At 69.2% G+C, this 56244-nt stretch carries 54 protein-coding genes (1 of these 54 only partly in view); 30 read left to right on the top strand and 24 right to left on the bottom strand.

Annotated elements, in window-relative coordinates; genetic code table 11:
* Both L632_RS0103710 and L632_RS0103705 read right to left on the bottom strand, forming a co-directional pair.
* Positions 1 to 357: the beginning of an MFS transporter gene (locus tag L632_RS0103710; RefSeq protein ID WP_256380422.1), read on the bottom strand. Its footprint begins 1038 nt before the window's first position; 357 of the gene's 1395 nt are visible here — the first part of the coding sequence; its start codon is at positions 355 to 357; its stop codon lies off the left edge, out of view.
* Positions 358 to 398: 41 nt separating this feature from the next.
* A complete protein-coding gene (locus L632_RS0103705; RefSeq protein ID WP_028711587.1) occupies positions 399 to 971 on the bottom strand; it encodes an acyl-CoA thioesterase in 573 nt (190 codons plus the stop codon).
* 144 nt (positions 972 to 1115) lie between these two features.
* Here L632_RS0103705 and L632_RS0103700 point away from each other — a divergent pair, with 144 nt between their 5' ends.
* Both L632_RS0103700 and recQ read left to right on the top strand, forming a co-directional pair.
* Complete coding sequence (locus L632_RS0103700) at positions 1116 to 1409, top strand: YggT family protein (protein ID WP_028711586.1); 294 nt, start codon at positions 1116 to 1118, stop codon at positions 1407 to 1409.
* Positions 1410 to 3443: a DNA helicase RecQ gene (recQ, locus tag L632_RS0103695; RefSeq protein WP_028711585.1), complete on the top strand. Its 2034-nt coding sequence runs from the start codon at positions 1410 to 1412 to the stop codon at positions 3441 to 3443.
* 568 nt (positions 3444 to 4011) lie between these two features.
* Here recQ and L632_RS0103690 read toward each other — a convergent pair.
* The 7 genes from L632_RS0103690 to fliF form a co-directional block, all read right to left on the bottom strand.
* Positions 4012 to 7107, bottom strand: a complete 3096-nt coding sequence (locus L632_RS0103690) for an efflux RND transporter permease subunit (RefSeq protein ID WP_028711584.1) — start codon at positions 7105 to 7107, stop codon at positions 4012 to 4014.
* Complete coding sequence (locus L632_RS0103685) at positions 7104 to 8204, bottom strand: efflux RND transporter periplasmic adaptor subunit (RefSeq protein ID WP_028711583.1); 1101 nt, start codon at positions 8202 to 8204, stop codon at positions 7104 to 7106. Before L632_RS0103685 ends, L632_RS0103690 begins: the two co-directional genes overlap by 4 nt.
* On the bottom strand, positions 8201 to 9265 hold the full coding sequence (locus tag L632_RS0103680) for an efflux RND transporter periplasmic adaptor subunit (protein WP_036697273.1): 1065 nt from the start codon (positions 9263 to 9265) through the stop codon (positions 8201 to 8203). Before L632_RS0103680 ends, L632_RS0103685 begins: the two co-directional genes overlap by 4 nt.
* Positions 9266 to 9467: 202 nt before the next feature.
* Positions 9468 to 10193 carry a flagellar type III secretion system pore protein FliP gene (gene fliP, locus L632_RS0103675; protein WP_028711581.1) on the bottom strand — a complete coding sequence of 242 codons (726 nt, stop codon included), beginning with the start codon at positions 10191 to 10193 and terminating at the stop codon, positions 9468 to 9470.
* Positions 10190 to 10447 (bottom strand): FliM/FliN family flagellar motor C-terminal domain-containing protein, encoded by a 258-nt coding sequence (locus L632_RS0103670; protein WP_028711580.1) that lies wholly within the window; start codon positions 10445 to 10447, stop codon positions 10190 to 10192. The genes fliP and L632_RS0103670 overlap by 4 nt, the downstream gene beginning before the upstream one ends.
* A 2-nt stretch (positions 10448 to 10449) precedes the next feature.
* A complete protein-coding gene (locus L632_RS0103665) occupies positions 10450 to 11010 on the bottom strand; it encodes a hypothetical protein (protein ID WP_028711579.1) in 561 nt (186 codons plus the stop codon).
* On the bottom strand, positions 11007 to 12581 hold the full coding sequence (fliF, locus tag L632_RS0103660; RefSeq protein WP_051476373.1) for a flagellar basal-body MS-ring/collar protein FliF: 1575 nt from the start codon (positions 12579 to 12581) through the stop codon (positions 11007 to 11009). Before fliF ends, L632_RS0103665 begins: the two co-directional genes overlap by 4 nt.
* 112 nt (positions 12582 to 12693) lie before the next feature.
* On the opposite strand from fliF, the gene fliL reads away from it, so the two are divergent.
* The 9 genes from fliL to L632_RS22070 are packed head-to-tail and all read left to right on the top strand — an operon-like array spanning position 12694 to position 19594.
* A complete protein-coding gene (gene fliL / locus L632_RS0103655) occupies positions 12694 to 13176 on the top strand; it encodes a flagellar basal body-associated protein FliL (protein WP_028711578.1) in 483 nt (160 codons plus the stop codon).
* Positions 13173 to 13520 (top strand): hypothetical protein, encoded by a 348-nt coding sequence (locus tag L632_RS0103650; RefSeq protein ID WP_028711577.1) that lies wholly within the window; start codon positions 13173 to 13175, stop codon positions 13518 to 13520. Before fliL ends, L632_RS0103650 begins: the two co-directional genes overlap by 4 nt.
* A complete protein-coding gene (locus L632_RS0103645; RefSeq protein ID WP_028711576.1) occupies positions 13513 to 14055 on the top strand; it encodes a MotE family protein in 543 nt (180 codons plus the stop codon). Before L632_RS0103650 ends, L632_RS0103645 begins: the two co-directional genes overlap by 8 nt.
* 9 nt (positions 14056 to 14064) lie before the next feature.
* A complete protein-coding gene (motA, locus tag L632_RS0103640; RefSeq protein ID WP_028711575.1) occupies positions 14065 to 14931 on the top strand; it encodes a flagellar motor stator protein MotA in 867 nt (288 codons plus the stop codon).
* Positions 14928 to 15215, top strand: a complete 288-nt coding sequence (locus L632_RS0103635; RefSeq protein WP_028711574.1) for a hypothetical protein — start codon at positions 14928 to 14930, stop codon at positions 15213 to 15215. The genes motA and L632_RS0103635 overlap by 4 nt, the downstream gene beginning before the upstream one ends.
* Positions 15212 to 17299, top strand: coding sequence for a flagellar biosynthesis protein FlhA (locus L632_RS0103630; protein ID WP_051476372.1), 2088 nt, complete (start codon positions 15212 to 15214; stop codon positions 17297 to 17299). Before L632_RS0103635 ends, L632_RS0103630 begins: the two co-directional genes overlap by 4 nt.
* On the top strand, positions 17296 to 18054 hold the full coding sequence (locus tag L632_RS0103625) for a flagellar biosynthetic protein FliR (RefSeq protein WP_028711572.1): 759 nt from the start codon (positions 17296 to 17298) through the stop codon (positions 18052 to 18054). Before L632_RS0103630 ends, L632_RS0103625 begins: the two co-directional genes overlap by 4 nt.
* Positions 18051 to 19154: a flagellar type III secretion system protein FlhB gene (gene flhB / locus L632_RS0103620; protein ID WP_028711571.1), complete on the top strand. Its 1104-nt coding sequence runs from the start codon at positions 18051 to 18053 to the stop codon at positions 19152 to 19154. Before L632_RS0103625 ends, flhB begins: the two co-directional genes overlap by 4 nt.
* Entirely contained in the window at positions 19151 to 19594 is a 444-nt protein-coding gene (locus L632_RS22070) for a hypothetical protein (protein WP_198019305.1), read from the top strand. Before flhB ends, L632_RS22070 begins: the two co-directional genes overlap by 4 nt.
* A 260-nt stretch (positions 19595 to 19854) precedes the next feature.
* On the opposite strand, the gene L632_RS0103610 is transcribed toward L632_RS22070, so the two are convergent.
* Positions 19855 to 21153, bottom strand: coding sequence for an MFS transporter (locus L632_RS0103610; protein ID WP_156929412.1), 1299 nt, complete (start codon positions 21151 to 21153; stop codon positions 19855 to 19857).
* A 480-nt stretch (positions 21154 to 21633) separates the two neighbouring features.
* Here L632_RS0103610 and L632_RS0103605 point away from each other — a divergent pair, with 480 nt between their 5' ends.
* Together L632_RS0103605 and L632_RS0103600 are read left to right on the top strand one after the other, a co-directional pair.
* Positions 21634 to 22743 (top strand): cytochrome P450, encoded by a 1110-nt coding sequence (locus tag L632_RS0103605; protein ID WP_028716372.1) that lies wholly within the window; start codon positions 21634 to 21636, stop codon positions 22741 to 22743.
* A 297-nt stretch (positions 22744 to 23040) separates the two neighbouring features.
* Positions 23041 to 23583 (top strand): flavin reductase family protein, encoded by a 543-nt coding sequence (locus L632_RS0103600; RefSeq protein WP_028711568.1) that lies wholly within the window; start codon positions 23041 to 23043, stop codon positions 23581 to 23583.
* Between the two features lie 230 nt (positions 23584 to 23813).
* On the opposite strand, the gene L632_RS24590 is transcribed toward L632_RS0103600, so the two are convergent.
* The 4 genes from L632_RS24590 to L632_RS22065 all read right to left on the bottom strand — a co-directional run bounded on the left by L632_RS24590 (position 23814) and on the right by L632_RS22065 (position 27996).
* Entirely contained in the window at positions 23814 to 24302 is a 489-nt protein-coding gene (locus L632_RS24590) for a hypothetical protein (RefSeq protein ID WP_198021801.1), read from the bottom strand.
* Between the two features lie 576 nt (positions 24303 to 24878).
* Positions 24879 to 25133: a hypothetical protein gene (locus L632_RS0103590; protein ID WP_028711566.1), complete on the bottom strand. Its 255-nt coding sequence runs from the start codon at positions 25131 to 25133 to the stop codon at positions 24879 to 24881.
* A 5-nt stretch (positions 25134 to 25138) separates the two neighbouring features.
* Positions 25139 to 26698: a S8 family serine peptidase gene (locus L632_RS0103585; protein ID WP_028716371.1), complete on the bottom strand. Its 1560-nt coding sequence runs from the start codon at positions 26696 to 26698 to the stop codon at positions 25139 to 25141.
* Between the two features lie 194 nt (positions 26699 to 26892).
* Complete coding sequence (locus L632_RS22065; RefSeq protein ID WP_051476371.1) at positions 26893 to 27996, bottom strand: glycosyltransferase 61 family protein; 1104 nt, start codon at positions 27994 to 27996, stop codon at positions 26893 to 26895.
* Between the two features lie 270 nt (positions 27997 to 28266).
* On the opposite strand from L632_RS22065, the gene L632_RS23435 reads away from it, so the two are divergent.
* The 5 genes from L632_RS23435 (at position 28267) to L632_RS0103550 (ending at position 35185) form a co-directional block, all read left to right on the top strand.
* Complete coding sequence (locus L632_RS23435; RefSeq protein ID WP_051476370.1) at positions 28267 to 30315, top strand: glycosyltransferase family 2 protein; 2049 nt, start codon at positions 28267 to 28269, stop codon at positions 30313 to 30315.
* 256 nt (positions 30316 to 30571) lie between these two features.
* Positions 30572 to 31960, top strand: coding sequence for an L-seryl-tRNA(Sec) selenium transferase (selA, locus tag L632_RS0103565; protein WP_028716370.1), 1389 nt, complete (start codon positions 30572 to 30574; stop codon positions 31958 to 31960).
* Between the two features lie 152 nt (positions 31961 to 32112).
* Entirely contained in the window at positions 32113 to 32991 is an 879-nt protein-coding gene (locus tag L632_RS0103560; protein WP_028711564.1) for a putative selenate ABC transporter substrate-binding protein, read from the top strand.
* 9 nt (positions 32992 to 33000) lie between these two features.
* Complete coding sequence (locus L632_RS0103555; protein WP_028711563.1) at positions 33001 to 33660, top strand: ATP-binding cassette domain-containing protein; 660 nt, start codon at positions 33001 to 33003, stop codon at positions 33658 to 33660.
* Positions 33626 to 35185 carry an ABC transporter permease gene (locus tag L632_RS0103550; protein WP_051416133.1) on the top strand — a complete coding sequence of 520 codons (1560 nt, stop codon included), beginning with the start codon at positions 33626 to 33628 and terminating at the stop codon, positions 35183 to 35185. The genes L632_RS0103555 and L632_RS0103550 overlap by 35 nt, the downstream gene beginning before the upstream one ends.
* A 4-nt stretch (positions 35186 to 35189) precedes the next feature.
* On the opposite strand, the gene L632_RS0103545 is transcribed toward L632_RS0103550, so the two are convergent.
* Entirely contained in the window at positions 35190 to 36095 is a 906-nt protein-coding gene (locus tag L632_RS0103545) for a LysR family transcriptional regulator (RefSeq protein ID WP_028711561.1), read from the bottom strand.
* A gap of 83 nt (positions 36096 to 36178) precedes the next feature.
* Here L632_RS0103545 and L632_RS0103540 point away from each other — a divergent pair, with 83 nt between their 5' ends.
* On the top strand, positions 36179 to 36643 hold the full coding sequence (locus tag L632_RS0103540; protein ID WP_028711560.1) for a PACE efflux transporter: 465 nt from the start codon (positions 36179 to 36181) through the stop codon (positions 36641 to 36643).
* Here L632_RS0103540 and L632_RS0103535 read toward each other — a convergent pair.
* The gene (locus L632_RS0103535) at positions 36640 to 37524 is read right to left on the bottom strand and encodes a LysR substrate-binding domain-containing protein (RefSeq protein ID WP_028711559.1); all 885 of its coding nucleotides are present in this window, start codon (positions 37522 to 37524) and stop codon (positions 36640 to 36642) included. The genes L632_RS0103540 and L632_RS0103535 overlap by 4 nt on opposite strands.
* 104 nt (positions 37525 to 37628) lie before the next feature.
* On the opposite strand from L632_RS0103535, the gene L632_RS0103530 reads away from it, so the two are divergent.
* A complete protein-coding gene (locus L632_RS0103530; RefSeq protein WP_028711558.1) occupies positions 37629 to 37889 on the top strand; it encodes a DUF1127 domain-containing protein in 261 nt (86 codons plus the stop codon).
* 4 nt (positions 37890 to 37893) lie between these two features.
* Here L632_RS0103530 and L632_RS0103525 read toward each other — a convergent pair whose 3' ends face one another.
* On the bottom strand, positions 37894 to 38847 hold the full coding sequence (locus L632_RS0103525) for a GlxA family transcriptional regulator (RefSeq protein ID WP_028711557.1): 954 nt from the start codon (positions 38845 to 38847) through the stop codon (positions 37894 to 37896).
* A gap of 86 nt (positions 38848 to 38933) precedes the next feature.
* On the opposite strand from L632_RS0103525, the gene L632_RS0103520 reads away from it, so the two are divergent.
* From L632_RS0103520 to L632_RS0103490, 7 genes are read left to right on the top strand one after another with little or no spacing between them, the layout of a single operon-like run.
* Entirely contained in the window at positions 38934 to 39821 is an 888-nt protein-coding gene (locus tag L632_RS0103520; RefSeq protein ID WP_028711556.1) for a 3-keto-5-aminohexanoate cleavage protein, read from the top strand.
* A gap of 44 nt (positions 39822 to 39865) precedes the next feature.
* Positions 39866 to 41425, top strand: a complete 1560-nt coding sequence (locus tag L632_RS0103515) for an ABC transporter substrate-binding protein (RefSeq protein WP_028716369.1) — start codon at positions 39866 to 39868, stop codon at positions 41423 to 41425.
* Positions 41422 to 42876, top strand: a complete 1455-nt coding sequence (locus L632_RS0103510; RefSeq protein ID WP_028716368.1) for a carnitine 3-dehydrogenase — start codon at positions 41422 to 41424, stop codon at positions 42874 to 42876. The genes L632_RS0103515 and L632_RS0103510 overlap by 4 nt, the downstream gene beginning before the upstream one ends.
* A complete protein-coding gene (locus tag L632_RS0103505) occupies positions 42873 to 43850 on the top strand; it encodes an ABC transporter permease (RefSeq protein ID WP_011751292.1) in 978 nt (325 codons plus the stop codon). Before L632_RS0103510 ends, L632_RS0103505 begins: the two co-directional genes overlap by 4 nt.
* A gap of 4 nt (positions 43851 to 43854) precedes the next feature.
* Complete coding sequence (locus L632_RS0103500) at positions 43855 to 44673, top strand: ABC transporter permease (protein WP_028711553.1); 819 nt, start codon at positions 43855 to 43857, stop codon at positions 44671 to 44673.
* Positions 44674 to 44676: 3 nt separating this feature from the next.
* Entirely contained in the window at positions 44677 to 46293 is a 1617-nt protein-coding gene (locus tag L632_RS0103495; protein WP_028711552.1) for an ABC transporter ATP-binding protein, read from the top strand.
* Complete coding sequence (locus L632_RS0103490) at positions 46290 to 47165, top strand: alpha/beta hydrolase (protein WP_028711551.1); 876 nt, start codon at positions 46290 to 46292, stop codon at positions 47163 to 47165. Before L632_RS0103495 ends, L632_RS0103490 begins: the two co-directional genes overlap by 4 nt.
* Here L632_RS0103490 and L632_RS0103485 read toward each other — a convergent pair.
* The 7 genes from L632_RS0103485 to L632_RS0103455 form a co-directional block, all read right to left on the bottom strand.
* The gene (locus tag L632_RS0103485) at positions 47162 to 48163 is read right to left on the bottom strand and encodes a glycosyltransferase (RefSeq protein WP_036697266.1); all 1002 of its coding nucleotides are present in this window, start codon (positions 48161 to 48163) and stop codon (positions 47162 to 47164) included. The genes L632_RS0103490 and L632_RS0103485 overlap by 4 nt on opposite strands.
* A 130-nt stretch (positions 48164 to 48293) precedes the next feature.
* Positions 48294 to 48455 carry a hypothetical protein gene (locus tag L632_RS24225; protein WP_156929410.1) on the bottom strand — a complete coding sequence of 54 codons (162 nt, stop codon included), beginning with the start codon at positions 48453 to 48455 and terminating at the stop codon, positions 48294 to 48296.
* A 247-nt stretch (positions 48456 to 48702) separates the two neighbouring features.
* A complete protein-coding gene (locus L632_RS24585; RefSeq protein WP_198019304.1) occupies positions 48703 to 48858 on the bottom strand; it encodes a hypothetical protein in 156 nt (51 codons plus the stop codon).
* A gap of 144 nt (positions 48859 to 49002) precedes the next feature.
* A complete protein-coding gene (locus L632_RS0103470) occupies positions 49003 to 50520 on the bottom strand; it encodes a tripartite tricarboxylate transporter permease (protein ID WP_028711549.1) in 1518 nt (505 codons plus the stop codon).
* Positions 50521 to 50523: 3 nt separating this feature from the next.
* Positions 50524 to 51018, bottom strand: a complete 495-nt coding sequence (locus tag L632_RS0103465; RefSeq protein WP_028711548.1) for a tripartite tricarboxylate transporter TctB family protein — start codon at positions 51016 to 51018, stop codon at positions 50524 to 50526.
* Positions 51015 to 51956 (bottom strand): tripartite tricarboxylate transporter substrate binding protein, encoded by a 942-nt coding sequence (locus tag L632_RS0103460; RefSeq protein WP_028711547.1) that lies wholly within the window; start codon positions 51954 to 51956, stop codon positions 51015 to 51017. Before L632_RS0103460 ends, L632_RS0103465 begins: the two co-directional genes overlap by 4 nt.
* A gap of 174 nt (positions 51957 to 52130) precedes the next feature.
* A complete protein-coding gene (locus tag L632_RS0103455; RefSeq protein WP_232215653.1) occupies positions 52131 to 53210 on the bottom strand; it encodes an ABC transporter substrate-binding protein in 1080 nt (359 codons plus the stop codon).
* 78 nt (positions 53211 to 53288) lie between these two features.
* On the opposite strand from L632_RS0103455, the gene L632_RS0103450 reads away from it, so the two are divergent.
* The 3 genes from L632_RS0103450 to L632_RS0103440 all read left to right on the top strand — a co-directional run.
* Complete coding sequence (locus L632_RS0103450) at positions 53289 to 53960, top strand: response regulator transcription factor (protein ID WP_028716366.1); 672 nt, start codon at positions 53289 to 53291, stop codon at positions 53958 to 53960.
* Positions 53957 to 55387 carry a sensor histidine kinase gene (locus tag L632_RS0103445; RefSeq protein ID WP_028711544.1) on the top strand — a complete coding sequence of 477 codons (1431 nt, stop codon included), beginning with the start codon at positions 53957 to 53959 and terminating at the stop codon, positions 55385 to 55387. The genes L632_RS0103450 and L632_RS0103445 overlap by 4 nt, the downstream gene beginning before the upstream one ends.
* Before the next feature lie 134 nt (positions 55388 to 55521).
* The coding region (locus L632_RS0103440; protein WP_051476369.1) for a DUF475 domain-containing protein at positions 55522 to 56244 on the top strand (723 nt) is incomplete at its 3' end.

Raw genomic sequence — 56244 nt, 5'->3', positions numbered from 1 at the left:
CAGGAACCACAGCCCCCAGGACCCTGCCATGTAGAAGGCGGAAAAGATCCAGACCCAGACCAGCCGCCGCCCGGTATTGTCGGCGATGGCGCCCAGCACCGGGGCCAGGACCGCGATGATCACCCCGCAGATGCCCAGACCGTAGCCCCAGAGCGACTGCGCCGCCGCGCCCGCCGCCTCGGGCGTCATGCCTTGCGCGGTATAGTGCTGGCGGGCGACCTCGGCGTAATAGACCGGGAAGATGAAGGTCATCAGCAGCGTCGCGAAGGGCTGGCTGGCCCAGTCGAAGAACCACCAGCCCCAGATGCGTCTGCGTTCCATGATGGTTCCCCGCCCTTGGGATGCGCTGAAGCGCACCCTGTGTTCCGCCTTTCGGGGCGCATAAGGCCCCAGCGCGGTCAGGCTGGCAAGTCGGCATTCCGGTCGGCGGGGGCGATCGGCGGCAGCACCGGCGGCCAGGGCCGCTGGGCATCCGCCGCGATCCAGGCCTGCACCCAGCCCGGCAGGTCCGGGCTGACGGGATCGCGCCCGGCCGCCTGCATCAGCCGCGCCGGCGCGACGATGCCCTGGGCCGAGGTGATGGCGCCGCGCAGCAGCATGTGGTTGCAGCATTCGCCCGCCCGCCACATGCTCTGCTCCATGTAAAGGAAGCGTTCGTCCCAGCCCAGCGTGCGCGAGACCATGGTGAAGTGCTGGAACCCCTTGATCCGCCGCCGATAGCGCACCGTGTTTCCGGCCACGGTGATGCCCCAGCCGTTTTCCCGCATCGTGCCGATGATGCCGGTGCGCACCGCCATCGGCAGCCGCCCCAGGTCGTAAAGCGTCAGCGTGCGGCCGTTGTTCAGCTCGATCCACGGGTCGAGGTCCCAGGGCCAGCAGCGATGGGTCGAGACATGCGGCTCCAGCACGCCGATCCGGGGGCTGCGGCGGAACTTCAGCATCTCCTTGGCAAAGCGGAACATGGGATACATGGCGGCGTCCTTCTGCCTTGGGCAACGCCGCGGGGCTAGCGGCGGTCCGCCGGGGCGTCAATCGGAACGCTGCGGCCATGCTTGCAGCTTGCGCAAGGCGGATGCCTGCCTTACCTGTCCGGGGAACAGCCGGAAGGGAATGGAATGGGCACGCTCTACGAAGCCTTGATGCTGATACTCGACGTGGTCTGGTTCGTGATGATCGCCCATATCATCATGTCCTGGCTGATCAACTTCCAGGTGCTGAACCTGCGCCAGCCGCTGATCTGGCAGGTCTGGAACGGGCTCAATCGCCTGCTGGAGCCGATCTATGCCCCGGTGCGGTCCATCCTGCCCAATACCGGCGGGCTGGACCTGGCGCCGCTGGTGGTGTTCATCGCCATCATCATCCTGCAGCGCGCGCTCGCCAACAACGCCGGCTGGTTCTACGGCTTCTAGATGTCGGCCGCCCCCCTCCTGCGGCAGGTCTTCGGCTTCGACGCCTTCCGTCCGGGGCAGGAGGAGATCGTCGATGCCGTCGCCGCCGGCCGCGATGTGCTGGCGATCATGCCGACCGGAGGCGGCAAGTCGCTGTGCTACCAGCTGCCGGCGCTGATGCGCGACGGGCTGACCGTGGTGATCTCGCCGCTGATCGCGCTGATGCGCGACCAGGTGCGGGCGCTGACCGAGGCGGGCGTGGCGGCGGCGGCGCTCACCTCCGGCAATTCGGACGAGGAAAACAGCGAGGTCCTGCGGGCGATGGCTGCCCGCGAGCTGCGGCTTCTGTATATGGCGCCGGAACGATTGGCCTCGGGCGCGACCATCCCGATGCTGCGCCGCGCCGGCGTGCAGGCCATCGCCGTGGACGAGGCGCATTGCGTCAGCCAATGGGGCCACGATTTCCGCCCCGACTACCTGCGCGTGGGCGAGCTGCGCCGGGCGCTGGCGGTGCCGCTGGCCGCCTTCACCGCCACGGCAGATGCCGAGACGCGCGAGGAAATCGTCAAGCGCCTGTTCGACGGCGCCCAGCCGCAGATCTTCCTGCGCGGCTTCGACCGGCCGAACATTCACCTGGCCTTCCAGCCCAAGGACGGGCCGCGCCGGCAGATCCTCGACTTCGCCGCCGCCCGCCGCGGCCAGTCCGGCATCGTCTATTGCGGCACCCGCGCCAAGACCGAGACGCTGGCCGGGGCGCTGAACGACGCGGGCCTTGCCGCCGCCGCTTATCACGGCGGCATGGAGGCCGACCTGCGCCGCGAGGTCGAGACCCGCTTCCAGCGCGAGGACGGGCTGATCGTGGTCGCCACCGTGGCCTTCGGCATGGGCATCGACAAGCCCGACATCCGCTGGGTCGCCCATGCCGACCTGCCGAAATCCATCGAGGCCTATTACCAGGAGATCGGCCGCAGCGGCCGCGACGGCGCCCCGGCCGAGACGCTGACGCTTTACGGCCCCGACGACATCCGCCTGCGCCGCGGCCAGATCGACGAGGGGCTGGCCCCGGCCGAGCGCAAGGCCGCCGACCATGCCCGGCTGAACGCGCTGCTGGGCCTGGCCGAGGCGACCGCCTGCCGCCGCGTCGCCCTGCTGTCCTATTTCGGCGAAGAGGCGACGCCCTGCGGCAATTGCGACATCTGCGACAACCCGCCCGAATGTTTCGACGCGACCGAGGCGGCGCAGAAGGTGCTGTCGGCGGTGCTGCGCACCGGCCAGACCTATGGCGCCGGCCATGTCATCGACGTGCTGACCGGCACCATGACCGACCGCATCCGGGGCCGCGGCCATGACCGGCTGCCGACCTTCGGCTGCGGGCGCGACCTGTCGAAGGCGCAATGGCAGGCGGTGATCCGGCAGATGCTGGGCCGCGACCTGATCCGGCCCGACCCGGAACGCCATGGCGGCCTGGCCATCACCGCCGCCGCCCATCCCGTGCTGCGCGGCGAGGCGCGGATCACCCTGCGCCGCGACGCCATGACCCGCGCCCGTCCCGCCGTGGTGGTCCGCGCCTCGGTCGACGAGGAGGACGCGCCGCTGCTCTCGGCGCTGAAGGCCAAGCGGCGGGCGCTGGCCGAGGCGGCGCGTGTGCCGGCCTATGTCATCTTTCCCGACCGCACGCTGATCGAGATGGCGCAGAGCCGTCCCCGGACGCTGGACGAGATGGCGCGGGTGAACGGCGTCGGCGCCAAGAAGCTGGAAAGCTATGGCGAGGAATTCCTGCGCGTCATCGCCGGCGAGGTGGCGCCGATGCATCCGGCACGCCGGGCGCTGGCCGGTCGCGCCTCGGGCGCATTGTTCGACCGGCTGGCCGAGGCCCAGGCCCGGCTGATGCGCGGCGAGGACGGCACGGAAAAGCCGCTCTCGGTCGGCAATTCCGCCCTGCGCCGCATCGCCGAGGACCGACCGCGCGACCTGTCGCGCTATCTGGACGCGGCGCGGCTGGAGCGTTTCGGCCCCGCCTTCGCCGCCGAGATCACCGCCGACCCCGAGGGCTGAACGGGGCAGGAGGCCCGATGCCGGCTTTTCGGCAGCAACGGGGCGCGTCGCCGGACCGCGGGCGATGGCGTAGCAGAGGGGATGCGGTTTCTGTGGGCCCATGCAGGCGATTTCGCGGCGGCGATGTCCGGCTTTGCGTCCCGGACGGCCCTACGGGCAGCGGCGGTCGAGCCATCCGGCCGTGGCGTCGCCCTTTGCCGCTTCGATGCCCAGTCGGATCTGGCGATGTCTCCGGGAACGCCTTTTCCGCTTCCTCAGGGCTGATGGACTTCGGAACCAATGCTTAAGGGATTCCGAGGATGGCGCCCATCATCCCGGATAAAGCGCGTCCCCGGCTGGGGATTTTTCCCGACACCGCGCATCGGACCGGATGGAGGCCGGAGCCATATTCCCGGCATGACGCGACGCCCCAGGCCCGGGCTCGGCGCGGCCAGGGGCGGTTTTCACGCCGGGCCGGCCTTCGCGCCGCTGTCCGCTCCGCGCGATAAGCGTGAAGATGCGCCGCTGCTCCGGCTTCGGGCCCGGGCGGCGGCCCGCACGGCAATCTGCCTGATCCTCGCGCCCTGCCTCATTCATGCGCGGCGGCGCGGGCGCGGTCCTCGGGGCTGGGCATCGGGTCGCCTTCGGGCGGGCGCACGCCGAACACCGCGCAATAAAGCGCCGGGACGAAGATCAGCGTGACCAGCGTGCCGGCGATGATGCCGCCCATCATGGCAAAGGCCATCGGCCCCCAGAACACCTGCCGCGAGATCGGGATCAGCGCCAGGCTGGCAGCCGCCGCCGTCAGCAGGATCGGGCGGGCGCGGCTGTCCGAAGCCTCGAAAACCGCGTCCCATCTGGCATGGCCGCGCGCGATCAGTTCCTGCACCTCGTGCACCAGGATGACCGAATTGCGGATCAGGATGCCGATCAGCGCCAGGATGCCCAGGATGGCGACGAAGCCCATCGGCACGCCGAAGGGCAGAAGCGCCGCCACCACGCCGATCAGACCCAGCGGCGCGGCGGCAAAGACGATGAAGGACAGCCGGAAGCCCTGCATCTGCACCATGACCAGGGCCGCCATGATCAGCAGCATGATCGGCACCACCGCGGCGATGGGCTCCTGGCTTTCGGCCGAGGTCTCGACCGTGCCGCCCACCGTCACCCGGACGCCGGGGGGCAATCCGGCCTGGAAGCGCGCGACCTTGTCGGCCAGCGCCTCGACCAGCGTGGCCGGCTGGTCCTTGCTGGCGATATCGGCCTTGACCGTCACCGTCGGCAACCCGTCGCGCTGCATGATCAGCGGCTGTTCGGTATCGTATTCCAGCTGTGCGAGCGAGGCGAGCGGGATCGGCATGCCGGTGGCCGTGGCCAGCTGCAGGTTCTGGATCGATTCCAGCGATTCGCGATCCGCCTGCGAACCGCGCGCCGTGACGTCGATCAGGAAGATCCCGTCGCGCAGCTGGGTGATGGTGCGGCCGTTGAACGTGCCCGACAGCGCCCCCGAGATATCCTCGTTCGTCAGCCCCAGCCGGCGCGCCTGGTCCTGGTTCACCTGCAGCCGCACCACCCGGGCGGGCTCGTTCCAGTCCAGCGCGATGTCGCGCAGCCGCGGCTCGGTCGCCAGCAGCGCGGCAAGCTCGCGCGCCGCGTCGCGCGCCTGGTCCAGGTCGGGCGACGAAACGCGGTATTGCACCGGCTTGCCGACCGGCGGCCCGATCTCGAGATTCTTGACATAGAGGTCGGTGCCGATCAGCTCGCGCTGGCCGAATTCGACCAGCCGCGCCTTGAGCCGGTCGCGCGCCGCCAGATCCGGGGTCTGGATCACGATCTGGCCCATATAGGGGCCGGGGGTCGGCACATCCATCGACAGCACGAAGCGCGGCGCGCCGCGGCCGACATAGGTGGTCCAGAACAGCGCGTCCGGTTCCTCGGCCAGCATCGCCTCGATCCTGGCCATGTCGGCATCGGTCTTGGCGATCGAGGCATTGGCGCGTTCGGTCACGTCCAGGATGATCTCGGTCCGGTCCGAGGTCGGGAAGAACTGCTGCTCGACGAAGCGCATGCCGACCACCGAGGCGCCGAAGACGGCCATGGTGATGGCGATGGTCAGCCATTTGCGCCGCATCCCCCAAAGCAGCAGGCCGTGGAACTGCCGCCTGAGCCAGCTCGGCCGTTCCGGCTTGTGCGCCATGGTCGCGGGCAGCATGGTGACGCCCAGAAGCGGCGCGAACAGCACCGCCACGATCCAGCTGACGATCAGCGAGACCGCGATCACCACGAACAGCGAAAAGGTGAACTCGCCGGCCGCCGAGCTGTTCAGCCCGATGGGGATGAAGCCCGCCACCGTGACCAGCGTGCCGGTCAGCATCGGGAAGGCGATGGAACTCCAGGCGTAGCTGGCGGCGCTCTCCAGGCTGTCGCCGACCTCGAGCCGCGAGATCATCGTCTCGATGGCGATCATCGCGTCGTCGACCAGCAGCCCCAGCGCGATGATCAACGCCCCGAGCGAGATGCGCTGCAGGGTGATGCCATAGACGTCCAGGATCACGAAGGTGATCGCCAGCACCAGCGGAATGGTCAGCGTCACCACCAGCCCGGCGCGCAGGCCCAGGCTGACGAAGCTGACCAGCAGCACGATGGCCACCGCCTCGACCAGCGCCTGCACGAAATGACCGACCGCCTCGTCCACCACATGCGGCTGGTCGGCGAACTTGGCCATCTCGATGCCGATGGGCAGGCCGCGCGCCACCTCGGCCATCAGCGCATCGACCTCCTGGCCGAATTCCAGGATGTTGCCGCCGTCGCGCATGCCGATCTGCAGGCCGATGGCCGGCTTGCCGTTATAGCGGAACAGCGCGCTGGGCGGGTCCTCGTAGCCGCGCTGCACGGTCGCCACGTCGCCGATGTTGAAGAAGCGGTCGCCGACCCGCAGGTTCACCGCCGCGATCGAGGCCGCGTCGTCGAACTGGCCGCCGACGCGCACCAGCACCTGCTCGGGCCCGGCCTGCACGATCCCCGAGGGCGAGATGGCGTTCTGCACCGCCAGCGTCTGCACCACCTGGTTGTGGTTCAGCCCCAGCGAGGCCAGCCGCGCCGAGGAGAATTCCAGATAGATCTGTTCCTTGCGCACCCCCAGCAGCGAGGTCTTGCCCGCCATGGGCAGCGCCTGGACCTGCTTGCGGATGTCCTCGACCCGGTCGCGCAGCTCGCGCTGGGTGAAGCCGTCCGAGGTGAAGGCGTAGATATTGCCGAAGACGTCGCCGAAATCGTCGTTGAACTGGAAGCCCTGGAATTCCTGGGGGAATTCCGGGCGGATGTCCGACATCATGTTGCGGACCCGCTTCCAGACCTCGGGGACCTGCGGGCCGCGGATGGTCGGGTCCAGCTCCAGATAGACCACCGACTGGCCCGGCATGGTGACCGAGCGGGTGAATTTCAGCTCGTCCAGCTCCTCGAGCTTGGTCTCGATCCGGGTGGTGACCTGATTCAGCGTGTCCTCGATGGTGGCGCCGGGCAGCGAGGCGCTGATCACCATGATCTTGATGGTGAAATTCGGGTCCTCCTCGCGGCCGAGGCGCAGATAGCTCAGCGTGCCGGCGACCATCGAGACGATCAGCAGGAACCACACCAGCGAACGGTGGTGCAGCGCCCAGTCGGAAAGATTGAAGCCGCGTCGGGTCATGGTGTCACGCCTGGTCCCACGGATTGGCCCTCGGTCAGGGAATGGATGCCGCGGATCACCACCTCCTCGCCCGGGGACAGGCCCGAGGCGACGGTGACGCTCCGGCCGATCGGCTGGCCCAGGACCTCGATCCGGCGCAGCGAGACGGTGCCTTGGTCGCCCTCGCGGCTGACCACCCAGACATGCGCGCCGTCGTCGCGCTGCAGGATCGCGGCCTCGGGCAGGACCAGCCGCGCGGCGGCGGCGCCGGCGGGCCGGGCACGCACCAGCGCCCCCAGGCGCAGGTCGGCGTCCTCGCCAAGCGCCAGGTGGATGCGCCGGGTCCGGGTCACGGCATCGGCGACCGGCTCGATCTGCGAGACGGTGGCCGGCAGGATGCGCTCGGGCTCGTTTTCCGACCAGACCTCGTAGGGGTCCCCCGGCCCGACGCGGGAAAGCACGGTATCGGGCAGGTCGATCACCGCCTCGATTCCGTCCTGGGTCGAAAGCCGCAGCACCGGCTCGCCGGCGCTGACCACGGCGCCGGCATTGGCGAAGACCGCGCTGATCACCCCGTCGAAAGGTGCGCGCATTTCCGCGAAGCCTTCGGCGTCGCGGGCGCGGATCAGCTCGGACTGGGCCTGCTGCTCGGTCGCCTGCGCCGCGGCCAGGGCGCGCTCGACCTGTTCCAGCTGCGCGGTCGAGGCGACGTTGCGCCGTGCCAGCGCGCGGGTGCGTTCGGCACTGGCCTGGGCGGTGCGCAGCTCCACCTGCGCCGCCTCGACCGCGGCCTGGGCGGCGCGGACATCGCCCTGAAGATCGTCCGGGTTCAGCGTGGCCAGCACATCGCCCTGGCGGACCACATCGCCGATATCGACATTGCGCGCGGTGACGCGGCCCAGGGTCTGGAAGCCCAGGGCGACCTCGATCCGGGCCGCGATCACCCCGGGAACGGAATGGCCGGCTGCCTGGGCGTCGCTGACCAGGGTGCTGACCACGGGGCGCGGAGCCGCCTCGGGCTGGGCGGGCGGCTTGCGCCAGGGCAGGGTGAAGCCCGCTGCCGTGCCAGCCAGCAGGGTCAGCGCCAGAAATGCCGGGACCAGGGTCTTGCGCATCATTCCTGCCTCGACGGTTTGGATGCGTCCGCGACCTCGCGGCCGGGATAGAGCAGCTGCGATCCGGCCCCGACCACGGTCTGGCCGGGCTCGATGCCGGCGCGCAGGATCACCGTGCCGTTGGCGAAACGCTCGATCTGGACCGAGGCCAGCGAGACGCGGCCGTCGCCCCCCACCAGCCAGACGGCCGGTTTCCCATCCGCGGCGGTCAGCGCGGTCCAGGGCACGGCGATGCCGGTGCCGGCCGGGAAATGCACCGCCCCCCGCACCGCCGCGCCCAGCAGGCTGGCGGTCGGCGGGGCATCCTCGATCTCGGCCCGCACCGTGACCGAGCCCGTGGCCGGATCGACCAGGGGCGCGATCTCGGTCACCCGCGCCCGCATATGCAGATCGGCAAGATCGATGCCGGTCAGCGTCACCGGCGCGCCGATCGCGCCGCGCAGCAGCGGCGTGTCGGGGGTCTGGAACACCGCCTCGCGTCCCGTCGCCGAAGCCAGCGAGATCACCGCCTGCGCCGCGCCCACGATCTGGCCCGGCTCGGCCCGGCGGGCGGTGACGATGGCATCCGCGGGGGCCCGGATCACCGTGTCCTCCAGCGCGCGCTGCGCCTGGCCCAGGGCAGAGCGGGCCTGCGCCAGGCCGCCGCTGGCCGCCGACAGCGCCTGGCTTGCGGCATCCAGCGCCGCGCGGGTGCCCACGCCGCGATTCAGCATCGCCTGGGCGCGCTCCAGGGCCTGGCGGGCCTGGGCTTCGGCCGCCTCGGCCGAGGCGACCCCCGCCTGCGCCACGCGCAGTGCCTGTTCCTGCTGCAGCGGATCGGTCCGCGCCAGGGCCTGGCCCTGGGCGACATGGTCGCCCTCGCGCACCAGCACCTCGGTGACGCGCCCGCCCAGGCGGAAGCCGATATCGACGCTGTCCTTGGCCTGGATCGTCCCGGCCAGGGCGGCGTCGAAGGTCAGCTCGGTCCGCTGGACCTGCACGAACTCAACCGGCAGCGCCGTCTCGGCCCGGACCGGCGCGGCCAGCAGAAGCGCTGCAAAGATCAGCATGGTCAGGCGTGGCATGGCTATCCCGTCGTCCGTTTCCCATCCGATGCCCAAATCCCGCGCTCCTGAAAAGCCCCCGGGCGCAGTGACCTTGCGGACACCAGGCCCCGCCCGGCCGATTTTCGCCGTCGGCTGTCGGCACGGCCGCATTCCGCCCTGGCCCGCCCCGCCGGGTCTTGGTCTTGGCGGATTCCGGTCCCGGACCCGGCCGGGCGGCCTGCTATTGATAACTTCGCACCAGCGCGGCCGCAATCATGCCCCAGCCGTCGACGACGACAAAGAACGCCAGCTTGAAGGGCAGCGCGACCATGACCGGAGGCACCATCATCATGCCCATCGACATCAGCACCGCCGAGACCACCAGGTCGATGATGAGGAACGGCAGCGCGACCAGGAAGCCGATCTCGAAGGCGCGCTGGATCTCGCTGAGCATGAAGGCGGGGATCAGCACCGACAGCCGGTCGGGCGGCGCCTTGGGATCGGGCGCGACCTCGGCCAGGGCGGCCAGCATGCCGGGATCAGTCCTGATCTCCATGAAGCCGCGGAAGGGGACGATGCCGCGCTGGAAGGCCTGCTCGACGCTGATCCGGCCGTCGCGCAGCGGCGCGCCGGCGACGTTCCAGGCCTCGGACAGCACCGGGCTCATCACGAACCAGGTCAGGAACATCGCCAGGCTGACGATCAGCATGTTTGGCGGCGATTGCTGCAGGCCCAGCGATTGCCGCAGGATCGACAGCACCGTCACGATGAAGGGAAAGCAGGTCACCATGATGGCGATGCCGGGTGCCAGAGACAGCGCCGTCATCACCGCCAGCAGCGTGACCGCATGCCGCCCGACCCCGCCAGAGACCGCGTCGAGCCCCGCCGTGTCGAACAGCGGCAGGTCCTGCGCCGCCGCGGCCTGGGGCAGGAACAGGGCCGCAAGGACAAGAAGCAGCCGGATCACGATGCGCTGGCCGGACCAAGGATGCGGACGCAGAGCCGGTTGTCGGTCTCGTCGCCCGACACCAGTTCGCCGCGGGCGATGACCCGGTCGCCGACGCAGATCTCGACCCCGTCGGACATGTCCTGATCCAGTGTCAGGACATCGTCCGGCCGCAGGCGGGAAAGCTCGGCCACGGAAAGCTGCGTGCCGCCCAGCCGGATGGTGATTTCCACCTGGATCTGGTCGGTTGCAATCAGGCTGGCGAGATCGTCCATGATCATTCCTCGGTCTTGATGTCGTCAATGATGGATTTCAGCGCGGCGGTGACGAGCGAAGGTTCGAAGGTGATCGCGCCCTGGCCCGAGGCCAGCTCGACCAGGTCCTGGCCGGCAGCCGGGGGCTCGATCCGCACATCCCCCAGCCCGGCCCGGGCAAGGCAGTCGGCGAGGTCGGGATGCAGGTCTTCGGGACAACGGATGGTCAGAACCCGGCCGGGGGCATGTTCGATCAGACGGGCCATCTCTTGCGCCAGGGCCAGACGCAGCCGCTCCATTTCCGCGCGTGGACCCAGCAGGTCCACGACGGCATGCAGCACGGGGACCAGCGCGTTGCGGATTTCCCGGCGCAGGGCTTCCTCCCTTTCAAGGCTCGCCGACAGGTCCTTGCGCAGATCGGCCAGGGCCCCGGTCAGGGCATCGAGGCTGAGCTCGCGCCCTTCGGCCAGGCCTTTTTCGTAGCCGTCGTGAAAGGCGCCGTCCCGCGCCATCGCGGCGGCCAGCTGCGCGGCGTCCGAAGGGCCCGAGGAGAACGAGTCGAGGCGAAGTGCGGCGGGTCTCATACGGCATCCTCACGCTTCTCGATCCAGCCCGACAGGATCTGCAGGCTTTCGTCCTTGCGCGATTTCATCAGTTCCTTGAGCCGTCCGACCGGATCGGCGTCGCCCGCGGCCATCGGCGTAAAGTCGATTTCGGGGACGACGTTCGGAATGGCCGGCGCCGGCGCGGCATCGGCAGCGGTCCTGTCCGCCGCCAGGGCGGGCAGCGGCCCGGACCTGTCGAGCGCCGCCGGGGCCGCTCCGCCCCCGGTCCTCGACCTCAGCAGCGGGCGCAGCAGGAAGGCCGCCAGCGCCAGCGCGAAGAAGCCGACCAGCGCGATGCGGATGAAGCCGTTCAGGTCCAGCCTGGACAGGAAGCCGCCGGTGCTGGCAAGGGTGCCCGCCTCGGACAGCGTAGCGAAGGGCAGCGATTTCACGGTGATCGCATCGCCGCGCGCCTCGTCGAAGCCGACGGCCGAGGCGACCAGCTCGCGGATCGCCTGCAGTTCGGCCTCGTCGCGCGGAACCAGCGCGGTTTCGCCATTCGCACCCGGTCGGGCGACGCCGTTGACCAGAACGGCCACCGTCAGGCGGCGGGTCGCGCCGGGCTGGCGCGTCACCTCGCGCGTGACCCTGCTGACCTCGAAATTCGAACGCTGGCGGGTTTCGGACCGCGAGGAGCGGCTCTGATCGCCGGAACTGCCCTGCCCTTCGGGCAGATTCGAGGCCGCAGTGACCACGCCCTGCTGCGCGTTGGTGCTCTGATCGGCGGTTTCCTCGTTTTCCTGCGAGATCAGCGCGCGTTCCTGCGGGTCGAAACGCTGCTCGGTCAGCAGTTCGGATTCGTTGACCACGTCCAGATGCAGCTCGACGATGGCGTTGCCATGGCCGACATGCGCGGCCAGGATGCGCTCGACATTGCGCTTCATGTCGGCCTCACGGTCCTCGCCGGCGAATTCCTCGCCCGACGAGACCACGCCCCGCTCGCTGTCGATCACGGCCACCCGATCCGCAGACATCCCCGGCACGCCGGAGGAAACCAGGAATTTCAGGGCCCTGGCCTGGCCGCGATTGATGGGCGTGCCGTCGGTCGTCAGCGTCACCGAGGCGGTCGCCTCGGCCTCGCGCCGATAGCCGCGGCCCTGGGGAACGGCAAGGTGCACGCGGGCCGCCTTGACATTCGGCAGCGCCAGGATGGTGCGTGCAAGCTCGCCTTCCTTCGCGCGCCAATAGGCGGCATCGAACATCTGCGATGTGGTGCCGAATCCCGACATGCCGTCGAGGATTTCGTATCCGGTGCCGCCGGCAGAAGGCAGCCCCTCGCCGGCAAGCGTCATGCGCAGCGCGTCGCGGCGGCTTTCCGCGACCCAGATCGAATCGCCCCGGATCTCGTAGGGGACGCCGGACTTCTCGACCGCGGCCATCACCGCGCCGGATTGCTGCGGGTCGAGGCCGGAATAGAGCAGCGCCATCCCGGGACGGCTGGCCATCCAGGAAAGCCCGGCAATCGCGGCAAATGTGAACAGAAAGGCCGCGGCCAGAATGGCCCTCTGCCTTGCGCTTCGTTCGCGCCAATAGTCTTGCAGCTTCAGCAAAACCGCCCCCTTCGAATCGCATCATCCTTGTGGCGACCTTGATGGCATGGGGCGATTAAGAATTGGTTAGCCCGCCGGTGATATCCAGACCCCAGACGGATGGAGAATCACCATGACCGATGTCGCCGACATCAATGCGGAAGAAAAGCCCCGCGGGGGGATCGGCCGCATCCTGCTGCCGCTGGGGCTTGCGCTTGTGCTGGGCGGGGCTGGCTTTGCCTCGACCTATCTGGGTTTCTGGTCGCCGCTGTCGCTTCTGGCGCCAAGGGCGGAAAAGGTACAGGCCGAAGCCGTCCCGGCGGTCGATTTCGTCGATCTTCCCCAGATCGTGCTGACGCTGGCCGGGCCCAGGTCGCGGACCCTGGTGATGACGGTCAAGATCGAGACCGACCAGAGCCACCGGGCCGCGGTCGAGCATCTGATCCCGCGCCTTCTGGACAGCTTCAACGGCTTTCTCGCGGATATCGACGGCTCGGCCTTCGAAAAGCGCGGAATACTGGAGATCGTCCGCGACGAGCTCGCGACCCGCGCGGTCTTCGTCCTGGGCAAGGAGGCGTTCACCGATGTCCTCATCACGGAGTTCAGGGTCCAATGACGATAGCGCAGCTTTTGCAGATCGCTCTGATCGCCTTCACCATCGGCCTGTCGGGCTTCTGCTTCGCGCTGGCGCGCCGCCTGCGCAAGCTGAACGACCTGGAGACCGGGCTGGGCGGCGCCATAGCCGTGATGACCAGCGAGATCGGCCGGCTGGAGAGGTCCATCCTGCTGGCCAAATCCGAGGCCACCAGCGCGACCCAGGCCCTTGCCGACGAGATCGAGCGTGCCAAGGAAGAGCGGGCCTTCTGGATGCTGCAGCAGAAATTCGCCGAGGCCGGACCGGCCCGCCCGGCGCGGCTGCAGCGTCGCCGCCGGCGCGAAGGGGTGGCAGCCGATGCGTAAGCCGATCCTGTCGTTTCTGGGCGGAGTGATGATCCTTGCCGCGGCCGGCCAGGCGGTGATGCTGATGGACGGCGTGTCGCGCCTGTCCGCCAATGCCGAGCCCTCGGCGCTGATGTCCGGCTGCACCGACGTTCCCGAGGCCGTCGCCCTGGCCGATACGCTGCGCGAGCGCGCGCTGCGCATCGACCGCTATATGCAGGACATCGACCGCCGCAAGGCCGAGATCGCCTTTGCCGAAAGGCAGCTGACCGAAAAGCTGGTCGAACTGCGCAAGCTGAAGCAGCAGATCGCCCAGGGCCACCAGGGCCAGAGCCAGGCGCAAGGCGAGGATATCGCGCGCCTGATCGCGGTCTATGACCAGATGAAGCCCGAACAGGCGGCCATGGTCCTGTCCAACCTGCCGCCCGACTTCGCCGCGCAGATCCTCGCCCGGGTCCAGCCGGAAACCGGCGCCCGCATCATGGCCTCGGTCGAGCCGGGCCATGCGGCGGTCCTGACCTCGTACATGGGCGCAATAAGAGCTGCCAGGAAATAGGTGTAACTCATGTTCGGCATGATCGGCATTGTCGTGACCTTCGCGATGGTCTTCGGCGGATATATCATGGCAGGGGGAAAGCTCGGGGTCATCCTGCATTCCCTGCCCTTCGAGATGATGATGATCGGAGGGGCGGCCATCGGCTCGTTCCTGCTTTCCAACGAGACCGTGGTGATCAAGCAGGCGCTGACCGGCATCGGCCGCTCGCTCAAGGGCCCGCGCTGGCACGAATCCGACCTGCAGGACGTGCTGTGCCTGCTGTTCCAGCTGCTGCGCATCGCGCGGTCCAGCCCGGTCGAACTGGAGGAGCATATCGAGAACCCCGAATCCTCGCCGATCTTTCAGGCCTATCCCCGGATCATGGCCGACGAGAACGCGGTGACGCTGATCACCGACACCCTGCGCTCGGCCAGCCTGAACTACGACGACCCCTATCAGGTCGAGGAAATGCTGTCCCAGCGCATCGGCCTGATGAACGAAGAGGCCATGCATGCGCCGCATGCGCTTCAGAACATGGCCGATGCGCTGCCGGCACTGGGAATCGTCGCCGCCGTCCTGGGGGTGATCAAGACCATGAGCGCCATCGACCAGCCGCCCGAGGTGCTGGGCAAGATGATCGGGGGGGCGCTGGTCGGCACCTTCCTCGGCGTGTTCCTCGCCTATGCGATCGTGGCCCCCTTCGCCCAGCGGCTCGGGGCGGTGACGAAGCAGGATCAGGCCTTCTACGACGTGATCAAATCCGTGCTGGTTGCGGGCCTGCACCAGCACGCCACCAATCTTTGCGTCGAGGTGGGCCGCCAGTCGGCGCCGGAACATGTCCGCCCGTCTTTCGGAGATGTCGAGAACGCGCTGCGCGAGTTGAAGAGGGCATCGTGATCGCCCTCCTCATCCTGTCCGCGGCGCTGGCCGCCGAACCGGCCGGCAGCGCGGTCTCGACCCGCGACGGCCTGATCCGCGAGGCGACGGACTGGCTGCTCAGCGGCGAATCCCTGCCGCGCGACATCGATGAAAGGCTGATGCGGCTGCCTCCGGCCGACCGGATCGAGGTGCTGATCTTTCTGCGCCGGTCGGGAATGCTGATCGGACCCGGCTGGACCGTCGACCGCCTGCTGGCGCCAGCCAAACCCACAGGAAACCAGGCCAGGGGAGCCCAGGAATGAGCATTGCCGAGACGGGCCAGGGCGCGGGCTGGGCGGCGCGCCCGCTGATCATCACCGGCGTGCTGCTGCTGATCGTGCTGTCCATGGTGATCCCGATGCCGGCGCGCCTGCTGGACCTGGGAATCGCGCTTTCCATCGCCAGCGCCGCCTTGATCCTGGTCATGGCCTCGCTGGTCGAGAAGCCGACGGACTTCCAGGCCTTTCCGGTGCTGCTGCTGATCTCGCTGCTGATCCGGCTGTCGCTCAACATCTCGTCCACACGGCTGATCCTGACCGACGGCCAGAGCGGGACCGCCGCCGCCGGCCATGTCATCCAGGCCTTCGCCGAATTCGTTGCCGGCGGCTCGCTGCTGGTCGGGCTGACCGTCTTTGCCGTGATCACGGTGGTGAACTTCATGGTCATCACCAAGGGCTCCGGGCGGATGGCCGAGGTCTCGGCCCGGTTCGCGCTGGATTCCCTGCCCGGCAAGCAGCTCGCCATCGACGGCGACCTGAACTCCGGCGCCATCGACCATGAGGAAGCCAAGCGCAGGCGGGCCCGCGAGCAGCGCGAGATCAGCTTCTTCGGCTCGCTCGACGGGGCTTCGAAATTCGTCAAGGGCGATGCCATCGCCGGCCTGGTGATCACGCTGATCAACCTGTTCGTCGGCCTGGCTGCGGGCGTGCTTGTGCACGGCATGCCGGTGGGCGAGGCGATGACCACCTATTCCAAGCTGACCATCGGCGACGGGCTGGTCAGCCAGGTTCCGGCGCTGATCACCTCGATGGCGGCGGCACTGCTGCTGTCGCGGGGCGGCGCCACCGAGACGACGGCCGACCTGCTGTCGCAGCAGCTCCTCAGCAACTGGCAGGTGCCCTTCGTCAGCGGGGTCGGGATGCTGGTCATCGGCCTGGTTCCCGGCATGCCGACGCTGGTGTTCTTCGGCCTGGCGGCGGTGCTGGGCACGGCCGCGTGGTTCAGCCGCAGCCGCCAGGGCAAGCCCCCGCCGGACAAGGCCGCGATGCCAGAGCCGCAGGCTGTCGCCCCGTCCCCGGCGCGCATCGGCGACGTGCTGGACACGGACGAGATCTGCGTCGAGATCGGCGCGGGGCTGATCCTCGGCGCGCTCGATCCGGCGCGCGGGCTGGGCCAGCGCATCACCAACCTGCGGCTGCATATCGCCCGGACCTATGGGCTGATCCTGCCCGATGTCCGCATCACCGACGGCACCGGCTTCGAGGATGGCGAATATATCATCCGCCTGCAGGGGGTGGTGCGCGGCAAGGGGGTTCTGCGGCCGCAGGGGGTGCTGGCCCTGGGCGCCGATTCCGCCCTGGAGGGGCTGGTCGGCGAAAGCGTGCGCGAGCCGGTCTATGGCAGCGCAGCGCGCTGGATCGCGCCGGACTGGCAGGACGAGGCGGCGATTGCCGGCGCCACCGTCGTGACCCCGATGGAGGTCCTGTCCACCCATCTGATGGAGGTGGTCAAGACCAACCTGCCGGCGCTGCTGACCATGTCCTCGATGCAGCGCATGATCCGCGAACTGGGCAGCGTTTCGGACGAGCACCGCGCGCAGCTGAACCAGCGGTTCTTCGACAGCATGGTGCCGGACAAGGTCTCGCCCGAGATGCTGCTGGCCGTGCTGCGCGGCCTGCTGGAGGAGCGTATCTCGATCCGCAACCTGGTGCTGATCACCGATGCTGTGCACGAGGCGCGCAATGCCGCCACGCCCGAAGCGGTCTATGAGCAGGTGCGCAAGCGGCTGCGCGGCCAGATCACCGAGCAGTTCCTGGACGCCGAGGGTCAGCTCGGCATCCTGCAGTTGCACCCGCAATGGGAGGCCGAGATCACCCGCGCCGAAGCCGAGGCGGCCAGGACGGGGGCAAGCGCCATCCCGCAGATCCAGAAACGGCTGGCCGAGGCGGTGCAGGCCGCCTTGCGCGACCAGCGGCCGGGTCCGGAGGCGGTGCTGGCCGTGCCCGATCACCGCCGGCGCCTGGTGCGGATGATGCTGGCCTCGGCCGGGATCGCGATGCCGGTTCTGGGGCTGGACGAGATCGACCCGGCCGCGCAGGTGCGGCTGCTGGGCTCGGTCGAAGCATGAGCCAGCTGCTGGCAGATCCGCGCATGGCGGCCGCGCTGACCGCGCTGCTGCTGACCTATTGCCGCGCGCAGGCCTGCTTCCTGATGCTGCCGGTCTTTTCCGAGCGCGCCATGCCCGTCAGGCTGCGCGCCGCGCTGGCCATGGCGGTCACGCCGCTGCTGGCCGAACATACGCCGCCGCCGGGCGAGATCGGCGGCCTGCTGCCCCTGGCCGCCCTGGCCGGGGCCGAGATCCTGTCGGGGCTTGCGCTGGGCGGGCTGGTGCGGCTTTTCGCCAGCGCGCTGGACATCGCTGCGACGGCTATCGCCGCCACGGCCTCGCTGTCGCAGCTGGTTGGCGCCGCCAATGAATATTCGCCCCATCCGATCGGCAACCTGATGCATGTCGCCGGCCTGGCCCTTCTGATGGCGCTGGGCTTTCCGGTCCTGGCCTGCGACCTTTTGCGCGAAAGCCTGGCGCTGCGGCCGCTGGGGGCCTGGCCGCAGATCCCGGACATCCTGCCGGGCGCCGTTTCCCTGACCCGGCAGAGCTTTGTCCTGGCCATGCTGCTGGCCGCGCCGTTCATCCTGGGCGGCTTTCTGTTCCAGGCGCTGTCGGGGATGATCAGCAAGGTGATGCCCGCCCTGCCGGTGGTCTTCATCGCCGCGCCGGGGGCGATTCTTCTGGCGCTTCTGGCGCTTGTCGTGCTGACGCCCACCATCCTTTCGGTCTGGGCCGAGGCCGTCCTGGCCATGATGGAAACCCTTCTCCGATGAGCCAGGACAACGACGACAAGCAATTCGACCCCACGGAAAGCAAGCTGCGCAAGGCGCGGCAGGAAGGCGACGTCCCGCGCTCGGCCGAGCTGCAATCGGCGCTGATGTATCTGGGCTTCTGGCTGGCGGCGCTGTTTGCCATGGGCTGGGCGGCCCCGGCCTGGACCGGCATGGCCGCCCGCGCCCTGGGCGGCGAGCCCTGGCCCGATGCCGAAGGCCGGGCGGTCGCCGATCTGGCGCGCGCCCTGGCCGGCCAGGCCGCTCTGGCCACGCTGGCGGGGGTGGCGATCATGGCGGTGCCGGTGGTGCTGGGCCTGGTGGTGCAGCGCTCGGTCGTGCTGACGCCCAAGAAGCTGCTGCCCGACGTCAAGCGCATCAATCCGGTCAAGAATGCGGCGCAGAAATTCGGGAAAAGCGGGCTCGTGACCTTCTCGATCTCTCTGGGCAAGGCCCTGCTGGTGGGTGTCGGGGGGTGGTTTCTCTATGCCTCGCTGCTGTCCTGGCTGCTGAACTCCGGCGTCATGGCAGATCTGCAATGGGTCGAGGGGCTGGGGCTGATCCTGCGCCGGGCGGCTCTGCTGGCGCTGGGCATCGGCGCGATCTTCGCCGGCATCGACCTGATCTGGAAGCGGCGGGAATACCTGAAGCGGCATCGCATGTCCCGGCAGGAAATGCAGGACGAACACAAGGAAAACGAGGGTGATCCCCACCTGAAGGCCGCGCGGCGGCAAAAGGGGGTCGACATCGTGCTCAGCACCATGCTGGCCGATGTGGAAAAGGCGGATGTGATCATCGTCAACCCCACGCATTACGCGGTGGCGCTGGAATGGAAACGCGGCAGCGGCCGGGCCCCGGTCTGCCTGGCGAAAGGGGTGGACGAGGTCGCCCGCCGCATTCGCGAGCGTGCGCATGAGCATCGGGTCCCGATCTGGTCCGATCCGCCCTGCGCGCGCGCGCTGCACGCCACGGTCGAGATCGGGCAAGAGATCAAGGCCGAGCACTTCGCCCCGGTCGCCGCCGCCATCCGCTTTGCCGAAGCCATGCGCAAGAAGGCGCGCGAGGGCTGGGGCGGCCTGCCCCGGCGCAAGGAGGGAACATGAGTCGCAGGCAGGACGCGCTTGGCGGGCTGGAACGCATCGCGCGGTTGAAGGCCGATCTGGAGATGCGGCGCCTTGCCGCCTTTCGCGCCCATGTCGAGGCCGCGCGCCATCGCGTCAGGCAATTGGAGGATGAGCTCGACACCCTCTATCGCGTCGAGCGGCCGTTTTCGATCGCCGAGGCGCGGCTGGCCAATGCCCTGGCGGGCGAGCGCAGCCGGGCGTTGCTGAATGCCGAACAGGAGCTTGCCCGGCTCCTGCCCGGCTACGAGCAGGCGCGACAGGCTGCGGCGCGCGAATTCGGCCGGGCCGAGGCTGTCCACTCCCTGCGAAAGCAGCTGATCGCCGAGGCGCGCCAGAACAGGCTGCGGCGCGGTGCGCTGGCCGATCCTGCAGGGCCGGGCGGCGCCTTGGGCCCTGCGTCCTGTCCCGGCGCCGGATGATGCGATGCCGGGCCGATCTCCATGGTGATCCTTGCCGCGATTTCCGCGGGACGAAGGCGTGGCGATCAGCGCCACCGATGCCGGCTCCGATGCTTCTCGCAGCACAAAAGCGCGCAGTTCATCGTATGCGGCCCTTTGCCGGCGGCCGAGAGATCGCCGACGCTGCAGCGCGGCTTTCCCGGACCGGACGCCCGGCTTGCCGTTTCCCAGGCCAATGCCACCGATACGGGACAAAGCTTCCATTGACGCATCAGGATCTTCTACCCCTTCCGGGGCGCCCGGTGGCCGAGCCCTCTGCCAAGCGGCCGCCATCCGATCGCAGTGACCAGCGAGATACCGGCTGCGGCCACCCAGAATGGGGCGGTCAGGGCCGAGTCGCGGGCGACCACCGCCTCGGCTGCGCGCACGACAATGCCGGACAGCAGCAGGCCAAGCGGCATCATCCCCCAGGCCAGCAGCCGGTAGAGGCTGTTGACGCGGCCGAGCAGGCGGTCGGGGATCATCCGTTGCCGGGTCGAGACCGAAACCGTGTTCCACACCAGCCCGCAGAACTCGAAGATCGCAAGGATCAGGCCCAGCACCCACGCGCTCGGGGCCAAGGCGATGGCTGCAAAGGCGGGAATCGAGGCGAAGAGCATCCATTGGGCCGCCGCTCCGGCACCCATCCGCCGCACGACGCGCTCGCCGAGCAATCCGCCAGCGATGCCGCCGACCGCCCCCGCCGCCAGCACCAGCCCATAGCCGGTGGCGGACAGGCCGAGATTCTCCTGCACATGCAGGATCAGGCCGATCATCACCATCTGGAAAAACAGGTTCCAGAACCCGGTGAGCCAGGCGAGCAGCCCCAGGATCGGGGCAGCGCGCAGAAAAGCCATTGCCTCGGCCAGTTCACTGCGCCAGTTCCTCCTGTCCGCGTGGCGTGGCCGGAAGCCCCCCGCGATCCCCGCAACGATCAGCGCCGCAAGGCCGTGGCTCACGCCGTTGACGACGAACGGCAGCGGCAGCGCCATCGCCACCAGCACTGCGCCGAGCGGGGGGCCGACAAGCGCGTTGCCGGTCAGTTCCACGCTCCACAACCTGCCGTTTGCCGCCTCCAGCCGCTCATGCGGCACCAGCGAGGGCAGCATGGTCTGCGCGGCATTGTCGCGAAAGACCTCGGCCCCGCCAACGGTCAGGGCTGCAAGGATCAGCGCCGCGAAAGCAGGCATCGAGGAGACCCCGACCTGCGGCGCGTCCGCCAGCGGCAACGCCGACCAGAGCGCCACGGCCGCCCCGCCGAAACCCGCAGACCGAAGCACATCCATGCCGAGGATGAGCCTGCGCCGGTCGGCCCTGTCGGTGACGATCCCGGCCGGAATCGCGAAGATGGCCCAGGGCAACCGCAGCGCCACGGCAACCAGGGCGATCAGCAGCGGGTCACGCGTCAGCAGCGACGCCGTCCAGGCCCAGGCGACGGTAGCGATTCCGTCCGCCAGATTGGTCAGGCCGCTCGCCGCGATGAACCGCGGGAGCGGCCCGCCGCTGATCGTTGCGGGTGGCTGCCGAACATGCTGCCCCATGATCCCTCCCTCGCGCTTTCGGCCGGTTCCGCGGATCGTGCATCCTCAAGTCCCCTGGAAATCAAGCCGAATGTCGCAGGCAGAAGGCAAAAAATCCCGCGGGCCTGACCGTCGGGCAGATGTCGGCACGCTCATCCTCGATCGGGAGCGACCCCCGACATGAACGATGCATGCTCGCGGCTTGAGCGCCATGCTTTTGCGCTGGGGATAGTGGAGACAGAAACGGGGAAAGGCGGCAGGAAGCCCTCCCGCATCGGGCGTACCGCGTGCGGCATCGGTCGAAGCCTGATTGGCGGGCATTCACACGCATGCCGGATGGTTCTGCCACGCCTCTTGCCCGGGCAGGGCCAGCGTCCTATCTTCTGGGGCGAAAGGACGATTACATGCATCAGTCGATCCGCAAGCGCTAAGGACCCGGTTTCCGGTTTCGCCACCCTGCCTGCCGGCGGGGGGTCTTCTTGCACTTGCTGGACTGATATCATGAAAACCTTTCAGACTTTCGACAATCCCGATGGCTGGGCTTCTGCCGCCGAGGCCTTCCGCGACGACTTCGCCGCCGGCGAGCGCATCCAGATCGCGCCATGGGGAGGTTATGCCATCCTGGGCCACCGGGAACTGGTCAGCCTTGCCCGCAATCCGCTGGCCGACGGCATGGCGCCCGATCCCGCCGCGATGGCGGAGACGCCCGCGCTGCTGGCGCTGCTCGACCGGGCGCTCTTCACCAAATCCGGCGAGGTCCATCGGACCGAGCGGGCCGCACTGATCGCCGCCTTCAACACCGTGCCGCTGGCCGGCATCACCCGCGAAGCGGTGCGGCGGGCGCTGCCCTCCGGCCCGGCCAGAATCGACCTGAGGACCGGGCTGATCGCGCCGGTCGTGCGCCGGGTCTGGGGCGAGATCATCGGTCTTGACGCGACTGCGGCCCTGCAGATGGAGGATGCGGTGCGCGACCTGGCCCATGTCCTGTCCCTCTCGCCCGATCCGGCAAAGGCCCATCTGGCCGAAGCGGCGGCCGGCAGGGTGCGGGACCTGTCGCTGGCGGCGCTGCAGGGCGGGGCGCCCTTCTCGCGGAACCTGCGGGACCGGCTGGGCGACGGGCTGGCCGCCGACCTGATCGCCGGCATGGCCTTCGACGCGATCGAGTCGGCCGCCACCGGGCTGGATGCGGCGCTGCGGGTGGCCTTTGCGCATCGGGACCAGGTCACGGCAACGGCGCAATGCGCCAATGAATGCCTGCGCCTGGCCAGCTCTACCCCGATGACCATGCGGCTGGCGACGGGCAGGATTGCCCTGGGCGATCTGGTGGTGGAGGCCGGGACCGTCCTGTCGATGGTCTGGGCGGCGGGCAATCACGACCCGCTGGCCTTCCCTGCGCCGGAACGGTTCGATCCCGATCGCGAGGGCGCGCGCCCGCTGATGTTCGGCATGGGCCAGCACGCCTGCCTGGGCCATGCGATCATCCGGGCGACCTTGGTGCAGCTGCTGGGCGTCCTGGAAACGCTCACCCCCGAGACCGGCACCCTGCCAGCGCGCTGGTCGCCATTTGCGAAGGACTATCTTCCCGTCCTCGGCATCCGTTTCGAGGGCTGATCGAGGGGGGGCGGGTCGCAGCTTGGCCGTGGTCTTTCCTTGGGGTGATGCAGATCGCGCCTTGCTTGCGCCGCACCTCGCCCGAGTGCCCGGCCTGACGGCTTTCGCCGCAGGGGCTGCGGCCGATGCGCGATTGGCAGCCCGCATCGGCCGTGCCAGAGTGAGAGCGGATGCGCCTTACAGTGGCCCCCGCCGGCCGGATGGGCGCCACGCTCGTGCGGCGGGCCCCGTCTCGTCGCCATCCTCATGCGTCAGGTCGAAGGGAAGGCGGATGAGCGAAACAGGAAGGATAGCATCATGAAGGAACTGCCGCTGAGCCGCGCCTTCACCCTGATCGAGCCGGGACCGGTGACGCTGGTCACCACGCATGACGGCGCAAGGAACAACGTGATGACCATCACCTGGACCATGGTGATGGATTTCACCCCGCGTTTCGCCATCACCACCGGGCCATGGAACCATTCCTGGACAGCACTGCGCGAGACCGGGGAATGCGTGATCGCCATCCCGACGCTGGACATGATCGACACGGTGATCGGCATCGGAACCTGCTCGGGCGCCGAGGTGGACAAGTTCCAGCGGTTCGGCCTGACGCGCCTGCCCGCAACGCATGTCCGCGCGCCGCTGATCCGCGACTGCCTTGCCAATATCGAATGCCGGGTGGTCGATATCGTCGAGCGGCACGGCATCGTCGTTCTGGACGGATTGGCGGCCTGGTTCGACACCAACCGCACGGAAACGCGAACCCTGCATGCGGTGGGCGACGGCACCTTCGTCATCGACGGAGACAGGCTCGACCGAAGGGAGGCGATGCGATCGAAGCTGCCCGAGGGGGTATAGGCAGAACCTTGCGGAGACAGTCGGCCCTTGCAGCAGGCCGCACGCGGTTTCTCCGCAACTGCCGCCTGAACCTGGCGCAGCGAAAGCGGTCCGAAGGTCACCGCCTGTCCGCACCGCTGTTAAGCCCGGCCGGTTACCCGTTGTTCGGCAAGGAAAGAATTGGTGACCAGCATCGTCGGAAAACCCGACGGCGCGCTCCCCGCCGTCCAGTTCCCGGGCGTTCGTTTTCGCTATGGTCTCATGCAGTCGCGAATGGGCGGATTGCCGTGCATCGAGCGCGCCACGGCCTGGTCGAGCGCCGTCTTGTCCAGCCCACCGAATTGAGGAGCCGCCTCCTTGATCGCCCAGTAGAGCCGGCGCATCACCGGGCTGTCGCCCCGGCGCGCATAGCCCCTGGCATAGCGCGGCATCCCTGCCTTCGACACATCGACATGGTGCTTTGCAGCCCCGGCGGCTGCAGGGTTTTGCAGCGCCTCGGGCATAGGGGTTCGCCGAAGGCACGAGCGCCAATGCAGCCCAAGAAGCGGATGCTGATATTCGAACAGGACCGCTCGCCTTGGCCCCGGCATGGGCTGCCGGTCCTGCAGCCAGCGCATCAGCGTGCCGTCGTCGCCTGCCTCGTCCGGCAGCTGCAGCGGTAGGCCGCCGGTCTGCTGGGGGGCAAGATCCATCGGCGACACAGAGCCCATCGCGCTGCCTTTCAGTTCCGGCAGATGCACCGCGACGGGCGTACGGACTGGCCGGACACCTGTACAGGGTCGAGGATTTTCTGTCGATGCACCGTGCGGCGCTGCATCATCCCTTGCGCGGACAGGATCGCGACGCTGGTCGGTGCCGTGGCGGGAACCTCCGCAGCCCGGGATAGGCTTGGCCTCTTTCCGGGAACGGATCGCCGAGCGGCGGCTGAAGCAGCCGCGGATGACGTCCGCGGACCGGGAGGATCCTCGCCTAGGAAGGTCGGCGCCGCAAGCCGGTGCGCCGGGTGCTCTCGCCGGGGCGATCCCGTTCCTGATCCCGAGGCAGATCGGCGGCTGAAGCAGGGAAGGGAGGGGAAATACCCCGGCCCATGGCGCGCGAAATGACCGCCCGCGGGCGTTTCGCCCGATCCCCTCCAGCCGAAGGCGCGACCGGCCGGCTTTCCCGGCATGGCGAAAAGGCGACCCGCCCAGGGCCGATGCCCGCGCCTTGCCGCCGCCGCTTCGGTCCGCCGGAAGCTGGCAGCGCGGTTTCTCGGCCCGGGGATGCCGGTGCCGGCCGGGGCAAGGCCGCCCCGCCCGCGGCCGGCCGGCGGCGCGTCAGCGCAGCTGCGCCTTGTGCGGGGGATTGAGCTTGAAGATCCGCTCTTGCGCCAGCCGCCAATGCGCCAGGTCACCGACGCATTTGCGCACCTCGCTCAGGCTGCCCTCGACCCGGATCGTGCCCGGCACGACCTCTTCGGCCGGCAGCGGCTTCAGATGGTCCAGCATCTCGGCCGTTTCCTCGCGGCTGGGATCGCGGTCGTCGGAATAGACGAGCATGCAGCTTTCGGTCTTCTTGCGTTGCGCCTTCATTGCCATCATCCTTGGCCCTGGTTCTGGTCGATCAGCCCCGCACCTTCGTATTCCGGGCCGAAGCCGATCGGAACGGCATGGCTGTTCGCCATCTTGATAATGTCGTCGGAACGCTGCTGGTTGCGCTCGGCCGACAGGAGTTCCGGGGTCGCGGACAGCAGCCGGGCAATCAGCCCCGCCACCGCGGGACAGGCCATCGAGGTGCCGTCCATCACCCCTTTCGAGGTCTTGCTGACCCAAGATATAATCCCCACGCCGGGCCCGATAAAGTCCACTTCCGGTCCGATATTGCTGAATCGGGCGAAAAAGCGGTCCCCGACGGGGGCGGGATCCGTTGCGACGTTGCGCCCGGTGACTGCGCCCTCGGGCCAGGCGTCCAGCACCCCGCCGGCCGAAACCGCCACCACCGTGCCCGAGCGCGCCGGGTATGAGACCGGCGACATGTAGTCGTTGCCCGAGGCGGCGACGCAGACCACGCCCATTGCCCGCGCCCGCCGCACCTCGCGCGAGATCGAGACCGGCTCGGAGCCCTGGCCGAGGCTGAGATTGATCAGGTCGCAGCCGTCGTCGACGGCCTGGCGGATGGCGCGGGCGATGGCGAATTCGCTGGCTCCGCCCGCATCCTTTTCGAAGACGCGATAGGAATGCAGCGCGACCTGGGGCGCGACGCGCGCCACGATGCCCGCGACATGGGTGCCGTGCCCGGTGCCGTTGTCGAACCATTCGTCGGCGGGCTCGGTGCCGGTGGTGTTCAGCCCGCGTTCGAGCTTCAGCCCCTTCGCGGGATCGACCCCGGTGTCGACGATGGCGACGCGGACGCCGCGCCCGTCGGCCTTTTCCGCCGGCGCCAGCATCCGCGCAAGCCCGTCGGGGAAATCCGCCCGGATGGGCGCCAGCGACAGGGTCAGCTCGGTCGGGCCCTTGTCCCTGACCGCGATATCCTCGGCCCCGCCCGGCCAATGGTCCGCGAAGGGCTGGCAGATCACCGCGTCGATGCGGGTCTGCCCGGCCGGCAGCGCGGTGCGGTAGCGCCCGTCCCGGTCCGTCACCCCGTCCGAGATGCCGAAGCCGCGCCGGCTGTCCAGCACCACCACGACCGAGGCCCCGGCGACCGGCTTGCCGCTGGCCGCATCGACGCAGCGCAACTCAAGCTCCTTGGCTGAGCGAAAGGCCGAGGGCTTGGCCTCCTTGCGGATGATGTCCATCTGGCCGTAGCGCAGCGGGTAAAGCCGCAGCTCGCGCCGCACGCGCAGGCCGGGATAGGCGCGCTGCAATTCGCGCGCCTGCTCGGGCCTCATGCAGACCAGCGATGCCTCGTTCTCGCCGATCGAATCGATCAGCCGGATGCGGCCGACCTCGGTGTCGAGCAATCGCAGGCGCGGCCGGATCGCGGGCGCCGAGCCCTCGCCGGCGCCCTGCGCCACGCTGCCCGCGGGCCGGGCGCCCGATGCCCGGAACAGCCGGTGATGCATGGCGCGGAACAGCCGGAAGCTGCTGGTCTCCATGCTGTCGTTGAAGACGTTGTCATCGGGGACGATGACATAGCGGGCGGTCTTTCGGGACATGCGCTTGTGCTCCTTCCTGCCACCGCAAGGCTACACCGCCCGGCCGGTTTCGCCAAAGAATTGTCCATCACGGCCCCGGCCGCCGCTTTCGCGGAGGGCCGGAACCATGGAACCGGGCTTGTCGAGGGGTGCCGACCGGGCGAAGGGCGGCGCGGGGGAATGAGGGCCCCGGCCGGACGGCGGCGGGTCCGGGTTCAGTCGGCGGGAGCGGGCTCCGGCACCGGCTTGCGGACGTATTTCGCGTTCATCCCGGCTTCGATGACCGCGATCTGCGCGGCGATCTCGTCCTCGGTCAGGTTGCGCCAGCCCGACGTGTCCTCGATGAGGCCGAGCGCCTTCAGTTCCTGCCCGACCTGCCCCAGATCCACCTCGCCCCAGGACGAGCGGCCGATGCGCGGCAGGCGTGCATGCACGTGATTGGCGACCAGACGGTCGATCACCGTCACCTGGCTGCCGCCGAAGGATTCGAGATGCTGCACGATGTCGTCGACCGCATTCATCGAGCGCCGCTTGATGATGGCGATCTGCTGATGGGGCTGGGCGACATAGGCCAGAAGATGCAGCGGCGAGGCGTCGACCGAGATGATCTGCCGGGCGGCGCGATATTGCGCGACCTGCTCCTCCTTGCTGCAGCGATGCGGCAGCCAGATCCGGTAGCCCTCGCGCTCCAGAAGCGCCTCGACCAGCGTTTCGCCCAGGATGGTGCCGCGGTCGAAGGGCAGGTCGCGGCGCGAGATGTAGAGCTTTTCCGCACCGGCCGGCGCGACCTTCTCCGCCGCGCTGCGGGCGAAGGCGACAAAGCGTCCGCTGCCCGAGATCAGGTCCGGGCCCAGGCCGAATTCCTGTCGCGGCACCACCAGCCGCTCGACCCGCGTCGGCCCCTTGGCGACCCGGATCTCGGCCGAGATGCCCAGGGCGGCAAGCAGCGCGGTCTGGGCCTTGATCGCCGCATCGTTCACCGGCCCGGCCTTGGGGATGTAGAGCGCCGAGCGGGTTCCGAAGGCCGGATCGTCCAGCGCCCAGAGCCTGCCGGTCGATTCCGTGATGAAATGGCCGAAATGGCCAAAGAAGATGCCGCCGAAGATATGGGTGCCCGGAATGAACTCCGGCGCCTCGGGGGCGCTGTATTCGACCGGGGCGTGCCGGGGGCGGCCATGGGTCAGCGAGACCGCGATGTCGACCGGCCTGCCGTCCCTGTCGAAAACGCCCGAGGCGTTTTGCAGGCGGCCGTTCTCATCCTCGCTGGGCGGCAGAATTATCGCATCGTCAACAATGATATAATCAACTGATTCGGACATATGGGCACCTTGAACGGCTTTGGCGCCACATTAGCCACGCGCGCGGCCATCGGCCAGCGGTAAAGGGCCGCGCATGCCGGCACGCCCCCGGAAAGCCGCGGAACGTGCCGGCCCATAGGTCGGCGAAACTTGACCGTGCCGCGGGAATGCGGGATCAATCCTGACGGGTCCGGCCCCCAGCAGGGCACCATCTGGAGAAGAAACCTCTTGGCTAGCGGCGCACAATCGGTTCGGCGGACAGGCGATCGGCTGCGGACGATCGTCTGCACGGTGAAGAACGAGGGGCCATTCTTTCTGGAATGGCTGGCCTATCACCGCCTGATCGGCTTCAACCGCTTCGTCATCTTCTCGAACGACTGCACCGACGGCACGCACGAGATTCTGCAGGCCCTGGACGGCGCCGGGCTGATCCATCACTTCGACAACAGCGAGCTGTCCACAGACCTGCCCGAGGACCCGCAGGTCCGCGCCTATACCCGCGCCAACCGCATGGAGATCGTGCGCGAGTCGGACTGGATCATGGTGATTGACGGCGACGAGTTCCTGCAGGTCAAGGTCGGGGACGGCACGCTGGACGCGCTGTTCGCGGCCATGCCCGACAACGCCGATGCCATCGGCCTGCCCTGGCGGATCTTTGGCTCGGGCGGGGTGATCGAATTCAGCGACCGGCTGCAGATCGACACCTTCCGCCGCGCCGCGCCGCTGGACTTCGCGCCCAGCCCCAACCATCTGGCGATCAAGACGCTGTTCCGCCCCGACCTGGTGCAGCGTTTCGGCGTGCATCGCCCGGTCTACAAGGGCACATCGGGCACGCCGCGCAATCCGCTGCTGTTCGTCAACGGCTCGGGCCAGGACGTCACCGAGCATTTCCTGCGCGGGCGCTGGTGCATGCCGCCGGCGCTGGCGGGGTTCGATCTCGCGCAGGTCAATCACTACATGATCCGGTCGCACGAGGTCTTCCTGATGAAGAAATGGCGCGGCACGGCGAACAGCGCCAATGCGCAGCGGATCAATTTCGAATATTTCGACAAGTATAACAGCAATCACGACGTCGATCGCGGCATGCTGCGCTGGGTGCCCGCCGTGACGCAGGAAATCGCAAGCCTCACCGCCGCGCTGCCCGAGCTGACGGCGCTGGGCCGGTCGGCCTTCGATCTTTATGCCGGCCAGATCGCCGAGCTGAAATCCCGGCTGCTGCGGGAATCGCCGCAAGAGCACGACCGCCTCTTCGACCCCGAGGTGGTGCAGGCCGAGATCGAGGCGCAAGAGCGGCGGATCGCGAAGCTCCGCGCCACCGTGCCCGCCGCGGACCGGGTGCGGATGATGCCGCCCGAGCGCCCCTCGCAGGCCGGCCCGGCGCCGCAGGCCGGCAAGGGCGACGCCGCTGCCCGGGCCGCGGGCGGGGACGATGCCGCGCCGCCGCCCGTTCCGGCGGCACCCGGCTGGCTTCTGGAGCTGCGCGGCGATCCGGCGCGGCGCGGGTTCTTCCAGTCCTTCGAACAGACCGGGCTGCATTACGTCCAGCGCGACACCGACCAGCTGGTGATCAGCTTCGACAACCTGTCGGCGGTCAATATCGACCCGGTCGACCGCGAAAGCTGGGGCTACGGCTTCATCAGGAAGAACGGCTGGTCGCATCTGGGCGTCTTTGCCTATGCCGCGAAATGGTTCCGCGAGGATGCGCTGTTCGACTACCTGTCCGGGCTGGCGCGGGACGGGTTCTTTGCCCGGTTCCGGTCGGTGGCGCTGATCGGCACTTCGATGGGCGCCTATGCCGCCACCGCCCTGGCGCCGCTGGCTCCGGGCTGCACGGTGGTGGCGTTTTCCCCGCAATCGACGCTGAAGAAGGCGCTGGTGCCCTGGGAGAAACGCTTCAGCTCGGGGCGCAAGGCCGACTGGTCGGGCGATTTCGCCGACGGCGCCGAAGGCGCGCGGGCCGCGGGCAAGCTGTGGCTGGTCTACGATCCGCGCATCGAAGAGGACCGCCTGCATATCGAACGCTATCAGGGCGAGAACGTCTCGTTCCTGAAGGCGCGCTATGCCGGGCACAAGACGGCGCTGTTCCTGCGCCGGGCCGGCCTGCTCAGCACGGTGGTGCGCGAGGCGGTCACCGGCACGCTGACCGAAAGCCGGTTCTACGACCTCTATCGCCAGAGCCGCTCGATGCCCTGGTATCTGAACAGCACCGCGAACCGCATCGCCGAATCCGCGCATCCGCGGCGGCTGCAGCGGCTGGACGCCTATCTGAAGAAGGTCGAGAAGCCGCAGATTTCCCGCAACCTGCACGCCCGCTTCCCCGAGATCATGTCCTCGGCCTGATCCGCCGGGGCGGCGGCTTCGGCCAATGGCCGCCGTTCGTCACCAGGATCCGCGCGGTCTTGGCGTCCGGCGCCGCGACCATACCGGCTGCCGGCTCGCGCTGCCGAAGATGCGGCCGACCGTCTGGACATTTCCCCTGACCGGGCGAAGAGGTCGGATTGACAGGGCAGGGCGCAAAACCCAAGCTGGCCGGCGGGGTGACGCGGGTTCCCCGCCGCCGGAGCCCCTGCGCAACCGCCGCCATTCCGAAGGATCCATGGACCCCCGCAGCGCCCTTCCCTCGATCGACAGGCTTTTGCGCCAGGCCGAGGCGCGGGAAATGATCGCGCATCACGGGCGCGACAATGTCGTCGGGATGCTGCGCGAATTGCTGCGGGACCGGCGCATGGCGGCGGGCCGCGGCGATGCGGCGGCGGGCGAGGGCGTGCTGGAGGAATGCGCCCGGCGGCTGGCCGCGCAGGCCCGGCCCTCGCTGCGGCCGGTGCTGAACCTCACCGGCACGGTCAACCACACCAATCTGGGCCGGGCGCTGCTGTCGCGCCGCGCCGCCGAGGCCGCCTTTCAGGCCATGGTCAATGCCACGAACCTGGAATACGACCTCGACGGCGGCGCGCGCGGCGACCGTGACAGCCATGTCGAGGCGCTGATCTGCCGGCTGACCGGGGCCGAGGCGGCGACGGTGGTGAACAACAACGCCGCCGCGGTGATGCTGATGCTGAATACCCTGGCCCTGGGGCGCGAGGTCGTCGTCTCGCGCGGGGAGCTGGTCGAGATCGGCGGCGCCTTCCGGGTGCCCGACGTGATGGCCCGCGCCGGCTGCCGCCTGCACGAGGTCGGCACCACCAACCGCACGCATCTGCGCGACTATGCCAATGCGGTGAACGAGGACACCGCCGCCTTCATGAAGGTCCATGCCAGCAATTACGCCATCGAGGGCTTTACCGCCGAGGTGCCGCAGGCCGATCTGGCGGCGCTGGCCCGGCGGCACGGCATCCCCTTCCTGATCGACCTGGGCAGCGGCTCGCTGATCGATCTGGACGCCTTCGGCCTGCCGCCCGAGCCGACGGCGCGGCAGGCGATCCGCGACGGCGCCGATGCGGTGACCTTCAGCGGCGACAAGCTGCTGGGCGGGCCGCAATGCGGCATCATCGCCGGCTCGCGCGCGCTGGTGGACCGGATGCGGGCCAACCCGCTGAAACGGGCGCTGCGGGTGGACAAGATCATCCTGGCCGCGCTGGCCGAGACGCTGCAAAGCCATGGCGATCCCGAACGCGCCCTGGCCGAAATCCCGACCCTGCGCCTGCTGACCCGGTCCCGGGACGAGATCCGCGCCCTGGCCGAGCGGCTTTGCCCGCAGGTCCGCGCCGCGCTGCAGGGCGCGGCCGAGGTCTCGGTCGTCGACTGCCTGAGCCAGATCGGCAGCGGCGCCCAGCCCGTGGACCTGCTGCCCAGCGCCGGGCTGGCCTTTGCCGAAACCGGCGCCGTCTCGGCCGCGCGCATCGCCCGGGCCTTCCGCGACCTGCCGCTGCCGGTGATCGGCCGCATCCACAAGGGGCAGTTCCTGCTGGATCTGCGCTGCCTCGAAGACCCGGCGCCCTTCCTGGCCCAGCTCGACCGGCTGCACTTCGGGGGGCCGGCCGCGTGAATGCGGGCCATGCGCGGCGGAGTGCGGGCCGGCGGCAAGCCGACCAGGCCCCCGGCGCCGCGCCTTGAGGCGGGCCGCCCGCCGTGGCAGGGAGGGCACGCCGCAAGGGATGACGAGATGACGCAACCCGGTCCTGGACAGGAGAACGAGCCATGGAATTCAGCCTGAAACGCCGACAAGTCATCGCGGGCCTCGCCGCCTGCGCCGCGATCGCCCCCGGCCTGGGCCGCGCCGCCGAGGTGCTGCGCTTCTCGGCCATCCCGGACGAGGACGCGACGAAGCTGATGGGCCGCTTTACCAAGGTGGCCGAATACCTGTCCGGCAAGCTGGGCGTTCCGGTCGAATTCGTGCCGGTGAAATCCTATCCCGCCGCCGTGGTGGCCTTTCGCAACGACCAGATCCAGCTGGCCTGGTTCGGCGGGCTGTCGGGCGTGCAGGCCCGGCTGGCGCTGCCCGGCTCGGTCGCCATCGCCCAGGGCGAGGAGGACGCGGCCTTCGTCAGCTATTTCATCGCCAACAAGGCGGCCGGCCTGACCGAGAGCCCGGATTTCCCGCAGGCGGCCCAGGGACGCAGCTTCACCTTCGGCGCCAAGACCTCGACCTCGGGGCGGCTGATGCCGGAATACGAGATCCGGCGCAACACCGGCATGGCGCCCGAGGCGTTCTTTTCCCGGGTCGGCTTTTCCGGCGATCACACCAAGACCGTCGAGCTGGTGCAGAGCGGCGCCTACGAGATCGGCGCGGTCAATTTCACCGCCTATGACGACATGGTGGCCAAGGGCCAGGTCGATCCCGCCGAAGTTCCGGTCATCTGGCGCACGCCCTCCTATCCCGACTACAACTTCACCCTGCGCGGCGATGCCGACGACCGGTTCGGCGCAGGCTTTACCGAGCGGCTGAAAGCGGCGATCCTCGGCATGGACGATCCGGAGATTCTCGGTGCCTTTCCGCGCAGCAAGTTCATCCCCGCCAGCAACGCGGATTATGAGCCCATCGAAGAGGTCGCCCGGCAGCTCGACCTGCTGGACTGAGGCCGGCTGATGGTGGAACTGCGCGGGCAGACGCTGGCCTATGGCCCGACCGTGGTGCTGGAGAACGTGACGCTGGCGATCCGGCCCGGCGAGCGGGTGGCGCTGCTTGGCCGCAGCGGGGCCGGGAAATCCACCCTGCTGGCGGCGATCCGCGACAGCGCCATGGCGGCGGGCGAGGATGTGGCGCTGGTGCCGCAGGAAAACGGGCTGGTGCCGCAGCTGAGCCTGTTCCACAATGTCCATATGGGCCGGCTGCACCGGCATTCGGCCTTCTACAATCTGGTCACGCTGCTGCGCCCCTTTCGCCGCGACCGGGCCGAGGTGGCCGCGCTGGCGCGCGAGCTGGGGCTGGAGCCGCTGCTCGACCGCCCGGTCGAGCGGCTGTCGGGCGGCCAGCGCCAGCGCACGGCGGTGGCCCGCGCCATCCATGCCGGCGGCGGCTTCCTGCTGGCGGACGAGCCGGTCTCGGCGCTGGACGAGATGCAGGCGCCCGAGGTGCTGCGGGCGCTGCTGTCGCGCTTTCCGACCAGCGTGATCTCGCTGCACGATATCGGGCTGGCGCTGGCGCATTGCACCCGGCTGGTCGGGCTGAAGGACCGGCGCATCATCTTCGACCTGCGCACGGGCGAGCAGAATGCCTCCGACATCGACCGTCTCTACGCCGCTTGAGCCGCCGCGGCCGCGCCGGCGCGACAGGCCGCTGCGGCGGCTGCAGGTGGTGTGGATCGCGCTGACGCTGGCGGCGCTGGCGCTGTTCGCGGCCGATCTGCAGGTCAGCGCGCCCTCGCCCGGGGCGGTGCTGAAGGCGCTGGCGCTGGGCTTCGCGCGTCCCGATTTCCTGGCGCTGGAGAATCTGGGCCAGGCGCTGCTGCTGACGCTGACCGTGGCCTTCGGCGGGGTCGCCATCGGCGCCGCGGCGGGCTTCGCCATGGCGCTGGCCTGGAACTGGCGGGCGGTCCGGGTGCTTTCGCTTTGCCTGCGCAGCGTGCACGAGCTGATCTGGGCGCTGTTCATCATCACCGTGACCGGCCCGGTGGCCATCGCGGCGGTGATGGCGCTGGCCCTGTCCTATAGCGGCATCTTCGCCAAGGTCTTCGGCGAGATCCTGGACGAGGCCGACCCCGCCCCGCGCGATGCCCTGCCGGGGCGCGGCCTGTCGCTGTCCGGGCTGATCTATGCCAAGCTGGTGCCCAGCCTGCCGGCCTTCTGGAGCTATTTCTGCTATCGCATCGAATGCGGCATCCGCTCCAGCGCGGTGCTGGGCTTCGTCGGCCTGCCGACCCTGGGCTTCGAGCTCGACACGCTGTTCAAGCAGGGCCGCTACGACGGCGCGGCGGCGGTGCTGCTGCTGACCTATGCGCTGATCATCAGCCAGTCGCTGTGGCTGCGGCGGCGGCTGGTGCCGCTCTATGTGCTGGGGGCGCTGGCCTATCTTGCCGCGCTGTCGCCCGGGCAGGTCTCAGGCTTCGGGCTGTGGCAGCTTCTGGCGGTGGACATGGTGCCCGCGCCGCTGCGCGACGCCGACCTGACGGCGGCGGGGACCTGGGGCGCCTTCGGCGACTGGCTCTGGCGGCTCGTCTCGCAGCAGGTCCTGCCGGGGGCCTGGGCCACGGTGCTGGTCAGCTACCTGGCCTTCGTGCTGTGCGGCATCGTCGCGCTTGTGGCATTCCCGCTGATCGTCACCGCGCTGGCCGGCCGGATCGGCGCCGGGCTGGGCCATGTGGCGCTGGTGATCATGCGCTCGACCCCGGAATACATGCTGGTCTTTGTCGGCGTGCAGGTGCTGGGCCCCTCGATGCTGCCGGCGGTGCTGGCGCTGGGGCTGCACAACGGCGCCATCATTGCCCATCTGGTCGGGCGGCAGGCCGAGGGCATGGTCCCGACCCTGCGCCCCGACCGGCCGGGCGGGGCCGGGCTTTATGCCTATGAGCTGGTGCCGCGCGTCTCCTCCGGGCTCATCGCCTATCTGTTCTATCGCGGCGAGATCATCCTGCGCGAAAGCATGATCCTGGGCATCCTGGGCATCGCCACGCTGGGCTTTTACGTGGACAGCGCCATCGCCACGCTGCGCTTCGATCGCGCCGCGCTGCTGGTGGTGGCGATGATCCTGCTGACGGCGCTGGCCGACTGGGCCTCGCGGGCGCTGCGCCGGCGGCTGAAGGTCGGCGCCGTCTCGACCCGGCCCTTCTGCTGAGGTCCTAGCCGGCGCCCGGGGCCGGAAAGCCGCTGATCCGCATGGCGGCAAAGCGTTCGCGCAGCCAGCGCGCGGCCGGGCCGCTGGGACGCTGCTTGTGCCAGACCAGTTCCAGCGCCACCGGCCAGTCGGCGCCGTCGAATTGCAGCGCCGGGGTGACCAGATCGTCCCGCACCGGCGATTCCTCGATGATGTGGTCGGGCACCAGCGCCCAGCCGATGCCGCGGCGCACCAGTTGCAGGATCACCCAGTGGCTTTCAACCCACCAGACCTCGGCCGCCGTGCGCAGGCGCTGCTTTTCCGGTCCCTCGCTGCGCACCGCGACCATCAGCTGGCGGTGGCGCTTCAGGTCCTCCCAGTCCACCACCGTATGGGCCAGCGGGTGGTCCTTGCCGCAGACCAGCTTCAGCGGCACCCAGCCCAGCGTGTGGAAGGCGATCTCGGTCGGCAGCACCTCTTGCCGCCACATCACGCCGATATCGGCCTTGCCGTCCAGCACCAGCCGGCTGACATCCTCCATCATCGGGAACAGCAGTTCCAGCTCGACATGCGGGAAGCGCGCGGCGAATTGGGCGAACAGCGTCGCCAGCGGCTCTTCGGGATAAAGCTCGTCGATGGCGACGACCAGCCGGTGCTCGACATGCGCGGTCAGGCTGGCGGCGACGCCGATCAGGTGCTCGCGGCGGTCCAGCACCACGCGGGCCTCGGCCAGCAGACGTTCGCCCGCAGGCGTCAGCACCGGGTTGCGTCCTTCGCGGCTGAACAGCGCCACGCCCAGGTCGTCCTCGAGATTCGAGACCTGGGTGCTGATCGCCGACTGCGCCTTGCGCAGCGCCCGGCCGGCGGCCGAGAACGAGCCGTGCTGCGCGGCGGCGACAAAGGCTTCCAGCTGGTCCAGCGTGACGGTCATCTATCCGCAAATCCGATGGTATCTAACTTTGTATTCTGGAAAATACAGATAGAAAGCGCAGCAAGCAACGATGAGGAATCACGATGACGATGCGCAGTTTCCCGGACCGGGTCCGCCACGCGGTAAGCTTCGAGCTGATCGGCCTGGCGATCGTCACCCCGCTGGCCGCCTGGATCTATGACAAGCCGGTGTTCGACATGGGCGTCGTCGGCGTCGGCGCGGCGACGCTGGCCACGGTCTGGACTTTTGTCTTCAACCTGGGCTTCGACCACGCCATGCGGCGCTGGGTCGGCCATGTCGGCAAGTCGCTGCGTCACCGGCTGCTGCATACCGCGCTGTTCGAGCTGGGCCTGCTGGTCATGCTGCTGCCGCCGATGGCCTGGTATCTGGGCATGACGCTGTGGCAGACGCTGCTGCTCGACCTGTTCATCGTGGCCTTCTATCTGGTCTACAACTTCGTCTTCAACATCGCCTATGACCGGATCTTCCCGCTGCCTGCCGCGCCGCAGGGTCGCGGGCGGGATCACGGGCGCCGCCAGCCGGCCTAGCCCGGATCGCAGGCGATCTCGTCCAGCAGGAAGGCGCGGAACTTGCGGATCGCGGGACGGTTGCGGCGGCCCTTGGGATAGACCAGCCAGAAGCTGCGGCCGTTCTGCGCCACCAGCGGAAAGGGCTGGATCAGGCTGCCGGTCGCCAGCTCGAAGCGGAAGAAGCGCGGCGTCAGCAGCGCCACGCCGTAACCCTCCAGCGCCGCCCGCGCCTCGTGCAGGTCGGTCGAGAGCGTCAGGCCGGGCTTGGGCGGGGCCTCCCAGAAATCCACCCCCGCCTCGCGCATCCAGACCGCCCAGTTCGGGTCCACCCGGTCCAGCAGCGGCAGCTTCAGCAGGTCGGCGGGCTCGCGCAGCTCGTGCTTCCTGGCCAGTGCCGGCGACAGCATGGGGGTGTATTCGATGGGCATCAGGAAATGCTCCTCGACCCCCGGCCAGCCGCCCTCGCCGGCGCGGATGGCGACGGTGATGTCCTCGCGCCCGAAATCGACCAGATTGTCGCTGGTCTCCAGCCGCACCGCCAGGTTCGGGTGGTTCATCTGGAACTTGCCCAGCCGCGGCGACAGCCAGGCCCCGGCGAAGGTCGGCACGGTCGAGATCGACAGGGTCGAGACCGAATCCGCCGAGGGGTCGGCAAAGGCTTCGCGCAGCATGTCGAAGGCGTCGATGGTCGGCCGGGCGAACAGCGCCCCGGTCTCGGTCAGCACGATCTCGCGCGGCTTGCGCAGGAACAGCGGCGTGCCGAGCCGTTCCTCGAGCAAACGGATCTGATAGCTGACCGCGGCCTGGGTCATGCCCAGTTCCTCGGCGGCGCGGGTGAAGTTCAGGTGCCGCGCCACCGCCTCGAAGGCGCGCAGGGCGGCAAGCGGGGGAATCGACATAAGCCTGCCTTATGGATGCTTGCCGAGGCTTTGTTGGTCATTGCCGTGGAAACCTAGCATGATCGAAGCGTGGATCAACCATGACCACCGAAAGGAGGGCAAAAATGTCCGATAATTCCGTATGCGATCGCCAACGCCCCTTCCTGCCGGGCCTGACCCGGCTGCTTTTCGGTGTGCTGCGCCGGGATAAGTCCAGCCTATCGCCATGCGAGGGGCGCATGGCGGCGCTGGACCATCCCGCGACCCGCAAGGCGCTGGCCGATCTGCCGGCGCATCTGCTGCGCGACATCGGCGTCGCCGACACGCGCAGCGACACGGCCGCCCCGCCGCAGGAAGGCGACGCGCTGCGCCGGCATCTGTGGTAAGGCGTCAGCCCGCCGCGCTTTTGCGCACGGTTTCCCCGAACTGCTTGCGATAGGCGCGCGCCAGCGTGGCGGGCGACGAGAACCCGGTGCGCGAGGCGATCTCGCCCAGCGTCAGCTTGGTCTCCAAGGCCAGCGCCCGGGCATGGGACAGCCGGATCTGCCGGTAATAGCCGCCGGCCGACAGGCCCAGATGGGCATGGAACAGCCGGTCCATGCTGCGCGGCGACAGCGCAGCGCGCTCGGCGATGCGGGGCAGGGGCAAGGGCTGCTCGGCGGTCTCGCGCATGGCGACGATGGCGCGCTGCAGCGACGGCGGCAGCGCGCTGTCGGTCATGCGGCTGGGCAATTGCCATTCCACCGGATCGGTGCTGCGCCCCATCACCCGGCCGAACATGTTCGCCACGTCGAAGCGCAGCGCCTCGCCCGCCTGCGCGCCGATCAGGTCCAGCGACCAGCTGAGCACGCTTTGCGCGCCGCCGCAGGTGACGATGTTGCCGTCCGCAACATAGGGGTCCGGCACCACGGTGATCTCGGGGAAAGCCTCGGCCAGTGCCCCGCGCTCCATCCAGTGGATCGCGGCCCGGCGCCCGGCCAGCAGGCCCATGCGGGCCAGCAGCCACGCCCCGGTATCAAGGCCCCCCACCACCGGTAGCCCCCGCGCCTTGCGCAGCACCGCCTGCGCCGAGTCGCGCTGCAGATGGTCGCGCATGCCATAGCCCGAAACCAGGATCAGCGCATCCGTCGCCCCCACCCGTTCCAGCGGCAGATCGACCGAGATCGCCAGCCGCGAGGAACTGGTCACCGCCCCGCCGTCCAGCGAAGCGACCTGCCAGGAAAACAGCCGCCGCCCCGACAGGTCGCGCGCCGCCCGCAGGGGCTCGATGGCGCTGGCCAGCACCATGTTCGAGAAGCCGTCGAACAGCAGGAAGGTCAGGTGCAGCGGCGATTTTGGCGACATAGGCAAAGATTATGGCGTAAATTGCACATCATGCCAGCCAAATAGCTGTCAGGCTGCGGTGAAATCACATATTGCCGGAGCCATGAATGAACCGTGACGTCTTCATCACCTGCGCGGTAACCGGATCGGGGCAGAGCCACAAGAAGTCCGACCTGGTGCCGATCACGCCCCGGCAGATCGCCGAAGCCTGCATCGAGGCGGCGAATGCGGGCGCGGCCATCGCCCATGTGCATGTGCGCGATCCCCAGACCGGCGCGCCCTCGCGCGATCCGGCGCTGTATCGCGAGGTGGTGGACCGGGTGCGTTCCGCGGGCACCGACGTGGTGCTGAACCTGACGGCGGGCATGGGCGGCGACATCGTGCTGGGCTCGGCCGAGGCGCCGCTGCCGCTGTCGCCGCAATCCGACCTGATCGGCGCCAGCGAGCGGCTGGTGCATGTCGAGGAACTGCTGCCCGAGATCTGCACCCTCGATTGCGGCACGATGAACTTCGCCGAGGCCGATTACGTCATGACCAACACCCCCGGCACGCTGCGCGCCATGGCGGCGCGTATCCAGGCGGCGGGGGTGCGGCCCGAGATCGAGGTCTTCGACACCGGCCATCTGTGGCTGGCCAAGACGCTGGTGGAGGAGGGGCTGATCGACGATCCGGTGATGATCCAGCTGTGCATGGGCATCCCCTATGGCGCGCCCGCCGATCCGAACAGCCTGATGGCGATGGTGAACAACATCCCGCCCGGCTGGGTCTATTCCATGTTCTCGATCGGGCGGATGCAATTGCCTTACGTCGCGCAGGCGGCGCTGGCCGGCGGCAATGTCCGTGTCGGGCTTGAGGACAATATCTGGCTGGACAAGGGCGTGCCGGCCCGCAACGGCGATCTGGTCGAGCGGGCGGCGACGATCCTGAATGCGATGGGCTGCTGCATCCTCGGCCCGCAGGAGGTGCGCGACACGCTGAAGCTGACCCGGCGCTGAGCCGCAGGCCGAACCAATCCATAACACAAGACAGGGGGTCCATCATGAGCATCAATCTGACGAGTCGGGGGCTGACAAGGCGGGGCTTGCTGGCCGGCGCGGCGGGCATGGCGGCGGCGGGGCTGATCCTGCCGCGCGGCGCGCGGGCGCAAGAGGCCAGGCGCGGCGGCAGGCTGCGCATCGGCCATCTGGGCGGCGCGACCTCGGACACGCTGGACCCGGCGACCTATGCCGCCGGCCCGGTGGTGACGGCGATGCTGGCGGTCTGCAACAACCTGGTCGAGATCGACGCCAAGGGCCAGGCCGTGCCCGAACTGGCCGAGTTCGAGCCCGATGCCGAGGCCCGGGTCTGGACCTTCCGCCTGCGCGACGGCGTCACCTTCTCGGACGGGCGCAAGGTCACGGCGCGGGACGTGATCGCGTCCTTCGACCACCATCGCGGTGCGGATACCAAGTCCGGCGCCAAGGGCTCGCTGGAGCAGGTCAAGGAGATCCGCGCCGATGGCGACAATGTGGTGGTGTTCGAGCTGACCTCGGGCAATGCCGATTTCGCCTATCTGACTTCGGACTATCACTTCGTCATCATGCCGGCGAACGAGGACGGCACGCTGGACTGGCAGTCGGGCCTGGGAACCGGCGGCTATGTGCTGGAGAATTTCGAGCCGGGCGTCCGCATCACGCTCAAGCGCCGCGACGATTACTGGAAGCCCGACCGCGCCTGGTTCGACGAGGCGGTGCTGCTGACCATCAACGACGCCACCGCCCGGCAGAACGCGCTGATGACCGGCGAGGTCGATGTCATCAACTCGCCCGACCTCGCCACGCTGCACCTGTTGCAGCGCCGTCCGGGCCTGCAACTGGTCGAGGTGACGGGGACCGCGCATTACACCATGCCGATGTTCTGCGACCAGGCGCCCTTTACCGATCCGAACCTGCGGCTGGCGCTGAAATACGCCATCGACCGGCAGGAGGTGCTGGACAAGGTGCTGCGCGGCCATGGCCAGATCGCCAATGACAGCCCGATCGCGCCGGCGAACCGCTTCTTTGCCGCCGACCTGCCGCAGCGGGCCTATGACCCGGACAAGGCGAAACATTACCTGAAACAGGCCGGCATGGAGGGGCTGAAGGTCGAGATTTCGGCCTCGGACGCGGCCTCGGTCGGGGCGCTCGACATGGTGCAGCTGTTCCAGCAATCGGCCAAGGCGGCCGGGATCGACCTGACCGTCAAGCGCGAGCCGGACGACGGCTATTGGTCCAACGTCTGGCTGAAGAAGCCCTTCTGCGTCAGCTACTGGAACGGCCGCCCGACCGAGGATGACATGTTCAGCCTGGTCTATGCCCGGGGCGCCGAGTGGAACGAGAGCCACTGGGACAACGAACGCTTCAACGAGTTGCTGCTGAAGGCGCGGGCCGAGCTGGACGACAGCCTGCGCGCCGAGATGTATCGCGAGATGCAGGGGCTGGTCTCCGAGGACGGCGGCACCATCATCCCGATCTTCGTGAACTATATCGACGTGGCCAATGACAAGGTGGCGCATGGCGAGGTGGCGTCGAACCGCTTCCTCGACGGCTGGAAGATCGTGGAACGGTGGTGGCAGGCATGAAGATCGCGGCAATCGGCGGCGGGGTCATCGGCGGCGGCTGGATCGCCCGCTTCATCCTCTCGGGGCATGACGTGGCGGTCCACGACCCGCATCCCGAGGCGCAGCGCATCGTCGGCGAGGTGCTGGCGAATGCCACCCGCGCCTGGGAAAGGCTGTTCCAGGCGCCGCCGCCCCGGCCGGGGCGCATCCTCTGGGCCGGCTCGGTCGCCGAGGCGGTCCGGGACGCCGATTACATCCAGGAAAGCGTGCCCGAGCGGCTGGAGCTGAAGCACCGCATCATCGCCGAGATCGAGGGCGCCGCGCCCGGGACGGCGCTGATCGGCTCCTCGACCTCGGGCTTCAAGCCGTCCGAGTTGCGGCAGGGGGCGCGGCATCCCGCCCGCATCCTCGTCGCCCATCCCTTCAACCCGGTCTACCTTTTGCCGGTGGTCGAGGTCGTGGGCGGCGGCGAGGCGGCGGATCGCGCCTGCGAGATCCTGACCGAAATCGGCATGAAGCCGGTCCGGATCGCGCGCGAGATCGACGCCCATATCGGCGACCGCCTGCTGGAAGCCGTCTGGCGCGAGGCGCTGTGGCTGGTCCATGACGGCATCGCCACCACCGAGGAGATCGACGACATCATCCGCTTCGGCTTCGGCCTGCGTTGGGCGCAGATGGGCCTGTTCGAGACCTATCGCATCGCCGGCGGCGAGGCCGGGATGCGGCATTTCCTCGGCCAGTTCGGCCCGGCGCTGAAATGGCCCTGGACCAAGCTGATGGAGGTGCCCGACCTCGACGAGGCGCTGATCGACCGTATCGCCGGCCAGTCCGACGCGCAGTCGGGCCGGCATTCGATCCGCGAGCTGGAGCGGATCCGCGACGACAACCTGGTCGGCATCTTCCAGGCACTCAAGGCGAACGACTGGGGTGTCGGCCAGACCGTGCGCGCGCAGGAGGACGGCTTCTATGCCCGCGCGCCCGTGCGGGCCGAGGGCTATCCGCTGCGCATCCATCAGGCCCGCGTGACCGGCGGCTGGGTCGACTACAACGGCCACATGACCGAGTTCCGCTATCTGCAGGTGCTGGGCGATGCGACGGACGCCTTCCTGATCCATATCGGGCTGGATGCCGATTACCGGGCGCAGGGCCGCTCGGCCTATACGGTCGAGACCCATATCCGCCATCTGGCCGAGGTGAGGGCCGGCGAATTGCTGACCGTCGAGACCCGGCTGCTGGGCCATGACGCGAAACGCTTCCGCCTGCATCACGTCATCCTGCGCGAGGACGGGACCGAGGCCGCGACCGGCGAACACATGCTGCTGCATGTCGATACCGGCGAGGGCCGCGCCATCCCGATGCCGCCGGCGCTGCTGGAGGCGCTGGACCGGGTGGCCGCGCAGGACGGCGCGCCGCATCCCGACCATGCCGGCGCCGGCATCCGCCCGATCCGCCAGAAGGAGGCCACCGCATGAGCGCCGCCGAGGCCCGGCGGCGGCCCATCCTGAGGATGATCGCGGGTCGGCTGGGCATCGGGGTCTTTACGCTCTTCGTCATCTCCGTGCTGATCTTCCTGGCCGTCAGCCTGCTGCCCGGCGACATCGCCCAGCAGGTGCTGGGCCAGTCCGCCACGCCCGAGACCGTCGCGGCCTTCCGGCGCGAGCTTGGCCTCGACCAGCCCTTGGCCTGGCGCTATCTCGACTGGGTCGGCGGGGTGTTGTCGGGCGATTTCGGCCGTTCGCTGGCCAATGGCCGGCCGGTGGCGGACCTGCTGGCCGCGCGGCTGGGCAACACCCTGTTTTTGGCCGCCTATGCGGCGGTGATCGCGGTGCCGCTGGCGGTGGGGCTGGGCCTGCTCGCCGCTTTGTGGCGCGGCAGCTGGTTCGACCGCATCGCCAATGTGGCAACGCTGTCGGCGATCTCGTTTCCGGAATTCTTCATCGCCTATATCCTGATGTTCTGGCTGTCGGTCAGGATGGGCTGGTTCCCCTCGATCGCCGATCCCGGCGCCTCGCCGCGGCTGGCCGAGATGCTGGGCCGCGCCTTCCTGCCCGCGATCACGCTGGTCCTGGTGGTGACCGCCCACATGATGCGGATGACGCGGGCGGCGGTGGTCAACGTGCTGGGCGCGCCCTATGTCACCATGGCGCGGCTGAAAGGGGTGTCGCGCTGGCGCGTCGTCACCCGCCACGCCCTGCCGAACGCGCTGGCCCCCATCGTCAACGTGGTGGCGCTGAACGTGGCCTGGCTGATCACCGGCGTCGTCATCGTCGAGGTTGTCTTCGTCTATCCCGGCCTCGGTCAGCTGATGGTGGACAGCGTCACCAACCGCGACATTCCGGTGGTGCAGGCCTGCGCGCTGATCTTCGCCGCGGTCTATATCCTGCTGAACCTGCTGGCCGACGTTCTGGCGATCGCCACGAACCCCCGCCTGCTGCATCCGAGGTAAGCCCATGATCCGGATGCTGAAAACCATGCCGCCGACTGCGATCCTGGGGGTTCTGGTCATCGCCGCCTATGCGGTGATCGCGCTCTTCGCGCCGCTGCTGGCCCCCCATGCCGAGGCGCAGATCGTCGGCGCCCAGTTCGAGCCGTGGAGCGCCGCCTATCCCCTTGGCACCGACACGCTGGGCCGGGACATGCTGTCGCGGCTGATCTGGGGCGCGCGCAATACCGTGGGCGTGGCGCTGGTCACCACGGCGCTGGCCTTCGGCATCGGCGCCATTGCCGGACTGCTGGCGGCGGCGCTTGGCGGCTGGGTCGATCTGGCGCTGTCGCGGCTGGTCGACGTGCTGATGGCGGTGCCGGCGCTGATCCTGACGCTGCTGGCCCTGTCGGCGCTGGGGCCGGGGGTGGCGAACCTGGTCGTGGTGGTGGCGATCCTCGATTCCACGCGGGTCTTTCGCCTGGCCCGCGCCACGGCGATGAACGTCATGGTGATGGACTATGTCGAGGCGGCGCAGCTGCGCGGCGAGGGCACCTGGTGGATCATCAGCCGCGAGGTGCTGCCGAACATCTCGGCGCCGCTGATCGCCGAGTTCGGGCTGCGGTTCTGCTTCGTGTTCCTGACCATCTCGGCGCTCAGCTTCCTGGGCCTCGGCCTGCCGCCGCCGATGGCGGACTGGGGCGCGATGGTGCGCGACAATGCGGCGCTGATCACCTTCGGCGACATCACGCCGCTGCTGCCCGCCGCCTGCATCGCCGTGCTGACGGTCTCGGTCAATTTCGTGGTGGACTGGATGCTGCACCGCGCCTCGGGTCTGAAGGACTGAACCATGCTGCTGAACATCGAAAAGCTGAAGGTCGAGGCGCGGGGCGAGGAAGGCTGGACCCCGATCCTGCACGGCGTCGACCTGCAGGTCGCCCGGGGCGAGGTCGTCGGGCTGATCGGCGAATCCGGGGCCGGGAAGTCCACGCTGGGCCTTGCGGCGCTGGGTTTCGCGCAGGGCGGGCTGCGCTTTGCCGGCGGGCGGGTGATCCTCGACGGCACCGACCTGCTGCAATTGCCCGAGCGCCGGCGCCGCGCCTTTCGCGGCCGCCGGGTGGCCTATGTCGCGCAATCGGCGGCGGCAAGCTTCAACCCGGCATGGCGGCTTCTGGACCAGTTCTGCGAAGGGCCGGCGATCCACCACACGGCGGACCGCGCGGAATCCGAAGCCTTCGCGCGCCAGCTCTACGCCGCCATGCACCTGCCCGACCCGGAGCATTTCGGGCTGCGCTTTCCGCATCAGGTCTCGGGCGGGCAGTTGCAGCGGGCGATGGTCGCCATGGCCATGGCCTGCAAGCCCGACCTGATCGTCTTTGACGAGCCGACCACGGCGCTGGACGTGACCACGCAGATCGGCGTGCTGGCGGCGATCCGGCAGGCGGTCGAGACCACGGGCACGGCGGCGATCTACATCACCCACGACCTGGCCGTGGTCGCCCAGATGGCCGACCGCATCAAGGTCATGCGCCACGGCCGCGAGGTCGAGGACGCACCGACCCGCCGGATGATCGAGGCGCCGGCGCAGGAGTACACCCGCTCGCTCTGGGCGGTGCGCGAGTTCCGCCGGCCGCCGCGCACCCTGCCGCAGGCCAGCGCGCCGACGATCAGCATCCGCGAGGTGACGGCGGGCTATTCCTCGCTGGACGTGCTCAGCGAGGTCAGCTTCGACATCCCGCGCGGCGCCACCGTGGCGGTGGTGGGCGAATCTGGCTCGGGCAAGTCCACCACGGCGCGGGCGATCACCGGGCTGCTGCCGCCGCGCGCCGGCAGCATCGCGCTGAACGGCACGCCCCTGCCGCCGCGCCTGGCGCAGCGCAGGCTGGAACAGAAGCGGGCGGTGCAGATGATCTATCAGATGGCCGACACGGCGCTGAACCCGCGCCAGACCATCCGGCAGATCCTGTCGCGGCCCCTGCAATTCTACCTGGGCCTGACCGGCCGCGCGCGCGAGACGCGGCTGCATGAGCTGATGGAGCAGATCGAGCTGGAACCGGCGCGCTTCCTCGACCGCCTGCCGGGCGAGCTGTCGGGCGGGCAGAAGCAGCGCATCGGCATCGCCCGCGCGCTGGCCGCCGATCCTGAATTCATCATCTGCGACGAGGTGACCAGCGCGCTGGACCAGCTGGTGGCCGAGGGCATCCTGCGGCTGCTCAGCAAGGTGCAGGACGAAACCGGCGTCAGCTACATGTTCATCACCCATGACATCGCCACCGTCCGCGCCATCGCCGACGAAGTGGTGGTGATGAAGGGCGGCCGGGTCATGGACAAGGGCTTGAGGTCCGAGGTGCTGGACCCGCCGCGCCATGCCTATACCCGCGAATTGCTGGCCTCGGTGCCGCAGATGGACCCGGACTGGCTGACGCGCCGCATCGCCGAGGGCCGCATCGCCGAGGGCGCGGCATGATCCGCGATCCGCAGGTGCTGGACTTCATCGCCCGGACCGAGGCCGCCTATCCGCCCGAGGCGAACGCGGCCAGCGCCGCCGAGAACCGCCGCTTCTACGATGCGATGTGCACTGTCTTTCGCGCCCCGCGCCCGCCCGGCCTGAAGGTCGAGGATCGCCGCATCGGCGGCGTGCCCTGCCGCGTCTATGGCGCGGAGACCCGCGTGGCCGTGGCCTATGTGCATGGCGGCGGTTTCGTGGTCGGCGGGCTCGACAGCCATGACGATATTTGCGCCGAGATTGCCGATGCCACCGGCTTGCAGGTCGTCGCGGTCGATTACCGGCTGGCGCCCGAGCATCGCTGGCCGGCGCAGATCGCGGATGTGCAGGCGGTCTGGGACGCGCTGGACCGTCCCGCCGTCATCGCGGGCGACAGCGCGGGCGGGTTGCTGGCCGCCGCGCTTTGCCTGTCGCGTCGCGGGGCGCGGCAGCCGCTGGGGCAGGTGCTGGTCTATCCCGGCCTTGGCGGCGACGGCAGCGCGCCCTCCTATCGCGAGAATGCCGAGGCGCCCCTGCTGCGGACCGAGGATCTGGCCGGCTATCACACCGCGCTGCATGGCAAAGGCCCCGTCGATCCGCTGGCGCGTCCCCTGCAGGCCGACAGCCTGGCCGGCTTGGCGCCGGGTTTCGTCGTCACCGCCGATGTCGATCCGCTGCGCGACGACGGGCGCGACTATGCGCGGCGGCTGCGGGTCGAGGGCGTCGCGGCGCATTGGCGCAACGAGCCGGAGCTGCCCCATGGCTATCTGCGCGCCCGCCGCCGCAGCGACCGGGCGCGGCGCAGCTTCCAGGCGATCCTGGTCGCGATCCGGCAATTCGCGGACCGGGCCTAGTCGCGCTTGCCTGCCAGCGCGACGATTTCCGAATGCGGGCGGTCCAGCCTCTGGTGCAGCCCGTCGCGGAAGGCGCGCTGCAGGATCCTGCGATAGCGCGCCGCGTCCGGGCCGTAATGCCGCGCCTTGCCGCGCCAGCGCAGCGCCAGCACCGGCAGAAGCGGCCAGAACCACGGTCCCGCCGCGACGCGATAGGCCAGAAGCGCGTTGCGATACATGTAATAGACCTTCCACATCGGCCGCAGCACCAGATGCCCGCCGGACTGGATCGAGCCGGTGTCATGCTCGAACCGGATCTCGGGCAGGAAGCCGATGCGCAGGCCCTTGCGGCGCATTTCCAGCGTATAAAGCTGGTCGTCGCCATAGATGAACAGCCGCTCGTCGGGATAGCCGGCGCGGGCGATGCTGGCGCGCGACAGGAACAGCCCGACAAAAGAGGTCATGTCGATCTCGACCGGTCCGCTTTCGGGGCCGTAATCGTCGTCGCCCAGGTGAAAGCCGCGCCGCCCGGCGCCGGCGAGGGTGCGCAGGAATTCCGGCAGCCGCCAGAACGGGGTGCGATAGGGCCGGTTCATCTCGCAGACCTGGCCCCCGGGCGTCAGCACCGCTGCCCCCAGCGCGTCCCAGCCCCGCAGGTCCAGGCTGCGGAAATGCGCGATCTGGCCCGGGGCGGGGCGGCCGTCGTCGTCCATCAGCACCACCCAGTCGGGGTCCAGCGTCTCGACCACCTGGCGCAGCCCGCGCGCGAAACCGCCGGCGCCGCCCAGGTTGACCGGGTGATGCACGGCGATCAGCCGGGGATCGTTGATGCCGCCCAGATAGTCCCGCGTGCCGTCGCCCGAGGCGTTGTCGAAGACTAGCACATGATCCAGGTCCTCGGCCAGCAGGCGCGAGAGCGTGACGCGCAGCCGCTCCAGCCGGTCATGCGTGACGACCAGCGCCGCGATGATCTGGCGTGCGGGGACCGCGCTGGCGGGCGGAATCTGGTCTGGACGCATATCCGGTTCGCTGTTCAGGACTACGCCACGGATCGCCGGCCTGCGCCCGCCCCGGATCGTAATGAACAGCATACATATCGAAGGATAGCGTCCGGAACAAGCGCGCCCGCACCAGAGCGACGGGTCCGGTTCAGGCCGGATCCGGCCGGCGAAGCCCCAGCGCCAGCATGGCCAGCGTCACGAGCCCCGAGCAGACATAAAGTCCAATCAGCCCGACAGGGCCGATGCCGGCCAGACATCCCGCCATGGCCGCAAGCTTGGCGATCAGCACGGCAAGGATCAGGATCGGCATGCCGCCCCGCGCCCAGCCGGCCGGTTCCGCCGGAGGCCATGCGTTCTTCCCGATGATCCCCGTCCCGATAATCCTCGCCCTTGGTCCTGCCGCATGCCGTTTCCCGTCGATTCGCCCGTGTGCGAATCAAGCTATATCGGCAAAAGATTGACGGAGTCCTGACGGCGTGGCGTCAGCAAGGGGGCGGTTGGCGTGAAACCGCCGAGTCCCGGGCCGCCCCGCGACCGGGCGGGGCGCCTGATCGGGCTTACAGGTGGATCGCGGCGAATTTGGCTTCGTCGATGCCCAGGCGGCGCAGGTCCGCGGCCGCCGGGCGGCGATGCGCTTCAGCCGCCGAGGCGACGGCGATGGCGGCCCGCAGGGTCGAAAGGGCCGAATGGATGGAATGGAAGGCGCGGTGCATTTTTCTGCCTGTCTGTATGATCGTTTCCGATGACAGACAGATGGGCGCCGCAGGCCCGTTCTGCAACGCAGCAAAAGGACAAGGCGGCCATGCCGCCAGAACATGGCAGGCCCCGGCCCTTGCGGGACCGGGGCGGTTTTTCGGTCAGTCCTCTTCGCCGGCGAGCTGGCTCAGCACCTCGCCCTTGCCGCGGGCGCGCAGGATCAGCGGCACGATCAGCGCCAGCGCGGCGATGCCCAGCAGCGCGGCCGCGATGGGGGACTGCACCAGCGTGGTCCAGTCGCCCTGGCTGATGGACAGCGCCCGGCGCAGCTGCTGCTCGGCCAGCGGGCCAAGGATCAGCCCGACCACGATCGGCGCGATCGGATAGCCGAAGAGCCGCATCACATAGCCCAGCACGCCGAAGCCCAGCAGCATCCCCAGCTCGAAGGCCGAGGGGTTGGCGCCGATGGTGCCCAGCGTCGCGAACAGCAGGATGCCGGCGTAAAGCCAGGGCTTCGGCACCGTCAGCAGCTTTACCCACAACCCGATCATCGGCAGGTTCAGCACCAGAAGCATGGCGTTCGCGATCAGGAGCGAGGCGATCAGCCCCCAGACCAGCGTCGGGTTGGTGGCGAAGAGCAGCGGGCCGGGCTGCAGCCCGAACTGCTGGAAGCCCGCCAGCATGATCGCCGCCGTGGCCGAGGTCGGCAGGCCCAGCGTCAGCAGGGGCACCAGCGTGCCGGCGGCGCTGGCGTTGTTGGCGGCCTCGGGTCCGGCCACGCCTTCGATGGCGCCGTGGCCGAATTCCTCGGGATGCTTGGTCAGCTTCTTCTCGGTGGCATAGGACAGGAAGGTGCCGATCTCGGCCCCGCCGGCCGGCATGGCGCCGATGGGAAAGCCGATGAAGGTGCCGCGCAGCCAGGGCTTCCAGGACCGCGCCCAGTCGCGCGCGCTCATCCAGATCGAGCCCTTGACGGCCGTCACCTCGTCCTCCTGCTGGTTGCGCTGGCCGGCGATGAACAGCGCCTCGCCCACGGCGAACATGGCGACGGCCATGGTGGTGACTTCGATCCCGTCCAGCAGCTCGGGCGTGCCGAAGGACAGCCGCGCCTGCCCGGTCAGCTGATCGATGCCGACGCAGGCCAGCGCCAGGCCCAGGAACAGCGAGGTCAGCCCGCGCAGCGCCGAATCGCCGAAGGCGGCCGAGACGGTGACGAAGGCCAGTACCATCAGCGCGAAATATTCGCGCGGACCGAAGACCAGCGCCAGCTTGACGATGCTGGGCGCCAGGAAGGCCAGAAGCAGCGTCGCGATGAGCCCGGCGATGAAGGACCCGATGGCCGCGGTGGCGAGCGCCGGCCCGCCGCGGCCCTTGCGGGCCATCTTGTTGCCTTCCAGCGCGGTGATGATCGAGGCGCTTTCGCCCGGCGTGTTCAGAAGGATCGAGGTGGTCGAGCCGCCATACATGCCGCCGTAATAGATGCCGGCGAACATGATGAGCGAGCCAGCCGGGTCCAGCCGGTAGGTGACGGGCAGCAGCAGCGCCACGGTCAGCGCCGGACCGATGCCCGGCAGCACGCCGACGGCGGTGCCCAGCGTCACGCCGATCAGCGCGTAAAGCAGCATCATCGGCTCGGCGGCGGTGCCGAGCCCCTGCAGCAGGAATTCGAATGCGCTCATGGTTCAGCCCCGCGGAAAGACCAGATGCTCAAGCGGCCCGGCGGGCAGGTGCAGCATCAGAAGTTGCGAGAAGACGACCCAGACCACGAAGGCGAAGACGATGCCGACGGGAATGGTCATCGCCAGGTTGCGCTTGCCGAAGGCCCGGGCGGTAAAGCCGAAGAGAATGCCGGTGGCGATGGAAAAGCCGGTCGTGTGCAGCAGCATCAGCTGCAGGGCCAGGCCCGCGACGATCCACAGCACCGGCGCGGCGTTCTGCGGCGGGCGTTCGGGGAAATCGCCGCGCAGCGCCTCGATGGCGGTCCAGACGGCCAGGCCCAGCAGGCCGAAGCCGACCACGCGCGGCACGCTGGCCGGGCCGATGCCGGAATAGCCGCCCAGATCGGCCAGGCGCGCGCTGTCCCACAGCATCACGCCGCCGGCCACCACCAGCCCGGCGGCGATGATCAGCGCCGCCGTATCCCGGCGGCGCGGCGGTTCATGGCGGGGCGCGCTCATTTCACCAGACCGATGTCCTTGAGGATCGCCTCGGTCGCGGCGACGTCCTGTTCCAGCTGGGCCTCGAATTCCGGGCCGGCCAGATAGGTGTCCATCCAGCCCTTGTCGGCCAGCTGCTTCTGCCAGCTTTCCGATTTCGCCATCTTCTCGATATCGGCGGTGACCTTGGCCTTCTGCTCGTCCGAGAGGCCCGGCGCGGCGGCGACCATGCGCCAGTTTTCCAGCACCACGTCCAGCCCGGCCTCTTGCAGGGTGGGCGCATCGACGCCCTCCAGCCGCTCGGGCGAGGTGACGGCCAGCAGCCGCAGCGTGCCGGCCTGGATCTGGGCCTCGAACTCGCCCAGCGAGGAGATGCCGGCCGTCACCTGGTTGCCCAGGATCGCCGCCAGCGCCTCGCCGCCGCCGGAATAGGCGATATAGTTGATCCTGGTCGGATCGACGCCCGCCGCCTTGGCAATCAGCCCCACGGCGATATGGTCGGTGCCGCCGGCCGAGCCGCCGGCCCAGCTGACCGCGCCGGGATCGGCCTTCAGCGCCTCGATCAGCCCGGCGATGTCCTGGATGGGCGAGGCGGCGGGGACCACGATCGCCTCATATTCGCCGGTCAGCCGGGCGATGGGCGTCACGTCCTTGAGCGAGACGGGCGAGTTGTTGGTCAGGATGGCGCCGACCATCACATAGCCGCCGACGATCAGCGCGTCGGGGTTGCCCTTGTTCTGGCTGGCGAATTGCGCCAGCCCGATGGTGCCGCCGGCGCCGGGCACGTTCTGCACCTGCACCGAGCGCGACACGCCCTCTTCCTGCAGCACGGTCTGCATGGTGCGCGCGGTCTGGTCCCAGCCGCCGCCGGGATTGGCCGGGGCGATGATGGTGTAATCGGCCATGGCGGGCAGGGCCGTGGCCGCCGCGAACAGGCTGGCGAGAACGAATTGCTTCATGGTCTTCCTCCGCATCGACCGGGCGCGTCCGCGCCGGTCCGGTTATCCGTTTTTCCGGTTCTGGCCCGCATCTCTCCCGGAATGCGGGCGGCTCCTCCGCGGGTCCGCGCGCAGGCGGGCCCGGTGCCTTTCCAGCACAGAAAGCTGTCACGGACCTGACATCGCGGCGAAAAACTATTCCCCGGCCAGCGCCTTGTTCCAGCGCGCAAGCAGCCTGGCCCGCGTCGCCTGGTCCAGATAGGCCAGAAGGCCGGGGCTGACCGGCACCGGCTTCAGCCGCAGCCCGGCCAGATCCTGCATGCCGCCCGCCGGGCCGGGCTGGCCGGCCACCTCAAGGCTGACGGCCGACAGCCGCAGCGTTCGGGACAGCAGGCTCTGGCCCTCGGGCGACATCAGGAAGGCCAGGAAATCCGTCCCCAGCCCCGGCTGGCGCGCCGCCGTCGGCACCAGCGCCACGCGCGAGACGACCACGGTGAAATCGCGCGGCAGGATCACGCCCACCTCGGGATGCTGGCGCGCCCAGTCGGCGGCATAGGAGCCGAGCAGGTTGTAGCCCACCGCCAGCCGCCCGTCGGCGATCCGCTCCAGCAGCTCGGCCGAGGTCGGGAATTGCTGCACGCCGGCGCGGCCCATCGCCTGCACCACCGACCAGATGCCGGGATAAAGCTCCTGGTCGCGGGCCAGGAACAGATAGCCCACGCCCGAGCGCGCCACGTCATAGGTGCCGATCCGGCCCTGCGCCTCGGCCGGATGTTCGGCCATCCAGCGGATCAAGGCGGCGCGGGTGGCGGGCGGCTCGTGATCGGCGAAGCTGGGCTTGTGATAGGCAAAGACCGCCGGCTCGAAGGTCAGCGCATAGGCGGTGTCGCGCCAGTTTGCCCAGTTGGGCCAGCCGGGCGTGTCCGGCGTCGCGACCGGCCGGGCGTAGCCGTCATTCGCCAGCTTGACCTGCAGGTCCATGGCCGAGGAAAAGGCGAAATCCGCCGTGCCGCCGCCCGCCTGCGTCTCGGCCACGATGCGGTCGTGCAGCTCGGTCGTCAGCAGGTTCTCGTAGCGCACGGCGACGCCGGGATGGATGCGCTGGAAGGCGGCGACCAGCGGCGCGGCCAGATCGTCGTCGAGCGAGGAATAGACCGACAGCTCGCGCCCGTCGCCGGCCGGGGCGGGAAACAGCGTCACCTGGGCCGATGCGTCGCCCGGCCACAGCGCAAGGGCGGCGGCGATGGCTGGCATAAGGCGGGCAAGCAGGCGCATGATCGGCGACTTTGCCAAAGCGGCAGCCCGTTCACAAGTCCGCCCCGCGCCGCTAGGCTGCAGGCGAGGGGGAAAACCATGCGCATCCTGCTTGTCGAGGACAACCTGTCGCTGGCCGAGGGGCTGACCGCCCTGCTGCGGCAATCGGGTTATGCGGTGGACGTGGTGCATGACGGCGCCTCGGCCGAGGCGCTGGCGGCGGCGGAAAGCTTCGACCTGGTGATCCTGGACCTGAACCTGCCGCAGATGGACGGGCTGGAGGTGCTGCGGGCGATGCGGGCGCGGCGCAATCCGGCGGCGGTGATGATCCTGACCGCGCGCGGCGCGCCCGAGGAGCGGGTGCGCGGCCTCGACCTGGGTGCCGACGACTATCTGATCAAGCCCTTCGACATCGGCGAGTTCGAGGCGCGCATCCGCTCGCTTCTGCGCCGTCAGGCGGGGCTGCGCAACTCCACCGTCAGCTTCGGCGATCTGGTTCTGGACCAGACGGCGCGCAGCTTCCTGCTGGCGGGGCAGCCGCTGGACCTGCCGGCGCGCGAACGCGGGCTGCTGGAGCTGCTGATCATGCGCGCCGGCAAGGTGGTGGCGCGCGAATCGATCGTGCAGTCGCTGACCTCGCTGGAGGACGACCTGTCCGCCAATGCCATCGAGCAATATGTCAGCCGGCTGCGCAAGCGGCTGGCGCCGGCGGGGCTGACGGTCCGGACGGCGCGCGGCATCGGCTATTTCCTCGACCGGGCGGCGCCTTGATCCGGCGGCCGTTTTCCCTGCGCCGCCGCCTGCTGGCCTGGCTGCTGCTGGCGACGCTGGTGCTGGGAACCGCCGCGCTGATCGACACCTGGCGCGAGGCGGTGCGCATGGCCAATGCGCTGGCCGACCGGGTGCTGGCCGGTTCGGCGCTGGTGATCGCCGAGCGAGCCTCGCTGGACGATCAGGGCCGCATCGCCATCGAAATCCCCTATGGCGCGCTGGAGATGCTGAGTTCCGCCGCGCAGGACCGGGTCTTCTATCGCGTGGACGGCCCGCCCGGCCATATCGTCACCGGCTATGGCGACCTGCCGATGGCCCCGGCGCGGCAGGGCGGCGAGCCCGCCTATGCCGACGGCGCGTTCCGGGGCGAGCCGGTGCGGGTCGCGAGCCTCGCCCGCGCCGCCTCGACCGGCATCGACGAGGTGCCCTTCGTGGTGACCGTGGCCGAGACCACCAATGCCCGGCGCGAGCTGACGCGGGCGATCCTGATGCGCTCGGCCCTGCGGCTGGTGCTGATGATCGCCGGCGCGGCGCTGATTGTCTGGATCGCGGTGACGGTGTCGCTGCGCCCGCTCTACCGGCTCAGCGAGGAAATCGCCGCGCGCAGCCCCGACGACCTGAGCCCTATCGGGACGCCGGTGCCTTCGGAGGTGCGGGGGCTGGTCGGCACGGTGAACTCGTTCATGCGGCGGCTGGGCGCGGCGCTGGACGGGATGCGCAACTTTACCGGCAATGCCGGGCATCAGCTGCGCACGCCGCTGGCCGTGGTGCGCACGCAGCTGGCGCTGGCGGCGCGGGCCGCCACCCTGTCCGAGGCGCAGGCCGCCGCCAGCAAGGGCGACGCTGCCGTGGCCCATGCCGAGCGCATCCTGGCGCAGCTTCTGCTGCTGGCCAAGGTCGATGCCGCCGAGGGCGCCGGCCGGGGCACGGTCCTGGACCTTGCGGCGCTGGCGCGCGACCTGACCGCCGAGCATATCCCCGCCGCCGCCGAGGCCGGCATCGACCTGGGCTTCGAGGGCGCGGGGCCGGTGATGGTCCGGGCCGAGCCCCTGCTGCTGGGCGAGGCGCTGAGCAACCTGATTTCGAACGCGCTTCTGCATGCCGGCCGCGCGGCGGTGGTGACGGTGCGCGTCCGGCGCGATGCCGGCGAGGCGGTGCTGGAGGTCGAGGACAACGGCCCCGGCATCCCGCCCGAGGCCCGCGCCGCCGCCGTCAGCCGATTCGCCCGCGGCCAGACCTCGGGGCCGGGCATGGGGCTGGGCCTGCCGGTGGCGCTGGAGATCGCCGGCCTGTTCGGCGGCCGGCTGACCCTGGCCGAGGGGGCCGACGGACGCGGGCTGCTGGCGCGCATCACCCTGCCGGCGGCGGCCCCGGCCCGGTCCGTGCAAGAAAATGCCGGGATCGGCACGGAACCCTTGCAATCGTGACCCGGATTCGCCATCTTTTGCGCGTTCGCGTCTTCGTGAACGCAGTTTGATGGCCGGGCCCCTCTGGCGGACGTGGCGGCACGTCCGTGATGTCGGCATCGATCTTTGACCAGCCGCCTGGACTTGTTCTTAACATGCAGCAAGGAAACAACCCGTCCGCGGGGGGCTCGACGAATGGAACCCATCGTCCGACCCTGCACTATTTCAAGTGGTCCTTCATCGTCACCGTGCTTGGCCTCGCCCTGGGCGCAGTGCTGGGATGGCAGACGACCGGAACCGTCGGCGGCACGCTGACGATCTTTTTCATCTGCGCCGTGCTGGCGGTGCTTGAAATCTCGCTTTCCTTCGACAACGCCATCGTCAACGCCAACAAGCTGAAAGAGATGACCCCGAAGTGGCAGCGCCGCTTCCTGACCTGGGGCATCCTGATCGCCGTCTTCGGCATGCGGATCGTCTTTCCGCTGCTCATCGTGGTCATCGCCGCCAATATCGGCCCCTGGCAGGCGATGGTCCTGGCCGCAAGCCAGCCCGACGAATATTCGCGCATCATGCACGAGGCGCATCTGCCCATCGCGGCCTTCGGCGGCACCTTCCTGATGATGGTCGGCCTCAGCTTCTTCTTCGACCACGAAAAGGACGTGCATTGGGTGCGCTGGCTGGAACATCGCATGCAGCGTTACGCCACCGTCCGCGGCATCGAGGTGGCGGTGGTGCTGGTCACGGTGCTGATCTTCTCGCGCTTCCTCGAAGGGGCCGATTCGCAGGTGTTCTTCCATTCCGCGATCTGGGGCCTTCTGACCTTCCTGCTGGTCGAGGTGCTGGGCGGCCTGCTCGACAGCTCGCAAGAGGCGATGCAG

Source organism: Paracoccus sp. J39 (assembly GCF_000518925.1).
In the GTDB taxonomy this organism is placed as follows: Bacteria; Pseudomonadota; Alphaproteobacteria; order Rhodobacterales; family Rhodobacteraceae; genus Paracoccus.
Note: the sequence above shows the minus strand (reverse complement) of the source record. Positions and strands in the feature narration are given on the sequence as shown.

Excerpts from the sequence above, each read along its gene's own strand:
- L632_RS0103540 (WP_028711560.1), top strand. The coding sequence starts at position 36,179 with ATGACGATGCGCAGTTTCCCGGACCGGGTCCGCCACGCGGTAAGCTTC.
- L632_RS0103645 (WP_028711576.1), top strand. The coding sequence starts at position 13,513 with ATGCGTAAGCCGATCCTGTCGTTTCTGGGCGGAGTGATGATCCTTGCC.
- L632_RS0103680 (WP_036697273.1), bottom strand. The coding sequence starts at position 9,265 with ATGCCACGCCTGACCATGCTGATCTTTGCAGCGCTTCTGCTGGCCGCG.
- L632_RS0103550 (WP_051416133.1), top strand. The coding sequence starts at position 33,626 with ATGCCTCCGACATCGACCGTCTCTACGCCGCTTGAGCCGCCGCGGCCG.
- L632_RS0103520 (WP_028711556.1), top strand. The coding sequence starts at position 38,934 with ATGAACCGTGACGTCTTCATCACCTGCGCGGTAACCGGATCGGGGCAG.
- L632_RS0103470 (WP_028711549.1), bottom strand. The coding sequence starts at position 50,520 with ATGAGCGCATTCGAATTCCTGCTGCAGGGGCTCGGCACCGCCGCCGAG.
- L632_RS0103460 (WP_028711547.1), bottom strand. The coding sequence starts at position 51,956 with ATGAAGCAATTCGTTCTCGCCAGCCTGTTCGCGGCGGCCACGGCCCTG.
- L632_RS0103500 (WP_028711553.1), top strand. The coding sequence starts at position 43,855 with ATGATCCGGATGCTGAAAACCATGCCGCCGACTGCGATCCTGGGGGTT.
- L632_RS0103465 (WP_028711548.1), bottom strand. The coding sequence starts at position 51,018 with ATGAGCGCGCCCCGCCATGAACCGCCGCGCCGCCGGGATACGGCGGCG.
- selA (WP_028716370.1), top strand. The coding sequence starts at position 30,572 with ATGGACCCCCGCAGCGCCCTTCCCTCGATCGACAGGCTTTTGCGCCAG.
- L632_RS0103685 (WP_028711583.1), bottom strand. The coding sequence starts at position 8,204 with ATGATGCGCAAGACCCTGGTCCCGGCATTTCTGGCGCTGACCCTGCTG.
- L632_RS22070 (WP_198019305.1), top strand. The coding sequence starts at position 19,151 with ATGAGTCGCAGGCAGGACGCGCTTGGCGGGCTGGAACGCATCGCGCGG.
- L632_RS22065 (WP_051476371.1), bottom strand. The coding sequence starts at position 27,996 with ATGTCCGAATCAGTTGATTATATCATTGTTGACGATGCGATAATTCTG.
- L632_RS0103560 (WP_028711564.1), top strand. The coding sequence starts at position 32,113 with ATGGAATTCAGCCTGAAACGCCGACAAGTCATCGCGGGCCTCGCCGCC.
- L632_RS0103610 (WP_156929412.1), bottom strand. The coding sequence starts at position 21,153 with ATGGGGCAGCATGTTCGGCAGCCACCCGCAACGATCAGCGGCGGGCCG.
- L632_RS0103450 (WP_028716366.1), top strand. The coding sequence starts at position 53,289 with ATGCGCATCCTGCTTGTCGAGGACAACCTGTCGCTGGCCGAGGGGCTG.
- L632_RS0103455 (WP_232215653.1), bottom strand. The coding sequence starts at position 53,210 with ATGCGCCTGCTTGCCCGCCTTATGCCAGCCATCGCCGCCGCCCTTGCG.
- L632_RS0103625 (WP_028711572.1), top strand. The coding sequence starts at position 17,296 with ATGAGCCAGCTGCTGGCAGATCCGCGCATGGCGGCCGCGCTGACCGCG.
- L632_RS0103510 (WP_028716368.1), top strand. The coding sequence starts at position 41,422 with ATGAAGATCGCGGCAATCGGCGGCGGGGTCATCGGCGGCGGCTGGATC.
- L632_RS0103650 (WP_028711577.1), top strand. The coding sequence starts at position 13,173 with ATGACGATAGCGCAGCTTTTGCAGATCGCTCTGATCGCCTTCACCATC.
- L632_RS0103555 (WP_028711563.1), top strand. The coding sequence starts at position 33,001 with ATGGTGGAACTGCGCGGGCAGACGCTGGCCTATGGCCCGACCGTGGTG.
- flhB (WP_028711571.1), top strand. The coding sequence starts at position 18,051 with ATGAGCCAGGACAACGACGACAAGCAATTCGACCCCACGGAAAGCAAG.
- L632_RS0103545 (WP_028711561.1), bottom strand. The coding sequence starts at position 36,095 with ATGACCGTCACGCTGGACCAGCTGGAAGCCTTTGTCGCCGCCGCGCAG.
- L632_RS0103585 (WP_028716371.1), bottom strand. The coding sequence starts at position 26,698 with ATGTCCCGAAAGACCGCCCGCTATGTCATCGTCCCCGATGACAACGTC.
- L632_RS24585 (WP_198019304.1), bottom strand. The coding sequence starts at position 48,858 with ATGCACCGCGCCTTCCATTCCATCCATTCGGCCCTTTCGACCCTGCGG.
- L632_RS0103515 (WP_028716369.1), top strand. The coding sequence starts at position 39,866 with ATGAGCATCAATCTGACGAGTCGGGGGCTGACAAGGCGGGGCTTGCTG.
- L632_RS0103505 (WP_011751292.1), top strand. The coding sequence starts at position 42,873 with ATGAGCGCCGCCGAGGCCCGGCGGCGGCCCATCCTGAGGATGATCGCG.
- L632_RS0103700 (WP_028711586.1), top strand. The coding sequence starts at position 1,116 with ATGGGCACGCTCTACGAAGCCTTGATGCTGATACTCGACGTGGTCTGG.
- fliL (WP_028711578.1), top strand. The coding sequence starts at position 12,694 with ATGACCGATGTCGCCGACATCAATGCGGAAGAAAAGCCCCGCGGGGGG.
- L632_RS0103495 (WP_028711552.1), top strand. The coding sequence starts at position 44,677 with ATGCTGCTGAACATCGAAAAGCTGAAGGTCGAGGCGCGGGGCGAGGAA.
- L632_RS0103690 (WP_028711584.1), bottom strand. The coding sequence starts at position 7,107 with ATGACCCGACGCGGCTTCAATCTTTCCGACTGGGCGCTGCACCACCGT.
- L632_RS0103705 (WP_028711587.1), bottom strand. The coding sequence starts at position 971 with ATGTATCCCATGTTCCGCTTTGCCAAGGAGATGCTGAAGTTCCGCCGC.
- L632_RS0103630 (WP_051476372.1), top strand. The coding sequence starts at position 15,212 with ATGAGCATTGCCGAGACGGGCCAGGGCGCGGGCTGGGCGGCGCGCCCG.
- L632_RS0103665 (WP_028711579.1), bottom strand. The coding sequence starts at position 11,010 with ATGAGACCCGCCGCACTTCGCCTCGACTCGTTCTCCTCGGGCCCTTCG.
- recQ (WP_028711585.1), top strand. The coding sequence starts at position 1,410 with ATGTCGGCCGCCCCCCTCCTGCGGCAGGTCTTCGGCTTCGACGCCTTC.
- L632_RS0103670 (WP_028711580.1), bottom strand. The coding sequence starts at position 10,447 with ATGGACGATCTCGCCAGCCTGATTGCAACCGACCAGATCCAGGTGGAA.
- L632_RS0103525 (WP_028711557.1), bottom strand. The coding sequence starts at position 38,847 with ATGTCGCCAAAATCGCCGCTGCACCTGACCTTCCTGCTGTTCGACGGC.
- L632_RS24225 (WP_156929410.1), bottom strand. The coding sequence starts at position 48,455 with ATGCCGATCCTGATCCTTGCCGTGCTGATCGCCAAGCTTGCGGCCATG.
- L632_RS0103490 (WP_028711551.1), top strand. The coding sequence starts at position 46,290 with ATGATCCGCGATCCGCAGGTGCTGGACTTCATCGCCCGGACCGAGGCC.
- L632_RS0103600 (WP_028711568.1), top strand. The coding sequence starts at position 23,041 with ATGAAGGAACTGCCGCTGAGCCGCGCCTTCACCCTGATCGAGCCGGGA.
- L632_RS0103605 (WP_028716372.1), top strand. The coding sequence starts at position 21,634 with ATGAAAACCTTTCAGACTTTCGACAATCCCGATGGCTGGGCTTCTGCC.
- motA (WP_028711575.1), top strand. The coding sequence starts at position 14,065 with ATGTTCGGCATGATCGGCATTGTCGTGACCTTCGCGATGGTCTTCGGC.
- L632_RS0103535 (WP_028711559.1), bottom strand. The coding sequence starts at position 37,524 with ATGTCGATTCCCCCGCTTGCCGCCCTGCGCGCCTTCGAGGCGGTGGCG.
- L632_RS0103485 (WP_036697266.1), bottom strand. The coding sequence starts at position 48,163 with ATGCGTCCAGACCAGATTCCGCCCGCCAGCGCGGTCCCCGCACGCCAG.
- L632_RS0103590 (WP_028711566.1), bottom strand. The coding sequence starts at position 25,133 with ATGAAGGCGCAACGCAAGAAGACCGAAAGCTGCATGCTCGTCTATTCC.
- L632_RS0103530 (WP_028711558.1), top strand. The coding sequence starts at position 37,629 with ATGTCCGATAATTCCGTATGCGATCGCCAACGCCCCTTCCTGCCGGGC.